Below are 57671 nucleotides of genomic sequence, written 5' to 3'. Positions count from 1 at the left end.
AAAACTCCTAACGGCGAGACGCTTATCTCTGTAATCAAAGAGATTAAAAAGCTAAATTTGCAGCGCAGCTCCCTGCTTAATGGCGGCGATGCCAACGCGAGCAAAAACGAACTGGACGCCATCGATCGCAATAAAGCTAAGCTCTTTGATCGCTTACCTTTCGCGATTACGCAGCAGGATATGGATATCGAAAGCATAATGTCGTATGCACAAAATAAAAAGAACATCCAAACTACGCTAAAAAAATACGCTAAAAAGCAGAGCTCTCCCGAATACGTAAATGCAAGCGCAGATTTAGAAAAGATGGAAATGGCAGAGATCTTTTATACCTCACTTATGAAAATTGAGGATATGTTTGTAAACGGCGCAAGCAGAAGCGCGCTTGAAAGCGAGCTAAGTAGCACGCTACTAAATATCCAGACTAGGGATTTTAGTAAACTTAATGATTTGAAAAATAATCTAAGCAGTCAAGAGCAGATAGACGCCTTAGAGTCTAAAATCAACGATTTGAAAAACGACAAGCAGACCTACGACGAGGTGCTTACGTATCTATCGCGAAATAGCGATCTACTCGCAAGCAGCGTGGTTTTTACGAGCTTAAATTTTAAGTCGGTGATCGATTATATCAACGATAAAATTCCGTTTAAGCTCAGCCACGTAAATTTCGGCAAGCTCATTCTAATCACGCTGATTACGCTATTTTTCTACTCGCTTCGCAGGCTGCTTGCCAACATCATCTATTTCGTATTTAAATTCTTTAATAAAAGCTTTTCGCTGGATAGCGAAACGCTAAAAACGCAAGTAGTAGGCATCATCAAGCGTCCGATGGGTATTTTGCTGATTGCTTATTCGGTCGATATCTGTCTTAGTATATTTTATTATCCGGCGCCTGTGCCGATAAAATTTGCAAATTTATTCTCGATCGTTTACGTGGTGCTCTGGGCATGGCTCATTATCGAAATCATCGATGGTTACGGCATTGTCGTGCTTGGAAACATCACGAAAAAAGGCGTCAGAAAAGATATCATAAATCTGGTTGTTAAAATTCTATACGTCATCGTAATCATCATCGCCGCGCTTTTGGTGCTAAAGCGTCTAGGCTTTGACATCTCGGCGCTTATGGCGTCTCTTGGAATCGGCGGACTTGCGATCGCGTTTGCGACCAAGGACATCATCGCAAATTTCTTCTCATCCGTGATGCTATTATTTGATAACTCGTTCTCGCAAGGTGATTGGGTCGTATTAGGCGACATAGAAGGAAACGTCGTAGAAACGGGCTTTAGAAAGACGACGATAAGAACCTTTGACAACGCTCTTGTTTTTGTGCCGAATTCCAACATAATGGCGCAAAATATCAAAAACTGGAGCCGCAGGAAGGTAGGGCGGAATTTAAAGCTTACCGTAGGTGTCGAATACGGTGCGAGCACGGCTCAACTGCGAAAGTGCGTAAACGATATCAAAGAGATGCTAAAATCTCACCCGGGCATCGCTCAATCTGCAGATACGGCGCTAAATTCTAAAGATTTTCGTATGCGCTATAGGCAAAACATGGTTTCTATCGACGATTTAGCGGGCTATAAAAGCACTATGTTCGTGGCGCTAGATAGCTTTGGCGATTCGTCCATTAATATTTTAGTTTACTGCTTCACAAAAACCGTAATATGGGCAAATTTTATCCAAACCAAAGAGGATGTTTTATTTAAAATAATGGAGATCGTGGAGCAAAACGGACTATCGTTTGCCTTCCCATCGCAGAGCGTTTATATCGAAAATATCCCGGAAATAGCAAGCGAATGCGTAAAATCAAAAGTAAATTCCAACGACAAAGGAGAGCAAAATGGCTGATTTCGATGACTTCGAAGACGAAGAGTTCGATGAGGACGAATATGAGGACGATGATCTAATCGGAGGCGACGAGAGTTACAACTACAACTACGACGAGGATGATTACAGCTACGAAGACGACGACGGTTTTAACGATTATAGCGATTTGGACAGCGAGGATTATTAGTGTTTAGATCCAGGGCGCTGCCTTTTGATCCGCGCACGAATAAAATCGCGAGCTTGCAGAGTTTAAAATTTCATCACGGCGGGCTTTGCGAGGACTACGTCTCTGCCTTAAATCGAGATATAGCGGACACGCCGATACAAAACGCAGATCTTTTTACGATTATCACGCAGTCTTTCAGGGAGGCTCGCGGAGAGGAGTGCGAGTTTTCGCAAATTTCAAAGCTTTATCAAATTTGCCTAGGTTTTAGCCGTATTTTTAACAATGCCTCTGAAATTTACAACCACGATTTTTACTTCGATTGTATCGCGCAGCCCAGCGAGCCTAGAGGCGAGTTGGCGGACGCTTTAGCGCAGGCTTTCGGCGGGATAGAAAATTTGAAAAGCGAGTTTTTAAAGCGCGCACTGGAGCTTTTCGGTAGCGGCTGGTGCTGGCTTGCGTGCGACGAGCGCGCGGCGAATTTAGAAATCATCACGACGCAAAATGCGGACACGCCGATCGTGCGTGGTAAAATTCCGCTTTTAGCCTGCGATCTTTGGGAGCACGCCTATTCTGTCGATCATCAAAATGCGCGCAAGTTCTACGTGGAGAATTTCTTGCGCTTTGCGGACTTTGGCTTTGCAAGCGACGCCTACTTCCAGGCGAAAAAGCAAGGACTTGACTCCGTAAAGCTCTACATCAGCGAGCTTCACCCCGCTGCCTCCTCGCGCTGCGATTGCGGCTGCTGCGGATAGATTTGAGCTTTTGTTACACAGCTTCGAGCACTGCAAATTATTGGCTCTCTATGACCGCCGCGCGCTAAATTTCAAGCGCCTTCCGCTTCTTGGCGTCTATATTTTGCCTCGCGAATACTGCACCGCCCGTGGCGCCGCAAGACCTTAGGCTTGCTGTCTCGCCGTATAAATTTATGTGGATTTTGATCTTGAGCTCATTTGGCGTCTGCGGATTGAAATTTTACGATTTAATTTGAAGCTCGTCTCACTTAGAGTCCCGTTTGTCGTTCTTGCGCGCTAAATTTCATTCTGCCCGCCGCCTGACAGCTCCGTCTTTTCAAACACGCTAAAATTTTATCGTATGCGTTTTACTTTGCAAATACAGCGTCGCACGGACGCTTACATGAAATTTCGCTTAGCAGCCATGCCGGCTAAAATTTTAACGTTGTCGCGCGCGCATCGAAATTGTAACGCTATGAGTGAACACCACGCAAAATTTCAAAGTTGCAAATAAGCGGCCCGTGAAATTTTAAGACCGCGATAGGCGGCCCGCTCTCTGCCTCGGTAGCCGAGATAACCGATCCGCTGCCTGCGTTGCGTCGTATCGCCGCGCCGCCCGCGCCTTTCGCATCGGCTCTTTATTGCGTTGCGCGCGCTTTGAATGTCGCAAGCGCTTAAATTTACTCGCATCCTCAAGCGACATGGCGTCGCGAGCACGGCGGATGTATGATTTGAAATTTGCGCCGCAAAAAACGGCGCAGATCCCTATCTCGCGTGGCGATGAGGTGAGCTTTAGCGATATGATTTTAAATTTAGCGATAAATTTCGAGCAAAATTCCAAAGATAGCGATCTGGCGCGATCTAAGGCCGCGCGGTCGCAAGACGCACAGACGGCGCACGGGCAAAATTTTAACGGCGCGCGTAGATTTTCTAGCGACGCACAGGAAGCCCCGGGCGGCGCGCAAAAGGGTCCGAGCGATACGCTCGCTAGCAGCGGAGAAGGAATTTTAAAATTTCGCCCGCCCGGCTTCATCCGCCCCACGCTCGCCTCTCTCACGCCTTGCACCCGCCCTCTTTGCTAATTTTTGCGCCCATTTACTCCGCTCGGTCTTTTGATTTATTAAATTTCATCCGCTCCTCGAGCCGCTTAAACTTGTCTGCGTAAATTAGCGCATTATCGACGCACTCAAGCCAAAACTCCAGTGTTCGCGCGTCCTTGCCGAAGTGCTTTTGCAGCAAAGCTTCGACGCTCATCACTCCGCACTCGCGCAAAAACGCCTTGTACGTGCCGATAAATTTATCGCCCGCGCGCCTAAACTCGCCCAGCAAAAACTGCGATAGCAGGTAGCCGACGGTGTAGGGGTAGTTGTAGATGTATTGATCGGTCTTGTAAAAATGCAGCTTAAAGTACGGCAAAAAGCCCTCCGTATCCTGCGTCGTATCGCCGTAGCGTCCGCGCCACGCCTTTTGCACGAGCTCTTCTATCTGCGTCGTGCTGACCGCGCCCTTTTGCTTAGCCTTTAAAAAAGCGATCTCAAAATCAAACCGCACGCCGATGTGTAGCATGAAATTTGCCGCAGATTTTAGCTCCTGCCACAAGATATCAAAGAGCAAATTTTTATCCGCGCTGTTTTTTCGCAAGTAGTTTCGCAGCACGGCTTCGTTAAAGGTGCTAGCAGCCTCGGCTAGCGTCATAGGAAACTGCGTGTGCAGCGCGGGCAGATCGCGCATGATCCAGTAGTGCCACGCGTGTCCGAGCTCGTGCGCCTGCTGGATCATATGCGCCTGCGTGTCCATGTAGCTAGAAAATACCCGCGGTTGTTTAAATTTATCAAACCTTGTATAAAACGCGCCGCCCGCTTTGTTTTCGCGCACCTGCGCCTCGATCCAGCTCCTCTGCAGCATCATTTTGATAAATTTAGGAATCTCCTCGCCAACCTCGCCCAGAGCCTCACAGATCGTCTCTATCGCCCGCTCGTAAGGTATCTCCTCTGCGCTAGCAAAAGGAGATGGCGCGAGCAGATCGCAGGCGTAAATTTTACCCTGCGGGAAGTACTTCGCGCGCAGACTCACGCACTCTCTGATCCTGTCCGATCTCTGACCTAGCGCCGCAAACATCGCCGTTACGGCCTGCTCGCTGATCTTGTTTTGCTGCAGGCTAGGCGTTAGGATATCCGTCCCCGCCGCCCTGAATTCGCCCAGCCTAAAGCCCTGAAGCAAATTTAAAACGTCGGCGTACAAACTCGCGTGCTTATCGTAATACTCCACCAGCCCGTCAAATACGCTCTTTCGCAGCGCCGCATCGGGCGAACCCTTTAAAACGCCCACGCATTTTGAGAGATTATAGACGCTTTTTACGCCGCTTTTATCCGTAGCCTGCACGGCGATGAGGTTGTTTAGATGTCTAAATACGCCGTAAAGCGGAGCGAAACTGCTAGCCGCCGTATCCTCGTAAATTTTACGCTCCTTTGCGTCAAATTTTGCCCGCCAGCTACTTTTGTGCTCGTCGTAAAGAAATTTTATCCGCGCAAACTCCTGCGTTTGGCGCGCGGTATCAGAGGGATCTAGCGCATCTATCTTTTCAAAAATGATCTCTTTGATCCGCTCAAGACGCAAAAATTTCTCCCTGATTTTTGCCTCGGTCGCACCTGCTCGCTCGTCTTTGGTGTCGTCGCTTGATTTGCAGCGGCAAAACGCGAGCAAGGAGTTCGCCTCCTCAAAGCCGCACTCGTAAGCGTTTATCAGTAAATTTAGTCCGCCGCTAGAGCCGAGTAGCTCCTCTATCTCGCCTAAAATTTCGTCCAAATTTAACAGCGCGTCCGTAAATCTCGCATCGTCAAAGTCGCCGTACGCGTCCTCAAACGTCCATCTAGGAAGCTCCATTTTACGCCTCACAACGAGAGTAAAAATACGAAAATATGGTGGCTAAACAGGCCCAAGACCGCCGGCACGCTGCAGCGTTTGACGATATCGAGCAGACTGCACTTTAGCATGCCCGCTATCGCGACGACCACGCCTGCGACGGGCGAGAGAGGGCGAGCGATAGTCGAGGCCTGATGCATCGGCAGCACGAGCATCACGGAGCTTACGTTTAGTTTGGCTGCGATATGCGGCACCATCTCGATGAGCGGGTAGAAGCTCGCGCCGTTTGAGCCAGAGATGATCGTAACTAGCGTCGTGATGATCACGAAAAGCACCGACATGCCAAATCCGCCAAAGCCAAGCGAATTTGCGAGCCCTACGATACTATCGAGCATGCCTAGCGCCTTAAAGCCTTCTGCAAATACGCCCGCTGCGATGATAAGGATCACGACGCCGCTTAGACTCTTGCCCATCGCTTGGAAAAACACCTTGACCCCTTCGGCAATCGGGTCAAATTTGAACCTATGCCTAACCGTTTCAAAAAGCATTGCGATGACGATCGAAAGGATGATGATCGCTGAGATGTCAAGCTTGATAGAGGCGATGCAGTACTGCGAAAATACGACCACCAAAATCATCGGTAAAAACGGCAGTATCGCGTAAATTTTAGGAGCGGCGGCCTCGGGATTTTGCACGGCGCCGTCAAATTCCATCACTTCGCCCACGTGCTCGCTGCACACCCAGCCCTCTTTTTTATCCAGATATCTGTTCCAAAAAACGAGCGCGATACCCATCACGATCGAGGTCGGAAGCGCGGCCGGAATTTTATAGACGAAAACATAGTCAAGGATACTAAGCTGCGTAGCCTTCGCCGCGGCGGCCGTCGATGCGCCGATGAGCACCATCGAGGCGGCTCCCGACATCGCGCAGATCGAGCCTACGGTAAGCTTGTTTAGTCCAAGCGAGATGAGCACGGGCCCCAGCAGCGCAAGACATAGCACGCCAAGCCCCACCGCGCTAGTGATAACCATGCTGATGAGCTTAGCTACCGCAAAGGCGACGAACACCATGACGTATGGGTTTTTGATCCTAGCAAAGCGCTTCGTAGCGATAGAGACGAAAGCGTGGTTCGCGCCGATATGCGTCATATAGCTCGCAAAGCCCACCATAAACATGATAATAAGGCCTAAGCTTGCAAATCTATTTGAGAACATATATCGGATAAATTCGATGATATTTAGGTAGGCGTTACCCGTTGCTACGGCCTGTTTGGGCATAAAATTCCCCGTGCCCAGCGCGACCGAGCAGATCAACATAAAAACGCCCGAAAGAAAAAGCACGAGCGGCGCGTACTTACCCCGCACTATCGCCCAACCCACTATAAACAGCACTACCGTGCCGATAATAATGCCCGCAGTCATTTTAGCTCCTTTCGCGGTAAAATTTAGCGAATTTTACTACGAACATCGATATTTTAAGCTAAAACAAAGATTATTTTTTGGCTTTCTCGCGCCAGGGATACTTTACGCGATCTTTGATTGATTGAAATTTTACATTTGGAGCGCAGATTTGCGACTGAATTTATAAAATTTAAAGTAGTTCTCAGCTCAGCGAAGGGGACTGCGGCGCAGCACAGAGCGAACGCGGCGATGGAATTTAATTTTAACCATTTGCGCGGCGGGTAGATATATGCGGCGTAAAACGGCGCGCATTGAGAGCTTTTGGCAGCGATTGGTTCCCGTGTGACGCGGCGAGTGAAACGGCATGCACTGTGCGCGACTGGCAAGCGGGCGCGAGCGGCAGATACTGCGTTTTGAAGTCGAGATTAAGCCGGGGTAATAAGAATTTTAAAATTTCTCTGTCCGTTTAGGTGAAATTACTGCGTCAAAGGCAGGGTGCGGCGGGTTTGAAATTTACGCCTGAATAGCACGGTTTGCGAACCGCGGGCTAAATTTAACGAAAATCGATCGTCGAATTTATCCTTTCGGCGGTTAAAATTTTAGCGCCGTTTCAGCTTGAAATTCTGCTTTAAATTTTAAAATTTGTGCCGCGCCAAAGTTGCTCGTTACGCGGAAAAGACAAGTCGTATCGAAGCCAAGCTATGCCGCGTCGAGGGATACCTGCGCGCTAAAATACAGCGTGGAATTTTAAGCCACATTAGCTCAAATCACGCGACGAGCTGCGCTGCACGAGACCTCGTCAATTAAAGCGCCAGCCGTATTCGCGCGCCGCATAAAGCCGCTCAGCGTAGAATTTACTCGTTTAAACACAGCACATCGCTTCACGAACACAAAATTAGTCCGCTAAGGCAGCACTTGTCGCACGGCATGCAAGCTATACTAAAAGTGCGAACCATGTTTGCTCAAAATCCAAAGTCATACTCAATAAAATTCAAAGCCGTACCCCAAAAATACAAAAACCGCACTCGCTCGAAAGGTAAAGTTAAATTTATTTAAGACGTAAACCCACGCTCAATCAAAACGCAAAGGCGTGCTTGCTTAAAGCAAAAAGCCAGTACTGAAAATGCAAAGCTGCAGCCGCCGAAAACTCAAAGTCGCGTCTGCTTAAAATTTTCTAGCTTATTTAAAATTCTAAGCCTACTCAAAGCCCCAAACCCGCTTAAAATTTTAAAATTTAGCCCGCTTTACTCCCTCGCTAGGCCGTTTTTATCGGATTTGTCGCTAATTAGCTTGCCGCCTTCGTCGTATTTTTTGGCGCGCACGAGCCTGCCGCGCTCAAACTCGCCCTCGGCTTCGAGCTTGCCGTCTGCGTAGTAGTGCTTCGCTACCCCCGTCTCTAGGTCGTCTTCGAACATCACTCTAGCCTTGAGTGCGCCGTTTTCGTGATATGTTTCGTATAGTCCGTGTTTGCGTCCGTCTTTGAACATCACCTTCGCTGCAAGCGCACCGCTTGCGTAATATTGCTTACTCGCGCCCGTTTGCCTGCCGCGCTCAAACTCGTATTCGCCCTGCAGCGCGCCGCCCCTGTAGTATTCGCGCACGGCGCCGTCGCGCTCGCCGTCTTTGAAATTTTCGACTACGCGCATCTTGCCGTCCTCGTAAAACAACTTCCAAACGCCCTGTTTGCGGTCATCCTTGTATGTGCCGGTCTGCTTTAGCGCGCCGCTTTCGTAATACCATTTTTCCGTGCCTTGGCGCTTGCCCGCTTTGTATGTTCGCATGCCACGCACTTTGCCGCTTTTGTAATAATCCACGTCCTTGCCGTTTCGCAGCCCGCCCTTATACGGATGGCGCGCGCTTACTTCGCCGCTTTCGTAGTAGTCGGTGAAAACGCCCTCGCGCCTGTCCGCTTTATACGCGCCCCGTTGCTTTAGCTTGCCGCTTCCCTGATAATACAGCTTGTAAAAACCCTCGCGCTTGCCGGCTTTGTATTCGCTCTGCGATCTCAGCTCGCCGCCGTCCGCGTAGTAGCTCTTAGCGACGCCGTCGTACAGGCCGTTTTTTATCGGATATTCGTTTGAGGGCTTATCTCTGCCGTCAAAGTAATCGCGCTGAAGCACCGCTGTGCCGTCCTTTACGTCGATCTCGCGAATTAGCGTGGGCGGCAGCGGCTTTGCTCTAGGGTAGACGACGCCCATAAAATTTACGTCGTAGAGATCCTCGACGCTATAATGCAGCACCTTGAGCGTCCCGCTGTAGGGCTTATCCGCTACGAAATACAGACCGTTTTTTAGGACCGGCTCGGGCTGCATTACGATTTTTGGCTCCAGAGCTTGCGCGCCTAGCGCTAAAAATAGAAGTAGGAACTTTAATGTGCTTGAAAAGCTAAAATTTCGTATTAAATCTAAGCCTAAATTGAGCGAATTTTGCGCGGCTTTGTAGGTTTTCATATTTTGCTTCCTTTTGGCTCGGTTAAATTTAAAGAATTTTAAAATTTAAAGCTAAATTTTAGATAAATCCTCACGGAATTTGGGCTGTGGATTTAGTTTATGATGCGGGCGGAGTGCAAGCCGTACCCGTAAGCCTCGCACGCTGTTTAACGGAGCCGAGCGCTAAATTTCGGCGCGATTTAACACATCCGCGACGATCGTCCACTCGCGTACGAGCCTTTCAAAGCTAAAATTTGCATTTGCAGGGCTCGTGGATGGCAGCTTGATCGGCTCTCTGCCGGTTGCGTTTAAAATTTGAGTTTTTAGGTATTTTTCACAGATTTCATGCGCCTTGCCGCCGTTTGCGAATACCTGCACGATGCGTGCGCCGCTAAAGATCGGTTCTAAATTTGCAGGCACGACGGCGGTCATTTTGGCGTCGCTCGAGCCCTTTATCTCGCAGCAGATCGCCGCGTCGTAGACGGCGATGCCGCGGGCGAGTAGGAATTTTATCTTTTCGTCCATGCTTGCAGGCGGCGGCGCGTTTAAAATTCGCGCCAGCACCCGCCAGAAGCGATTTTGCGGATTTGCGTAGTAAAAGCCAAATTTACGAGAAACGACGGAGGGAAAAGAGCCGAGGATTAAAATTTTAGAATTTTGATCGAAAATCGGCTTAAAAGGGTGAGTTTGGCTCATTTTGCACCCGCTTTGTATTCACCAAAACGCCCGCCGGAGCGCCATAAAATTTATCTTTCATTTTCGCTTTATCTCTCGTAAATTTCGCAATTTCGCCCGCGAAGTAGCTTGGAGCTGAAATTGTGCGGCGGTAAAGATTTCGGCGCACTTGCTTGCTCTGATACGGCACGCGGTAAAAATTCTAATGAGCCTACCGTGGCGTGCGATTTGGGTTTAAATTCCAACTTTTTAAACCTCGAAGCCGAACTTCGCAGCCAAATTTAACGCCTCGCAGCGGCAAAATTTTAACCCTCGCGGCAGTTAAATTCCGTCTGCCCTCGCAACTGTCTCCGAACCTCTGCGCCCTAAATTTTAGGTACCGAGATCACGCGCACGAGCTCGCCTTTTTTGAGCTCTTTGACCTCTAGCGGCGCGACTAGCAGGACGCTATCGTCGTCTAAATTGTTCAAAATCGCGCTGGAACCCTGCTTTTTGCTTTGTAGGCTAACAAAAAGTCGCCCCTCTCTGTTTTGCAAGAGCGCAGGCATAAACTCCAGCCACGGCGTTTTTTTTACGTAGTCGTGATCTAAGATCGCACTAAATTCTGTATTTTCGTGCACACCGAAGGATCTTTGCAAATATACGCGCAGAAACAAAATGCACGTAATAAGCGCCGAGAGCGGGAAGCCGGGGAATGCGAAGATATATTTTTCGCCGGTTTTAGCTACGCGCACGTGGCGGCCCGGTTTGATCGCCGCACCCTTTACGATGAGCTCAAATTTTGATTGCAGGGTGCTTTGCACGAAGTCGTAGTCTCCGACGCTCACTCCGCCGCTAGTTAGAAGTACGTCGGCGCTCTGTAAAGCCGATAGGATCGCGCCTTCTAGCTCTTTTTCGTCATCGCGTACTAGAGGCATTATCATCGCTTCGCAGCCTAGCTGCGTTACTAAATTTGCAAGCGCGATGTGGTTAGAGCTATAAATTTGAGCGTCGTTTTCGAGCCTCTCGCCTAGATCCTTGATCTCGCTGCCGGTGGCTAGGATCGCTACTTTTGGGCGGACGAATACGCTTATGTGAAATAGCCCTAGCTCGGCTAGCAGCGCGATCTGCGAAAAGCCGAGCTTCGTGCCGCTACGAAGCAAAAGCTCGCCCTTGCGGTAGCTTTCGCCCGCCGCGCGCACGGCAAAGCCCGCCGCGACAGGCTTTGCGACGATAATTTCGCCGCCTTGCACCTGCACGTTTTCAATCGGCAGAAGCGTGTCGCTACCCTCGCACATGAGCCCACCGGTGAAGGTTTTGACGCACTCGCCCGCCTTTGCCGCGGCGCTAGGCATCTTGCCTGCAGGCGTCGTGCCGACGATCTTAAATTTCGCTCCCTCGCTTAGATCCGCGCCCTTTAGCGCGTAGCCGTCCATCGCGGCGGTCGGGCGACGCGGAGTGCTAAAAGGCGCCGCGACGTCGCTTGCTAAAATACGCCCCAGCGCCTGCGTGATCGCGACTTTTTCGATGCGCGAGGACTTTTGCACCGTGTTTGCGAAGCGCTCCATCGCGCTTTCAAATTTTTCAAATTCCATCATTTGCCTCCTACGATTTTATAAATTTGATCTTCATTTATCAATTTCGAGTTAAATTTCACAACGAGTTCGCCATCGGTCTCGTAAATTTCAATAATGCCCTTTACGCCCTGTAGTCCGGAAAAATCGCCGCCTTTAGGAAAGTATAAATTCTTAAAAAGTTTTGGATCGCTCAGCCTAGAAAGTAGCACAAGCCAGATCACACCCAAAACCGCGACACCAATGCCTAGCGCTTCGATGCCGATTTTGCCAAAAAGTGCACCGCCACATAGCCCGCCCAAAAAACTGCCAAAAAATCCGAACGAATTAAAAATCCCAAGTGCGGCGCCTTTTTGAGCGACTTTAGCAAATTTGGACGCAAGGCTTTGCATAATGGGCTCATGCGCGTTAAATCCCACGAAAAAGAGCATCACGCCCACCACGAAAGCGCTCGCCCCGCTAGCAAACGCAAAAATCAAATACGAAGCGATGAAAAAGCAAATGCCGATAAGTAGAATTTGCTTAGCTAGTGCGCGCTTTTCGCCTAAAGCGCCGCTCGCACCCATCGCAGTAAAGCCGAATATCGCGCCTAGAGCATAAATTTTGGTCAAATCACTTTTGGAAAGTCCGAATTTTTGCACGAGCAAAATTGGAATTAGAAAAAACGCTGCCGTCATGAAAGCCTTTTGAAAAAAATTCGTTAAATTCATAAGCATTAAATTTTTATCGCTCAAAAGTGAGCCGAGCGGGACCTTTTGGCGCAGAGAGTGGATATGCGGTTCGGTAGGTACTACGAAAAAAAGCAGTACCAAACATAAAAGCGTAAGCGCCGAACTTAGATGAAATAGGCTGGCAAGTCCAAATTTGGCGCTTAAAAGCGGACTTAAAATCATTGCTACGCCAAAGCTCACGCCTATCATCGCGCCCATTACCGCCATCGCCTTGCCGCGCTCTTCCTCTCGCGTAAAATCGCTAATTAGTGCGGTAGCTACGGCTCCTACAGCACCGCAGCCTTGCAAAAAGCGCCCAAAAATCATCGTATAAATGCTCTCGCTCACCGCGCAAACGCAAGCACCCACGATGAAAAGCGCCAGCCCTATCGCAAGGGTTTTTTTACGTCCGATCTTATCGCTTAACACTCCAAATGGCGTTTGCAAAATCACTTGCATAATCGCATAAATTCCAAAAAGTAGCCCCACTAGACTTTCGTTTGCGCCGTGCAAGCTCAATGCATACAGGCTAAGCACGGGCAGCAAAATAAATAATCCAAAAAACCTCGTAGCGATGATAAAACTAAGCGGAAGGACGCTTTTTAGCATAATCTTAGACCTCAAATAATATGAAATTTGCGCCGATTATAGCCAAAAATCGTAACGAATTCTTTGATTTTGGGTAAAATGGCGGCTTAAATTTAAGGAGCGAGGATGAAAATTTTACTTGCGACGAGTAATAAAAATAAAGTAAAAGAGATAAAAGAATTTTTCACGGGATACGACGTGTGCGCGCTTGGCGAGGTGCTGGATCCTTTTGAGATCGACGAGTGCGGCGCGAGCTTCAAACAAAACGCGCTTATTAAAGTTCGCGCAGTGCATGAGGCGCTAAAAAGTAAAAATTTACAGAGCGAATTTTTCGTGCTAAGCGATGATAGCGGTATCTGCGTGGACGCGCTAGGCGGAGCTCCGGGGATATTTTCGGCACGCTTTAGTGGAGAGGGTGCAACGGATGCGAGCAATCGCGAGAAATTAGCCGCTAGCCTACGCGCGCTGGGGCTAGAGGAGAGCCCTGCGCATTACACGGCGGCGATCGCGCTAAAATGCGCTCTGGGCGAGTTTTGCACGCACGGCTTTATGCACGGCACGGCGATAACGCAGCAGCGAGGGCAAAACGGCTTCGGATACGATTTTATGTTTATTCCGCGCGGATTTGACCGCACGATCGGGGAGCTACCCGCTGAGGTGAAATTTGGAATTTCGCACCGCACGAAGGGGCTGGCGCTGATGCGAATTTTATTGAAAAATTTAGAAAAACAGATGAGATTCGTTAAATTTCATTAAATTTAGAGCCGTAAAAAGCGGAATTTAAGAAAAAATATATATAATACGCTTTTCATTCAATCCACGAAAATCTTCGGAGCGTAGCGCAGGCTGGTAGCGCATCTGGTTTGGGACCAGAGGGTCGAAGGTTCGAATCCTTTCGCTCCGACCATTGTGGTGAGTTTAGCTCAGTAGGTTAGAGCATCAGATTGTGGTCCTGAGGGTCGTGGGTTCGATTCCCACAACTCACCCCACTTTATGCGCTCGTAGCTCAATTGGATAGAGCAACAGACTTCGGATCTGTAGGTTGAAGGTTCGACTCCTTTCGAGCGTACCACTGATTTGATATTTTGCGCTCATAGCTCAGTTGGATAGAGCAACGGCCTTCTAAGCCGTAGGCCAGAGGTTCGAATCCTCTTGGGCGTACCATATTAAGCTCATATTAAGAGCTTTTTAGCTAATATGCGCTTTCTTTTTTGCGGATGTGGTGAAATTGGCAGACACACCAGACTTAGGATCTGGCGCCTCACGGCATGAAGGTTCAAGTCCTTTCATCCGCACCATCCATTCTACGCGTTCCGGATTAGCTCAGCGGTAGAGTAGGCGGCTGTTAACCGCTTGGTCGCTGGTTCGAATCCAGCATCCGGAGCCATCTATACTAAAAAATCCCTTTAGAACTCCGATTTTACCGATATTTTAAGAGCTTTAAGTTTTCTTAGTTTTATAAAATTTGTTCCCTATTTGTTCCCGAAATTTTTTAATATTCCAATTTCTTACCAAGCTTTCTAAGTTAATCTAAGATACCTTATTTTTATTTTTAAAAATACGAAAATAATTTTTTACTCTCGACTACTCTAAAATACTCTAAAGAACCATAGAGTATTAAAAATTTTTCAAAAACTACCCAAAAACCATTCAAAATACTAAAAGTAAATGAAAAGTTGCTGTAATTAGTTATGTAAGAACTAAGCAGAAGGAGAAAAATAATATGCTTAATGAACTATATAACGACGTAGAGTACAAAACGCTTCTTGAGCACATATCTAGCCAATATAAAGGAAAGGTAGTTTTAGACAGAAAGCAAACCGCAGCGGTTCTTGGTATTGGTATATCCACTCTTGATCCTTGTGGGCTCTGACATAATAGATGTGAAAAATTTCAGCTTCAAAAACGGCGAGATAAAGGTATTTTGCCTAAACCTAGTCGATACTAGCGACAAAGACTGGCTCGAAAACACGCGAGCTAAGATGCAAGAGATTTTAGACAAAGAGCGCGAAGGCTAAATTTTAAATTTACCTCGCCGCAAATTTAAGCGGCAAGGTAAAGGCTAAATTTAAAAATTATACGTAAAGCTTAGGTTAAACGTCCTAGCATCGCCGTAGATCATCTCGTCGCTACCGATACCCTCGTAGTATTGCTTGTCAAAGACATTATCGATATTTAGCTGGATGTCGAAATTCTCGCCGATCTTGTAGCCAAACATCAAATCTACCAGCGCATACGGCTTTTGCGTGATCGTCACATCGTTATCGGCGTTATAGATGTAGGTCTTGCCCTTATATCCCAGTCCGGCGCCCACTCTAAAGTCTCTAAATTCATACTTGGCAAAGAGATCGGCACTAGTCCTTGCGGCGTTTGTGTTAAATTTCTTCCCGCCGGCATCCTTTGCTTGAAAGTGTGCTAGGCCAAAGCTTAAGGTAAGATAGTCAGTCACTTTGCCGTTTAGATCGAGCTCAAAACCCTTGCTAGTCACGCCCTTTGCTGCCTTGTATGCGTCCTCGCCGGTCGAGCCTATCTGCTCTCCGGTCGCTTCGCCGACATTATCTTGGATGATTTTAAAAACACCAAAAGACGCCTGCAGCGCTCCGTCAAAGTATTCGCCCTTTATGCCCAGCTCATAGTCCTTGCCTTCGATCGGATCGAGATATTTGCCGTTTATGTCTTTGACGTCTTGAGGCTTGAATATACTCGTGTAGCTCGCGTAAAGCGTGTGATTTTGCCCCACGTCATAGGTCAGTCCTACATACGGGGTGATTTGATGGGTAAATTTTTGATCGACATTGCCTACGGTTTGGTTGCGTTTATAGTAGCTCACCCTGGTGCCGACTAAAAATTTCAGCTCATCGCTCAAAGAGAGCTTATTGGCAAAATATACCGCCCTTTGCTTGGTTTTGGACGGATTTTTCTGATCGACATAGGGCATATCCACGTCGTCAATATGCAGATTGTCAAAATCCACCTTCATATCCGCTAGATACGCCATGCCTGCCGGGGTCGCCTTGTAATCATCAAAATTTGTAAGCCTATACGAGCCCTCATTAAAGTTGTTATACATAGCACCTATCACAAACTCATGCCCCAAGCCAAATAGCTCGTAAGGCAAATTTGCGTAAGCGTCGAGGTTATGTATATCTGAGTCGTTTTTTGACCCCCAGATCAGCACATCGTTGCTATCTCCCGTCATATCTGGATTTACCTTGCCGCCGTAGTAGAGCATCTTTATGTCGCTTTTTACCTTTTTATAGGAGTAGGAGAGATTCACGCTTGCGTCTTCGCCTATATAATGCCTAAAATCAGCGTAAAGATCGAGCGTTTTTATATCCCACTTCGTCCAAGGCTGAGAGAATATCCTCTTTCTGGAAAATTTTACCAAGCTATCATCCGTGTAAAAAGCGGGCATGCCGCCATATCTGATGCCTCGACGCTTGAGATCTTGATACGAAGCCCCTAGGCTAAGCCATGAGCTATCGCCTATATCGCTATCGACAACGCCATAAAGAGATAAATTTTCACGCTTGTGAAAGTCCATATACGAGCCCGCCTTTTCTTTTATGAAGGCTAGCCTAGCTCTCACGTCGCCATCAGCAGTGATCGGAGTTTGCACGTCGCCATATACGCCGTATTTATCATACGAGCCGGCTTCTACGCCAAGGCTACCGGTCAGCTTCTTCGAGTCCGCTCTTTTACGGATGAAATTTAGGCTTGCTGCAGGATTGCCAGCACCTGCAAGTAGTCCGTTCGCACCGCGCACGACCTCGACGCGATCATACGCTATCATGCTCATATCGGTAGCCTCCAGCCCAAAGCCACCAAGGCTAGGCATCGAGTCGATGAGATAATAATCTATAAAAAAGCCCCTTGACATCGGTCGTATGGTCTCGTCCATACGATTTAGCGTTACGCCCGGGATGTTGGCTAGCAGCGTTTGGTAGTCTTTGATATTCATATCTTTTAGTTTAGCCTCGGTTATGACATCTACTGATTGTGGCGTTTGCCGAGCCGTTAAATTTAGCCTCGTCGTGCCCTTTACCAGCTCCTTTGCGCTATAATCCCTCTCATCATGACGCATCTTGCCCACCACATCGATAGTCCCCAGCGCCGCCTCTTTGGCTAAAATTTCCACCGCAAACAGCAAATTTAAAGCCGCCGCCGAAAGTAAAATTTCACCCTTCATCTATCCTCCTTTATGGCTAAATTTAGAAGCTATACGTAAAGCTTAGGTTAAATATCCGCGGATCGCCATAAACCATTTTGTTGTTTCCGATGCCTTCGTAATATTTTTTATTGAACACATTATCGATATTTAGCTGGATGTCAAAATTCTTGCCGACCTTATAGCCAAATCCTCGCTCGTGATCTCGACCGTTTCTAAATTCTTTGTTTCACTCGCTAAAATTTGCGCTATCGGCAACAAATTTAGAGCCACCATGCTTGAAAGTAGAATTTTACCTTTCATTTTTTCTCCTTTTAAAATTTGATCTTTTTATCCATAGATATATCCCTGAAACGCTCAAAATAAGCGGCGTGAGACCGACGAGAAACCAGATGAATTTCGTGATCTGGTTGTAGTAGCCAAAGTGAGCTTTTCTAAACGTAGCCAAAAATCGCTCCTCGAAATTTGCATCGTCTATATCCTTTACCTGTAGCAAACTACCATTTTGCCTGCTGTATGTGAGCATGCTGGAGTGCTCGTTGTATAAGAAATTTTGCCCCTTTTTGTAGCCAAAGAGCGATATGTCCGCTGCGTTACAAAAAGGCAAAGATATATAGTGAAGCTCGAAATTTGGCAGATCGGTTTTAGCTTTTCGCACGATCTCATCAAGCGATAGATTTTTGTTGTAAATTTCAGCGTTTATCGTAAATTCGCTCGTATCAAAGGGTTTAGAAAATAAAAACCTAAGCTCCCACCAAGCCCCACTAAGAGCGATGATGAGCATTATAGGCGTCGAAAAAACTCCGATAAATTTATGTATATCGCTCATAAAAACGGCCAGCTTGGCAAAACGCAGCTTAAATAAACTTTTCCAAAAATTTCGGTAAACGATAAAGCCGCTAAGTACGATGACAAAGGCGATCACTCCGACGATACCGACAAAAATCTGACCGCGTTCTTCAAATAGTAAATTTTCATGTAGCTCGGCCAGCACGCCCATAAAGCCGCTGTCATGTGGCGTAGGCCCACTTTTTATCTCACCGCTAAATGCGTCAAGATAGATGTATTCCCATTCCTTGTCGTTATGCTTTATGAGCCAAATTTTATCGCTCTTTTGGGGATTTTTATCGATATTCCAGCCGACTATCTCGTAGTCAGGGAATTTAGCGCTTATGATCCGCCTAAGCTCGTCAAATCCTAATCTTAAATTTTGCCCGACGCGGTGAGATGGCGAGATATTTACTGCGGCTGAGGCTAAAATGTTATTTATCTCATCTTTATAAACGAGCAAAGAGCCGCTAAGACATACGATGATAAACGGGATACAAAATATAAGAGAGATATAAGTGTGGATTTTATATATGAGTTTTTTAAAATTCATCTGCTTAAAGACCATCCTTGACACATTTGCCTTGCGTAATAATGGCGGATTTTAGCATCTTAAATATTAATAGTTTATTAAAATGAATATTAAAGTAGAGATTGTTTTTGAGCAAGAAATAAGAATCAAAAAGAAGAGCATTTTGTACGGGTTTAAGATTATTTAATAAAACAAGCATCGCTATAATATAGCCGTATTCATTTTTGTGGTCGTATTAAAAATCTCGATTTTATCGTGTTATAAATATGTCCATGTTATAAGAGCCTTATTTTTCCAAATCTTAACTATCGTATCCGCAAGAACCCTGTCTTGAGAACCGACAAAGCTTAATATTTTTTCTTCTGCATTGGTTTGAACATTTATTAGATAATTAATCTTGCTTAAACTATCGCCACTCTTTTGCCGCAAGCTTTTATGTAGTTAAAGAATGTTTTATACTTGATATTATAGGCTCCACTTTCTATTCTAGCTACGGCTGATTGGGTTATGCCCATCCTTTTGGCTACCTCGCTTTGAGTTAGTCCAGCCTCGTTTCTAGCGTCTATCAAAGCTTCTATGGCTTTATATTCGTCCTCCAGCGCATCATATTGCGCTTTAAATTCCGGATTTTTTAGCTCCTCTTTTAAAACTTCTCTAAAATTAACGGTTCCCATCTTTAAACTCCTTTAATCTTTGTTCTGCCAAATTTAGTATACTTTTAGGCGTCTTTTGTGTTTTTTTAACAAAAGTTAGTAGGATTATTATTCTTTTGCCGATTTCATAACAATATATGCTTCTAGCTATTCCTTCATCCGACTTTATGCGTATCTCGAACAGCCCGTCTTTTATGCTTTTAGTGTACGGCTCTCCCAAGGTATTACCCCTAGCCTCTAAGAGCTCGAACATTTTATAGCCTCTTTGTCTAAGTCCGGTCGGCAGCTCCAAGAACTCGTCTTTTATGGCTTCGTTTGCAAATTCTACGCTCCACATCGTAACCCTTTTATACGACTAAATCTTATTATACCATATATGATATAAAATGCAGTTTGTTTTATATGCTTATTGCTGAATAAACAACTTGATATAAACCTACTCATACAAAGATTCCACCATCTCTCGTCCGCTGTCCGGCATTAGTTTAGCGTATCTTAGAGTATGATTGATATCGGAGTGATTCATTAGCTTTTTTATCGTTAGTATCGGAGTGTCTTTTATAGTAAGATGCGAAGCGAACGTATGCCTAAGGGTATGGATTACTACTCTATTGGTTGCGTCGCTTATATCAATTTTGATTAAAGAGCTTATTAAGTAACGGCTGTAAGACGTTTTGAATAGTAGCTTTTGGTTTATTTACCAAAGAGTCGTTCGGAGACAGGGCGGTATAAATTTGATTTATCATTCCTAACGCTTTTTTGCTTAAAAATCCAGCATAAGTGCTCTTTGTCTTAAAATCGCTTATAGTAACTGATTTAGTGGATAGTGCTAAATCCTTTTTCTTGATGTTTAAAATTCCCTCCAACCTAGCTCCTGTGCATAAAGCCAGCTCCACGAATAGCTCTAACGCAAAGTCTTCTTTACTTGCTACTTCTTTGCGCAAAAGCTCTATCTCTACAAGCTCCAAAAATCTCTCCCGCTTGTTATTTGGCTTTTTTAGTTCTATCTTGTATGGGCTAATGTGATTAATTAGGCCTACTTTTATGGCGTGATTAAAAATCGTCCTAACTATACCCATTATGGCATTGATGCGAGATTGCGATAATTTACGTTTGGTTTTAGGGGAGATGATTTGAGAGATATCTTTATGATGCTTGTTTATCGTCTAAGGTGTTATCTGCGTCGTAGTTAGACCCCCTAACTTATCCTTATGGTAAATTTCGTAATCTCGCCTTTGCTCTTTTATGTTGACGGCGTTGCTCGGTTCTTTTTCTAGTTTAAAACTAAAAAAGGCGTCTGCGATTTCGTCAAATTTAGGCGAGATTTTGTTGTTTTTGGCTGCTATTTTTTTAGATATGCTATCGGGAAGCTCTCCGTTTCTTTGTTTGGCGTCGAATTCTTTCTTTTTGTTATATGTGTAGGTTATATTTACGCCTTCGGATTTTGATCCAATTTTAATGTTGGCCTTTTTACCCTCAAGCGTAACTCTCATATAAAAAACTACGTCGCCGTTGGCTAGATTATTAAAGAAAATTCCTGGATATTTATTGACTCCGAACGATGAGTTGTAATTTTTAAGTTTTCCTGCCATAATATCCCCTAAATTTGTTCCCTATTTGTTCCCAAAATTTGCAAAAATGCATGATATTCTAGTGTAACTTAGAATATGCTTAAGCTATTAAATAGCGTATTATAGGGCTTTTTAGAGTATTTTGGAGTGTTTAAGAATTATATATTTTTGAATCCAGCATCCGGAGCCACTTGTATTCAAAATCCCTTTATATTCAACGATGTTTGAAAGCATCTGTTAAATTGCTTTCCTAGCCTAAATTTTAATACGAATAAAATTAAAAATTTTCCTCTACAAAAGCCTAGATTTAGAATTTTATTGTTGCAAAAAGTGTCGTTATTTGCGTCGGTCGTGCATGTGCTCGCAAAGAATAAAATTTAGTTTTACGGGACCTGCTTTTAAGGTTTCGGCGGGCGCCTTATCTTTGCGATTTTTGCCGCTTTGGCTCACATTGCCATTTTAAAAGTGAAATTCGCCCCCGTGAAATTTCAAAACTCATTGTGCGATAGGATATGCGGCTAAATTTATCTTGTCTATGTTTTTGATCACTCCGTCCGCAAAAGCGCTTGACGGGCTCGGCGCTTCGTCTTGCAGAAATAATTTATGTCGAGATTGCATTAAAATAGGCTCTTCGCCTTTCTCTAGCTACGCAAATATCGCAGTTTAGCGATTTTATGTGTATTTTGCTGCGGTTAAATTTTAAAATTTCAAGTGCCGCGCGGGCTAAAGTAAATTTTACTCTAGCCCGCCGCTTTGCAGCCGGGCGAAGCGGGTTAAAACGAAGCCTCGATCTTGGCGTTTAGGCTATTTGATTTCACGTCGTTTCCGAACGCGCCGGTGTACGATAGCCTAAGGCTCGTGTTTTTAAATATCATAGTCTCTACGCCCACGCCCGCGGTGACGAAGTCTCTAAGCTCTTTGCCCTCTAGATCCACGTATCCTGCGTTTGCGACATTCACTCCCGCGCCCGGTCTCGTGTCGCCGAAAAATCTATTGTAGGCTAGATCGAGCTGTGCGGACGAGCTCATGCCACCTATTTTAAACGGCACGCTCGGACTGATGCCCGCCGTTAGGATATTCATGTTTCTAGATTTTTTATCCGTGCTCATCACGAACGGGCCCACATTTTCGCTCATGCCGCCCGTTCTAGCGTAGATGCGAGAGATGCCCAAATACGGATTTATCTCGAAATTTTCGCCGTTAAAGCCGCCGTATGTCGCGCTAGCAAACATATTTATGAGCTTTTCATTGCTCTTAGCGCCGTTGTTAGCGGTGTGTTGCACTATCGTGGAGCTGCCGGTCTTTTTGCGTTTTATGTCCGTATATACAGCGCCTAGATCAAATTTGACGGTCTCTAAGCCTACCTGCGCGTAAAGTCCTGCGTGTCTGTTCGTGTGATCAAACTCCCTGCTGCCGTCTTCTTTGGTCTTGGTTTTTCCCACGCCCACTACGGCTCCCAGTCTTAAGTTTTCACTCAGCGCGCCGTCTAGGCCGACGAGCTGCGTCACGGAGGTGGATTTGAAATTTCCGCTTCCCTCATCCGAGCTAAATTTCATGACGTTTCCCGCGGTGTTCGCCCAGAAGTTGATCCCCGTCTCTTCATCCATGCTTAGCGCGTTAACATTTCTTTTGCGGCTTAAGACAGCGTTTCGGATCAGTACGTTATCGATCACGGCCGCGTTTTGCGCAACGAAATTTGCCTCGTTCGCGAACGTTTTTAGCGTGTCGGAGGCTTGCTGCGGCGTAGCGAAGATGAAATTTCTATATAGATCGCTCGTTCGCACCGCAGGTCTGCTTCTAAAAACGCTCATTAAAGCGGGCTGATTGCTCGAGCCCTCTATCGCGGCGGCGATCAGTTTTTGATTTTTGCCCTTTGCGAAATCCACCATGCCCTTGCTGCCCTTTTTGAAAGTAAGCTCCAGCTTGGAGTCGTTAAAATTTCTTACTAAATCAAAAAACGCGTATTTTCCTAGGATCGTCTGATCGTAGCCTTTGAAACTGCCCTCTACCCAGTACTTCTTCGATTTTGCGGGGTCTTTATATATCTTTTGCGCATCTTCGAAAAGAGGATTTTCTAGATCTACGATGGAATTTTTTTCAAACGTGAGGTTCAAATTCGTAGCTCCTGCCGAAGACATGCCGACTATGCCCGCGTGCGATACGACGTATCTGCCGCCTTGCTTTATCGTCGCCGTGACGGTATCTGAGGTGGCGGTTCTGGTTTTATTTACGAATTCTTTCGGCTTATTGAATACGTCGGTTTTGACCTCTTGGACGGTTAAGCTCTTTTTGATCTTCAAGGCGCCGCCGTTTTCTACGGTCACCTTGCTGTTTTTTAAAGACTGATTTAGCGCCGTGATCTGCCCGCCTTTTATGATCGTATCGCCGCTGTAGGTGTTATCGCCCGCAAGCGTTAGCGTGCCGCCGCCTCTTTTTATCAGCGTTCCTTTATAGCCTTCCGCCGCTCTATGCGCTCGCGCTTGCTCTCTGGCTAGCTCTACGTTGTATTCGGCTCTTTCTTCTGCGGTCAAATTTCCGCCCTTAGCATCGAGCTGTGCTTTGCGCGCCGCCCAAGCCGCCGCATCCGCATCGTCCTCGGTCTTTCTAAATTTTATCGCCTTGTCCGAGATGTCGTTGGACCAGACGTCATCTACGTCCATATTTACGTCGAATTTCCCTAGAAACTGACCCGGTCCGAACATCGCCTTGCCGAGATCTACTATGCCCCAGCCCCACCTTTTATCGGGCACTCCGAGCTCGCTCGTCCAGCCCGAAAGCCTGCTAGTATCGCCCTTTTTGAACGAATACTTCGTCTGTCTCGCCGTCGTTAGCAAGACGTCTCTTGCTTGTTCGTTCGTCATATAGCTATATCTAGACATTATGACGCCCAAAGCTCCCGTTACGTGAGGCGCCGCCATCGACGTGCCGCCCCAAGAAGCGTATCCTGCTTTGCCCGTCTTGACGTCCACGATAGAGGATTTTACTTTCACTCCCGGTGCTGCTATGGTCCACCATTTCGAATGCCCCGCGGTGTTAAATCTTTGAGTATTGCTATCGGTCTGTCCCGTTACGTTTAGCCATAGCTTTTCCGCATCGGGGCGAAAATACGGCAGCATCGCCCTTGTGTAGGACTCCTCCATGCCGTCTCTATTACCCGCGGTAAAGACTTGGATTATTCTGTATTTTTTAGCGACTTCGTATGCGGCGTCTATGAAGCTTTTTTGGCCGCCCGCTACAAATTGATAATAAGCTTTTTTAGCGGTATCTATATCTTTGAGGTATAGATGATGATTAGGCTTAGTAGGATTAGCCGCCGTACCGGGGATCCCGCTGTAACCTTCCGCGCCCGGATAGGAGGAATTTACTCTTCTGTTTGATCCCCAACTATTATTTATCGCTCTTACGCCCAATTTAGCAAGCTCGTTATATACGGCATAGAAGTATCCGTAGTCTTGATTTGGACCGTAGGTCATGCCGTCGTTTCCGCCCGTATTTCCGGAGTATAATCTCGACTCCCATGCCACTCCGTGCGTGCCGCTCCCGTCGCGATTGGCTCCTATCGTACCTCCTACGTGAGTACCATGTGAGTCGTTTATGCCAGCTATCCAATCGCCGTTAGTTTCAAATTTTTGTCCTTTTTTGAATTCGCCCTTGTCCATCTTGTCTTTTTCGTCGCTGCCTTTTTGTTTAAAGGGCGCGTTGCCGAATTCTGCGTCTGGGTAACGCATGCCGTCTTTGGAGTACTCGCCCTTCGCGGTCGCCCCCGTAACCCTGCCTCCTGCGAATTCTTGATGACTTAAAAGCATGCCCGAATCGACTACGCCCAGTTTTACATCTCTACCGGTGGCACCTTTGGCGTAGGCTACCGATGCGTTCATGCTACTTAGACCCCAGTATGCTTTATACTCGTCCGTCTCCCAGCTTTTTATATCGCCTACTTTGCCGGGTTCTATATACTGTGCTTCACAGACATTTGTAAATAGCACGGCGCAAACTGCTGCAGACAGCACATGGGCTCCTTTGAAATTTAGCTTTCTCATACGATCCCTTTCTTTATGGTTTGGTTTTTATAAAAAAATTATTTAATTATAATAACCTTTAAATGAAAATTTAATTAAATATTTTAAAGATTTTATAATAATTTACTTATATTTAAACTCATATCGTATATTCCGATTAAGTGCTAGGATATAATGCAGAGTCGCGTTTAGGTCGGCTTAAATACGCTTTTACTTAAAACGCTCGACTAGAGGAGAGTGTCTCGTCGCAAAATCGCGTGCTCGGCAGCAATTTGGTCATAAGCGTTTACTTCGCGATAGTATACGGCTATAGGCGTTTGCTTCACAGCAGCACGCTCGTTGCGCTATTTGCACCGCATGCCGCAAAGATTTAAATTTCAAATCGTTCTCATTTTATAAGCAACTTTGATAAAATTTAGCCATTTATTGATTATAATCATTTTTTTTTCCTAAATAAAATCTTAAAATTACTAACTAAATTTTTCATAAAAGGATTTCTATGAGCGACAATCTAGAGATGTTCTGTCATCAGTGCCAAATGAGCGCGCCCGAGGGCTGCGGCGCGAAGGGCCAAAGCAAAGGCACCTGCGGCAAGGGCTCTACGCTCGCGCGGCTGCAAGATACGATGATCTTCGGGCTTAAGGGGCTTAGCGCCTACCGCCACCACGCCCGTGAGCTCGGTGCCGATACTAGCGCGGTCGATACCGTTATGGCGGATACACTGTATTTCACGCTGACGAACTCAAATTTTAACTTTGACGAGCATATCGCGCAGCTAATGGCCGTCGGAAGCGCGGGCGTGCAGATGATGGACATCTTAAGCGAGGCGCATACCGCAAAATTCGGCGTACCGACCCCGGTTAAGGTAAGCCAAAACAAAGTCGAAGGCAAGGCGATTTTGGTTAGCGGACACAACCTGCATGCTCTTGAGGCGCTGCTAAAAGCGACCGAGGGCAAGGGCATCAATATCTACACCCACTCCGAGATGCTTCCTGCGCACGGCTATCCGCAGCTTCGCAAGTATCCGCACCTAAAGGGCAACATCGGCAAGGCGTGGTTCGATCAGACCAAGCTTTTTAACGAATTTAAAGGCGCGATTTTGATGACCACGAACTGCATCGTGCCGCTTCGCTCATCCTGTAGCTACGCAGACAGGCTGTTTGGCTACTCTATCGCGGGTACCGACGGGATCAAGCATATCCAAAACGACGATTTTACGCCGCTCATCGAGTGCGCGCTTGCATGCGGCGACGTGAGCATGGACAGCGACGAGAGCTTGGTGACGGGCGGACACTACAAGACCATTTTAAGCCTTGCGCCGCAAATTCTAGACGCGATCAGCTCGGGCAAAATCCGCCGCTTTTTCGTCATCGCAGGCTGCGACGCGCCGGGTAAGGGACGCGAGTATTACCGCGAGCTAGCGCTTAGCCTGCCGAAGGACTGCGTGATTTTGACCTCCAGCTGCGGCAAATTCCGCTTCAACGACGTGGATTTCGGAAACGTGCCCGGCACCGAGCTTCCGCGCTATATCGACCTTGGCCAGTGCAACGACAGCAACGGCGCGGTCAAGATCGCCCTTGCGCTTAGCGAGGCTACGGGTATCGCGGTAAACGATCTGCCGGTCTCGATCGTGCTGATGTGGATGGAGCAAAAGGCGGTCATCATCCTGCTTGCGCTGTTTAGCCTAGGCGTTAAGAATATCAACGTGGGCCCTACGGTGCCTGAGTTTTTCAACGACGAAATTTTGGGCTTTTTGGTGCAAAATTTCGGCCTTCGCCTAATCAGCGGCGACGCGCAGGCGGATCTGAAATACTTCCTGGGCGAATAAATTTTATAGCGAGGCAAATCGGGTAAATTTAATTCGGCAAAGCTTCAATTTTAAATTTACCCTTTATATAGCGCTTTTAGCGGAGCTAGCCGATCCACTCCGCGGCTATTTTGCGCCGACGCTCATATTTAAATTTCACGACTATGTCGTCCGTCTTATTTAAATTTTAAAATCATATAATCTCGCCAAATGCTTCGAAAAATTTAATTAAGTGCTTTTTTACACATTCAAATTCCAATCGTCTTTGCTATTACAATCCTTCTTTTTCTGTGTAAGTATTTATCTTATCCGTATCGCTGCCGCTTATAGTAACCGCTATAGTGTAACCGTCTTGATGCTTGGTATCTCATAAAATTTTCCGTATCATCTCATTTTTCGCTATCAGATATTGCAATTTAGTGCCGTTAATTTTATATCCATCTTTATTTAATTCTTCAAGCATCCTCTCTAATAATCGCTAAAATTTTAAATAATATAGGATTTAAATACGGATTTTAATCTAAATTTTGAGAATACTTTATGAATGCACGGCTTGTGGGAATAAAATTTTAAGCAGATTTTGTGCAAAATTTCAAAATGCAGCTCAAGCTCGCAAGCAGATAAATTCGCTGTAGCCTTGTGTTTAAAATTCCGCGCTAGTGATAAATTTCGCATCTTTACGTCGGTACAAATTTTAAAATTCTATGCAGGAGATAAAATTATAAGCCGTGCAATGTATGAATTCTAGAATTCCACGTCGCCTATAAAATTCCATGCCCTACACGACACATAAATTTTGAAATTTTAAAATTTCACGCAGCAGATAAAATTTAGGAATTTTTTATGGTAAAATTTTAAAGCTCTACCACAAATCCGCTGTCCGCGCGGCGAGTTCCAAATCCGTCTAGAACTTAGATTTTCCTCACCAGCTCGGGAATTATCGCTTCGAAATCGACCCCTTCGTAGTCCTTGCGCTCCTCGTCGCTCATTGTCTCCTTGATCGTGCTTACGACGAAGTCCGCAGCGATTCGAACCGCCGTTTCTAGCGACTTGCCGCGCATTATCGCGCCGAAAGCTACGGCTGCGAAAATATCGCCGGTGCCGTTAAATTTGACTGGCAGCAGCTCGTGAAAATACTCGTTCGTCCTGCCCGTGCGCGCATCGTAGCTGAAAACCCCGCACTGATCGGCGATGTAGCCGATGCCTTTTAAAATAACCTGCCTAGCGCCCAGCTCTCGAAGCCTTGCAAGTAGATCCATGATGAAATCCCTATCCGCATCCTCTCGGTACGGCACGCCCGTGATCGCGCAGGCCTCGGTGATATTAGGCGTGATGACGTCGGCTTGAGCGCACAGAAGCGCCATCATGCGAGCAAAATCCTCATTAAAGCCCGGATAAAACACGCCGTTATCGCCCATGCAAGGATCGACCAAAATGGTCTTGCCCGCGCCGCCGAAGCTCGCAAATAGCTCGCCCATAATCTCGATCTGTGCCGCCGAGCCCAAAAAGCCCGTGTAGATGCCGTCAAACACCACTCCGCGGTCTTTCCAGTGCGCCATGATCGCGCGTATCTGCGAGCTTAAATCGCAAAAGGTGTAGCCCGAAAAGCCCGTATGCATCGATAAAACCGCCGTAGGGATCACACTCGTGCTCATCCCCATCGCGCTTAGTATCGGCAATGCAACGGTCAGCGAAACCTTGCCCACGCAGGATATATCTTGAACGGTAAGAACTTTTTTCATCACAATTCCTAAAATTTTTGGCTCTATTTTACCGCTATTTATATTAAAAAGGCGAATTTAAATAAAATTTACTCTACGAATAGTCTAAATTTATAATATTTTTGGCGTTTTTCCGCTAAATTTTAAATTGAGTTCGCCGCAAATTCGGCGTATAAATTTAAAAAGGCAAAAAATGATAACCGCAAAAGCTCTCTATGCATCCGCTCGCCTTAGATCGCTACCTCTTAGCGTCTCGGGCGTACTGCTCGGTAGCGGCGTGGCATACGATGCGGGCGCGTTTAGAGCCGATATTTTCGCGCTGGCGCTGCTTACGACGCTGTTGTTTCAGGTACTTAGCGACTACGCCAACGACTATGGCGACGCGGTAAAAGGCACCGACGATGATGGCAGGCTGGGGCCGCGCCGCGCGATCCAAACGGGACAGATGAGCGCCAAGCAGATGAAGCGCATCATCGTCGCTACGGCGCTGCTTTCAGCGCTTTGCAGCTTCACGCTGAGCGTTTTGGCGTTTGGCGAGCGATTTTATCTCGTGCTACTGTTTTTAGCGCTAGGCGGCGCGTCGATATACGCGGCGATCCGCTACACCGTGGGCGCCGGCGCATACGGATATAAGGGACTTGGCGACGTTTTCGTGTTTTTGTTTTTTGGGCTACTTAGCGTGCTGGGCTCGTACTTTTTATACGCGCGTTCGCTCGATGCGGCGCTGCTGCTGCCTGCGTGCGCGTGCGGGATGCTAAGCACCGCCGTGCTAAATTTAAATAATATGCGCGACGTACAAAACGATGCGCTCAAAGGCAAGCGCACGATCCCCGTGCGTATCGGACTGCGCGCGGCCAAGCGCTACCACTACGCGCTAATCGCGGGCGGAGCGGGGCTAATGCTCTGCTACTCGCTTTTGCGCGGAGATTCGGGCGTAAAATTACTCTATATAGCGAGCTTCATGCCGCTTATTCGGCACCTATTTTTCGTTTTGCAGGTGCGGGAGTGTCGCGATTTCGACGGACAGCTAAAGATCGTCGCGCTCTGCACGTTTGCGATGTCGGCGCTGTTTTTAGTCGGGGAAATTTTAGGCTAAATTTAAATGCCGCGCAGATAAAATTTACGTCGGCACCGCAGCAAAGTCCTCTCGCGTAAAAGCGCTTTGTGCGAGTTTTCCTAATCTTGCAATCAACCTGCTTGTCGCACAGCAAAGCGTCTGCGGCAAGCTCGCTCAATGAAAACGTCCATAGCATATCTCTGTCCGCCTGATGGCTACCGCAATAAAATTTAAGGGGGCAAACTCCAGGTCTCCGCGCCGTCTTGTATCGTTAAATTAAGCGAGCAATACCGCTCTTAAGTTCATACAAGCCCCGTCACACCACGCTTTAATTGCCGTTTTGACGGCGAGTTGCCCGCCTTTTGCGTCAAATTTAAAAACTATAGCATTAATTCTACAAAAGGCCCGCATGTTTGGCGCGGTGGGCTTTGTGCTTATTGCACGGCGGCAGTTCGCACCGCAAACGCTGCTTTAGCCCTACTTTTGAGCCCTCGCGCCGCTAAAATTTTACTAAATTTTACGCACTGCCTCTTTGAAACGACGCTTGCGAAACCCTATCTCTCTGCGCACAGCCCCTTAAAATTCGAAGCAATTTTGCACGTTGTTTAGAACTTCGCGGTCGCAATATCCGCCATTTTGCTCGCAAAAGTCTAGGACCGCCGTCTCATTCAGCGCGCGCCGAGCTCGCAAAAACTCCAGCGTGAGGCTATGCGTACCGTCGCAGTCGCGATGCGCCAAGCCCTCGTCTAGGAACTCAAATAGCCCCTCAAACTCCGCCCTATTCATAGACAGGCTCTTTTCAAATGCATCTCGCTGCCGCTGTGCCGCGAGCTTTTTGAGTTCCTTTTTTCTGGATTTTTCCACTCTTTTTCCTTTGCTGCGCCGCCTTGCCGCACGAATATCCTTTGGGCGCATTAACCTCATACCCGTCGTCCCCTGCCCTCAAGCGGGATGCAAATTTCATCCAAACCGTGCGCTACCTCGTCTATACCGAAATAACGCTTATTAATTTTAGCAGAGCGAAATTATAGCAAAAGCGGAGCGCGAAATCGCAAATCCGATGATTAAATTTTATCTAGAACAAAGAGCTATGTTTTCGGCTAAATTTTGCCGTACCGAGGGATAAAATTTAGCAAATTCGGATGAAATTCTATCGAGTAGATGTGTAGAATTTGACCATAATCTAAAACAAAAGCGGCCGCGCCCGAAACGCGACCGCTAAATTTTAAAATTTTACTTCTCAAATGCCTTTTCTAGGCTAAACGGAAACGCCTGATAGCCCATCGCGTTGGTCATTTTGATTTCGATTGACGGCTCTTTTGCCCCCCATTCAAACTCGTCGATGTGAGGGCTTGGCATTCCCACCGGGCGGCCCTTGGCGATGTCAAACTGCATGCCCGCAACCGCAGAGTAGACCATCACGCTATCAAGGTCGTCTTGATACTGCGCGAGCGAAGTGACCGAGCTGTACCACTCGCTGCCGCGCTGTTTGCCGTATTCCCAGACTTGCTCGACGGTTTTAGCTTTTTCGTCGATTTTGTAGACGACCGCGCGGGAGTATTTCATACCCGCCATCGCAGGCTGCTCCATGCCGCGGGTGTCGCCGTTGTCAAAGACGGTGAGATAGACGACGCCTTTTTTGGACTTGCTGTCGATGCGAAACGCCGTATGCTGTGTCCACTGCCAGTCAAACCCGCCCGTTTCGCTCTCGTAGCCCGGGCATTTTGAGTATTCGTCCTCGCAGACGATCTTTTTGCCGTCTTTATCCACCGGCTGAAGCAAGTAGCCCTTAAACTGATCCTTCCAGCCTTTGTGCGCGCCCATTATCCACTTGACTTTTTTGTCGCGGCCGATCTTGATGACGGCGTCTTGGTGGCGGCTGGAGATGATGATACTATCATCAGACGGGTCGTAGTCCACGCTATTTACGTGCGCCCAATTGCGTCCGGGGCCCGAGCCCACGATGTCGCCCCATTTTTCGTTCGTATCCATCGCGGCTAGCTCGTCCGTGCTCGCGGTGTGGCCAGCCTTGCTGGCGTCGATATTTAGGCACACCGCGCCCTGATCGAGCGTTTTTAGCACGATGTCGCGGTAAGGATCTAAAATTTCATATAATCTAAAATCATCTACGACGTTGCCGTCGCGATCAACCTCGACGATGACGTCGCGCACGGTGCGGACGTTTTTGCCGTCGGCGCGTTTATAGTTGGCGTTTGCCGCGCGGAGGAAGTAGTGGCCATTTTGCGCAACGTCCATGGAGTGCGAGAAGTCGTTGTATCCCGCAGGTAGCTCGCGGTTAAAAATTTCGCGGCCCATTATGTCGTATTTGGCGTATCGCTGCCCATAGCCCCACGTCATCGCGCCGTCGTCGTTTTGTTTAAAGCCCATCATGACGCCCGCGCTAAAGGGCTGCTTGAGATCGTAAATTTTACTCGGCTCCAGATACCAGCGCACTTCGCCTTTGGTGTCTAGGATGAAGTTATTCGGGCTGTAGTTCCACTCGATCGCGCCGCCTGCAGGGTTGTTCCACACGACTTTGGTGCCCTTGCCGGTTTTATTTACGAAGTTATTTACGTAGTAAAGGCGGTTGGCAAATTTGGCGCTCGGAGCCTTCACGACTTCGATTTTATCAAACAGCGCGCCCTTTTGAGACGGCATGCCCGAGCTCTCTAGATAAATCGCAGGAGCGTAAATTTTATAGGTTTCTTTTACGTGCTCGGTTTGTCCCTTGTAAATTTTATCGTACTCGACCTCGACGGTGTTTTGATAGTCAGGGTAAAGTCCGAAAACAGGGATTCCGCCGTGCGTGCGAAGGTGCTTGTCGGCGACTTTATAGCTGATAACCTGACCGCCCGGCTTTGGTACGATAGTAACTTTGGCGTTTGCTAGCGTGTAGCCGCCGTTTTTGATCACCGCCGTTAAAGGCGCGATGTCGTATGGGTTTACGACTACTTCGCCGATCTTGCCCGGGATGCCGTAGTCGATGTGTGCGCCGCTAGGTCCGCCGATAGCCAGCGCGGCCGTGCTTAGACCGCCTAAAAGCGCCACAGCTAGCGCAAATGAGGAAAGAGTTCGCTTCATCTTATTCTCCTTTGAATTGATTTGATACCGTAATTTTAATCAACCTCGCTAACGTAGAAATCACGCGTTTATTAAAACTTGCTTAATTATAAAAAATAATTTCAAATTTTGACTTTTGTGCCAAAATTTAGTCGAAATTTTATAAATTTAATCTAAAATTTATCTTAGCGTGAGTTTTGCGGCGGCGAGAGAATATAAAATTAACGCAAACAAAATCATTTTAAGGAGCATTCCATGAACCTACTTTCTAAATTTAGCAAAGGCTTTTTAGCCGTAGCGATGTTTGGCGCCCTTAGCGCGTCAGCATTTACCGAGGGTGAGGACTACGTAAAGCTCGAAAAACCGCTATCCGTAGAGCAAAACACGCTGGTTAAGGTCTTTAGCTACGCATGCCCGTTTTGCTACAAATACGACAAAACCGTCACCCCAAAGGTCGTAGAAAAGGTTGCGGGGCTAAAATATGTACCGTTTCATCTAAAAACCAAGGGCGAATACGGCGAGGCAGCGAGTAAAATTTTTGCCGTCTTAGCCGTGATGGACGAGGAAAAAGGCGTAAGCCTGCTAGATGAAAACTCGCTGTTTAAAAAGGCTAAATTTGCCTACTACAAGGCCTATCACGATCAAAAGCAGCGCTGGAGCGACGGCAAGGACGAGGCTGCGTTTTTAAAGACGGGGCTTGACGCGGCCGGCATTAGCGAGGCGGACTATCAAAAAAAACTAGAGGACCCAAAGGTCGCCGAACTGCTTAAAAAATGGGACGAGAGCTACGACGTAGCCAAGATCCAGGGTGTGCCGGCGTTCGTCGTAAACGGCAAATACCTCATCATGACGAAGTCCATCAGCTCTATCGACGGCATGGCGCAGCTAGTAGAAGAGCTGCTTAAAAAATAGGGCGCGGGCATGAAATTTGCGGAAAAAATAGCGAAATTCGGCGATAGCCGCATGCCGTGGGCGATCCTCATAGTAGTGAGCATAGGGCTTGTTATCCTCGCGCACTCGCTGTTTCAAAACTACGTCTATATGCCGCCTTGCGAGCAGTGCGTCTATATCCGCTTTGCATTTTTGTGCATGGCGCTAGGAGGGCTAGTCGCGATCGTAAATCCTAAAAATTTGCTCCTCGCGCTCGCGGGCTACCTGCTAGCCTTTTGGGGCGCGATCCAGGGCATAATGTATAGCGTCAAGCTCGCCAAGATCCACGACGCCGTGCACGGAGACGATCCGTTCGGCGTACAAGGCTGCTCGACCGAGCCACACTATCCGTTCGGCCTGCCGCTTGAGCGGTGGGCGCCGGATTGGTTCTTGCCTACCGGCGACTGCGGCTACGATAATCCGCTAGTGCCCGAGGGCGTCACGCTAAGCGGCTTTCAGAAGTATCTCGTCGATCTTTACGAGGACGGCTGGTACCTGATCCCGTCAAGCAAATTTATGTCGATGGCTGACTGCACGCTAATCGGCTTTGGCGTCTGCTTCGTCGTGCTTGCCGCGATGTTCGTTTGCAAAATTTTAACTCTGAAAAAAGCTTAAATCGGTCTAAATTTAGACCGATTTTGCTATACTCGCCGTATGAAAGCCTTACGCGAACATAATTTTAAAATTTACTTCATCATCATTTTCGCAAGCCTTTTCGTGGTGCTTTTGGGCGTGAAAAACTACGAGGACGCCAAGGCGCAGATCACGACGCTCGCGGATAAAAACAAGATCGCCGCTAGCGAAAATATGGTCGGGAATTTCTCGTTTTGGCTGGATGAGCGGCTGCACTCGCTGGTGCGTGCGGCTAAATTTATACAAAACGCGGGCATCTCGCAAGACGGCGAAAAACTGGGCGACTTCATACGGCTTTTTAAAGAAAACTCAGCAGAATTTGACGCCTTGCAGTTTTTGCGCGAGGACGGAGAAATTTTCGTAGACAGTAAGGAGCTAGGGGGCTATGGAACTATGTCAAAGAGCCTGCGTACGGGGCTTGTTTGGTTTGAGGAGACCAAAAGCACGCTCGCACCCACGGTAAATTTTATGCAGCGCCATAAAATTTTAGGCGAGCCGACGCTAAATTTATGCGTGCCCGTGCTGGACGGCGGCTCGTTTGCGGGAGTGTTTTGCGGCGTGGTGAAGTTGCAAAACATACTAAAAAATATGGAAAAATTTAAGCTAGCACCCGATTCCTACGCCTTTATCGTCACCCACGGCGGCGAAATTTTAACGCCGATGAAGGACGCGGCGCTAAAAAAGCAGATCGAGGATAAATTTAAAGAGCTTTTTTTGCGCGATGAGGACATCACGAGCCTAAATATCGGCTCAAATTTCATCTCCGTCGCCGAGATCCCCACGCTAAACTGGTTTATAGGAGCCGGCACCGATAACGAAAAGGAGCTCGCCGCGCTGCTTAACTCCGTGCTAAAAAACGCCCTCATCCTGCTTTTTGCGTTCGCAGCGCTGGCGTTAGTGGCAAATTTCTTACATAACTTTATGTACTCAAAAATCAAAAACCTACAAGACGACTACGAAGCCCTGCTCAAGCACAAAGCCCGTATGAGCGAGGCGGGCGAGCTAATCAGCGGTATAAATCATCAGTTTATCCAGCCGGTTAATTCGCTAAATTTGATGATCTCAAGCCTACTCATGCTGCAAAAAGACGGCAAGCTAGACGCCGCCACGCTAGAGAGTATGCTGCAAAAAGGCCAAGCCGCGACCGTGCTTTTAAGCGACACGATCGAGATTTTTAGAAATTTTTATAAAACTAGCGACAGTCCGCAAAAATTTAGCGTGCAGCGCTGCATCAAAGACCTACTAAAGCTAATGCACACCGAGCTTAGCAAGGCAAACGTCGCGGTAAGCCTGCGCGAGTTTCAAGACGAAGAGGCCACGCAGCGGATGGGCATCGTGCAGCAAATTTTGCTCATCCTCATACACAACGCCAAGGACGCGGTCGTGGAACGATACAAAGATGAGATCGCCAAGCGGCAAATTTTTATCGACGTCAAATTTGAAAACGGCACGTGCAAAATATCCGTCACGGACTACGGCAGCGGCGTGAGTAAGGAGCTTCGGGATAAAATTTTAACCCAGCCAAAAACTACCAAAAAGCAAGGAAGCGGTATCGGGCTGTATTTCGGTAAAAAGCTCGCAAACGAGAAGCTTTCAGGCGACGTCAAGCTACTAAGCGCGGGCGATCCGACGACGTTTGAGCTGAGCTTTGAGATAAATTTAAAGGAGTGAGATGCAAGAGCATTTAAAGCTACTCAAAGACCTGACCGTCCTCATCGTCGAGGACGACGAGATCGCAAGGGAGCTGCTAATAGGCGGACTAAAGCCGTATTGCCTGAGCGTCTGGGGTGCGGGCGACGGGCTAGAGGGGCTGGAGCGCTTTAAAAAGCTAGCCCCCGCCATCGTCATCACCGACATCCACATGCCCGCGATGAACGGCTTTGAGATGATGAAGGAGATGATGCGCATAAAGCCCGCGCAAAAATTTATCGTCTTTACCTCCTACGACACCGACGACAATCTCATCAAAAGCATCGAGCACGGCGCGGCGTCGTTTCTAAAAAAGCCCGTCGATATCGCCGCGCTTTGCCGCCTGCTAGTGGCTCTAACCTACGAAAAGGACGAAAAGCTCGTGCGCCTGAGCCCGCAAACGAGCATAAATCTCACCAAAGAAAAGATCTACAAAAACGGCGAGGAAATCTATCTATCCTTTTTGCAAAACAAGCTCTTTTGGCTCTTTGCGTATAATCTAAACAAGCTCGTGAGCTACGAGATGATCGAGGAGTTCGTCTATGAGGGCGAGCAAACGAGTAAGGGCGCGATACAAAACGTCGTGCTGAGGCTAAAGCGAGAGCTGGGGGTTAAATTTAAAAATATCAGTGAAAGTGGATATATACTGCTAAGCGGCGAGTAATCTAAATTTAGCGGCTTGTCTTTTTGCCCTATACTTCGTTGGATTTCGCTGCGGGCTGCAGTCACGTATTATATATACGCTCCTTTGCCCTTGCTTATCCGCCTCGTCTATGACAAAAATACTTCACCTTGAAATTTCTACGTTCAAATTTGGCATTAAATTTTATTTTGCGGCTCGTCTTTTTCCGTCATACTTCGTTAGCGGCTCGCTCGGGTTCGGTCACGGACGAGCGAGTCCGCTCCCTCGCCTCGTTTGCCGCTGCCTCGTCTGACGTAAAATACTTCACCTTGAAATTTTACATTTAAATTTAAAGTCAAATTTTTAAATTTTAGCTCAAATTTTACTCGCCGAAACCCGTGCCTTGAAAACGTAAAATTTAGTCGTTATCGTGCCGCGCGGCTTAGCGATAAAATTTACTGGAAGCCCCGCGGCCAAATTTAACGCGGTGCATAAAACAAAATTTGCTTTGGCGCGGCTAAATTTAATGCGACAAGACCTATTTCGCCAGCAGCTCCTTTACCGCGGCGGCCATTTCATCGACGGAGCCGAACGAAGCCGTGTTTAAGAGATACTTGCCGCTGACGACAAATGCCGGCACGCCTGAAATCACCGCGACTTCGTAGCCCGCGTCCCACTGCGCGAGCAGAGCCTGCGCCTTTTTGCTAGCAAGCGCAGCTTCGTATTCGCTCATGCTCACGCCCGCGGCATCCAGCGCGGTTTTGATGAACCTTTGTTTATCACTGCCGCCACCAAAATCGTCCTTTTTGTCGTGGATCGCTTTGTAAATCGCGAATTTCGCCTTTTTAAATTTTGACTCATCGCTTAGTAGGCTCACATCGTCCTTTTCATCAAGCACGATGAGGGCTGCGAATACGCCGCTTGCGGTCTGTCCGAACACGCCTTTGGTCTTTAGATGCCACGGCAAAAACTCCGTCCCATCAAGCTTTTTCATTAGCTGCGGCGTGACCGTCCTATCAAACACATAGCAGTGCGGACACTCGTAGTTAAAAATTTTAACGACGCTGTTTTTCGGCACGTTTAGCGGCTTTTGCAACACTTGATAATTAACGCCCTCCTCTAGCGCGTTTGCGCCCGAGCCAAGTAAGCAAACGGCAGCTAAAATTCTTAAAAATTTAGCGATTTTCATAAAATTCCTTTGCGGTAAATTTTAAAGATTGTATAAAATAAAGGGTAAATTTGAAATAAAATCTAAGCAACGAGCTTCTTTTTTAATTCTTTAACCATTTCGAGTTTAAGTTCCTTGGTTGTATAATGCCTGAAATTTTACATTTCAAAACAAGGAGTAGCTATGAAAAAGTCTATTTGTATCGCGATTTTGCTATGCGCCAGTTTGATGGCGAGTGAGTGCACCGCAGTGTATGGAGATGGAAAAACGGAGCTAAAGCTTGCTACGGGAAGCCCGGGAGAGCTTGGGCTACTCGAAGTTTTATCTAATGAATTTAGCAAGGCAAACGACACCAAAATTTGCTGGATAAAAGCAGGAAGCGGTCAGACTCTCGAACTTTTGAAAAATAAAAAGATAGATATCGCTATGGTTCACGCTCCAAAGGCGGAAATAAGCGCCGTAAAAGAGGGCTGGGCTACGCAAAGGACGTTGATCGGATCAAACGAGTTTTTTATCGTAGGGCCTAAAAACGATCCCGCAAAGATAAAAACCGCCCAAAACGTAACAGAGGCCTATACCGATATAGCCAAATCCCAAAGCCTTTTTTACACCAGAGCGGACAACTCCGGAACTCATAAAAAAGAGCTTAGTATCTGGAAAATGGCAAATATCGTTCCGCAAGGCCAGTGGTATGAGGCAAATAAAGATTTTATGTTAGCGACTCTTTTAAAAGCTGATAAAAACGGAGCATATTTTATGAGCGATAGCAGTACTTGGGTCGTGGCGAAAAAAGATATAAAATCCAGCGAAATTCTATTTCGTGGCGATAAATATCTAATAAATACGTATTGCGCCCTAAGACAAAACGATAGCGATACTGCCGAAAGCAAGAAATCGAAAGATTTTATAGATTTCGTAGCTTCAAGCGCAGGGCAAGAGATAATTAAAAATTACGGTAAAGACAGATACGGCGAAGGGCTTTACAACGACGCTGCATACGCTCAGAAATATTTTATAAGCGAGTAGAATTTAAGTCTTAAAAGATAAAATTCGGCAAATTTGATAAGCCGAATTTCGACGACGCGGTGGGTAAAATTTAAGCAAGCGGGTTAAATTCCAAACCGAATTTAACCCGCCGCAGTAAATTCTAAATTTACTGCGGCAATCCCAGCAAATTTAATCTCGCCGCGAAATTTTAATAATCAAAGATATTCGGATCGATCACCATCGCACGGTAGGCTACGTCGTCTCTAGACGCAGACTCCACGTCCATTTCAAATTTAACGTCGTTTGTTTTAGGGTCGATCTCCACTAGCACCATTTTGATCGTCTTATCGGGCTTTAGCAGATAGACGTTCGAGCTTGAGATGAAGTACGTGCTTTTATCCTTTTGCCACTCCACGACGCTAGTAACCGCGCTGTAGAAATCAAATCCGCGCTCCTTGCCAAACTCCCACGTCTGCTCGACGGTGCCCTTTTGCTCGTCGATCTTATACTCGACCGCGCGAGAGTATTTTTGCTCTTTTAGCGCAGGCTGCTCCATGCCGCGGCCGTCGCCGTTGTCAAATACGCTTATATGCTTTACGCTGCCCTTGTTGTCGTAGCGCGGAGTCAGCCACGCGGTGTGCTGCGTCCACGACCAGTCAAAATCGCCCTCGCATCTTGAGTTTTCGCATTTTATTTTGTTGCCGTTTTTATCCACGGGCACTAGCACTTTTTCTTTAAAGTCCGCGCTCCAGCCTTCAGGCGATGCGAGGATCCATTTTACTTTTTTGTCGCGGCCGATCTTCACGATGCCTTGGTGGCGAAGCGAGAGGATGATGCCGTCGTCGCTAGGGTCATATGAGATCGAGTTTACGTGCGCCCAGTTGCGTCCCGTGCCGGTCGAGGTCACGTCGCCGAATGGCAGATCGTCGCTGATTTTGATCTCTTTGGCGTCCATGTCGATATTTAGGCACACGGCGCGAGCATCAAGAGCCTTGATGAGGTTGCTGCGGTAGACGTTTTTGCCGAAAATTTCATTCAGATCCCACTCGTCCACGACCTTGCCGCTGCCGTCCACTTCGATGATGTGATCTCTGATCGTGTGCGAAATTCTGCCGTCTGCGTGGTGATAGTTGTATTTACCGACGCGAAGCAGCAAGTGATCGCCTTTTAGCGGCATCACCTCGTGGCTAAGGTCGATGTAGCCGCGCGGCAGCTCGCGGTTATACACCTCCTTGCCCATAATGTCGTAGCGCATATATCGCTGCGCCATACCCCAGCTCAGATCGCCGTTTGGCAGCTGGTGAAAGCCCATCATCATGCCGCCGTCCATCACTCTGCGCTCGCTGCGGTCGTAAAATTTCTGATAGTCCAGATACCATCTGACCTCGCCCTGCGTATCGACGACGAAATTTTCGGTGAAGTCGTTCCAGCTAGCGGCACCGCCGTTTTTCCAATCAAGCGGCTTATAAACGCTCGTGATGGTGTTGTTGATGAGATAGAGCCTGTTTTTAAACGCAGGATCGACCTTTTTGACCTTCATCTTTTGCATATGGCTAAATCTATAATCGCGGCTATACGTTACGATTGGCTGAGCATAAATTTTATACTTTTCAACCTTCTTTTCGCCGTTAAAAACGTAGCTTACTTCGACCTCGTTTAGATAATCCGGATACAGCCCCCAGATCGGCACGCCGTCGTGCGTCAGTAGCGCATGTTCGGAGACGTTATAGGCGATGTCGATGCCGCCGTTAGGTTTTCCTAGCACCCGCACGTGGATATCCTTGATGTCCTTGCCCGCCCTATCGATGACGGCCGTAAGAGGCGCCACGTCGTATGGGTTGATAAACACCGAGCCAAGCTCGCCTTGGGTTTTTACCTGATGCGCCAAAACGCCCGCACTCGCAGTCTGAGGCACCGCCATAAACGCGCCGCCCACCAAGACCGCAGCCAAAACGATAGAACCGAAAAAATTCTTACGCATATTCGCTCCTTTTGGGTAAATTTATCAAAGTTTTACTACTACCAAATCACATAATAATCATACTAGCTTTAAATCAAATTTAAAGTTAAATTTTAATACATCTACTTAAATTTTAGAACGCAAGCGAGACGGGTAACAGGCTAAAATTTGATATAATTAGCCCTGCTTTATCAAAATTTAAGGAGAGAAAATGCCATTCGTAAATATAAAAGTAGCCGCTCCGGAGCCTACAAAAGAGCAAAAAAAGCAAATCATCGCCGAGATTACGAATACGCTAGCACGCGTATTAGGCAAAGACCCAGCCGCAATACTCGTGATGATCGAAACGCTCGGTATGGACAGCATCGGTAAAAGCGGTCTAAGTCTTGAGGAGATCAAACAAAATAAAGAGAAAAAATGAGCGAATTTTTATAGGATTTTGAGCCAAAAATCACGCTCGCAGCGGGCGATACTTGCGCCGCTAAGCGGTCTAAATTTACCGAGCACGCAGGCGGGCAGCAGTTTAAAAACCGCCGCCGCGAGCCGTTCTAGCGGGCGAGCATCAGGTCTCTCGCCCAAGATTATCGGCGGACGGACGATCTGAAGACTCTCAAAACCAAGCTCGCTCACGCGCCGCTCAATACGTCCTTTGGCGCGCAGATAAAAGCTTGGCGAACCCTCGTTCGCACCCGGAGATGATACGAGCACAAAGCGCCGCACGCCCGCTGCTTTGCCCCACTTCGCCGCCGCATAGACGTAGTCCACGTCCACGCGCAAAAACGCCTCGCGCGAGCCCGCCCGCTTCATCGTCGTGCCCAGCGCTCAAAAAATTTCGTCAAATTTATGCGGTGCGATATCCGAGATACCCTCAAAATCAATGATCCGCGCGCGAAGCTTAGGGTGGCAAAAGCCTATCTCGCGGCGCGCCCATACCTCTACCTCATCGTAACCCGGGCTCTCGCAAAGCTCGCGTACCAGCTCTCTGCCCACGACGCCCGTAGCGCCAAGCACCAAGGCGGATTTTCCCATTTTCGCTCCTTGATTTTCTTTAAATTTTATCGCGCTTTGCAGTCAAATTTAACTCCGGCGCTACGTTATTCTAAATTTTACGCGCATATCGTCGGCACGGCACGTAGCGCGATCTATAAATGCGTAAAATTCAAAGGCGCCTGCCTGCGCAGCTTGTCGCTACGAAGCTAATCAAGTCCTGCTCGCACGTAAAGAAGCAACTTAACAGCGCAAGCTATAAGTGAGCTTGCGCCTCGCCCGATCCGCTATTTGGCGGCTGCTATATAATTAAATTTCGGTTCGCTAAGTTTAAATTCGAAGCTAGCCAAATCCACCTCTCCGATGCATGCATCACTATCGTAAAGCGTGAGCAAAAATTCTGCCGTTTGTTCGCTGCTGTGGTATTGCGAAAACGCCGCATCGTAATCAAATCCGCGCTTTCCCGAAGCTACGTCGCAAAACTCGCTTTTAGTCGCGGCGGGAGCTAGAACTTTAGCCTGCATTTTGGCGTCTTTATCCTGCGCCAGCTCGTGGCTCAAACCCTCGGTGAAAGCGCTTACGAAAAATTTTGTAGCGCAATACGGCACGACGCCGGGCGCCAGAAAATAGCCGCCCACGGAGGAGATGTTTATAAGCTGAGTTTGTTTGCGTTTGTAATCTCGCGTAAATAAGCTCGAAAGTATCGCGAGCGCGGTTACGTTTAGGTCTATCATTCTTACCGTTTTTTGTAAATCCTGCTCTCCCACTAAACCAAAATCCCCAAAGCCAGCGTTATTTATGAGCGCCTTTAGCTCGTAGCTTTTTAGCTCGTCCCAAAGCGTCAGGACGTTCTCGCTATTCGCAAGGTCGCAAATTTTAATCACGACGTCTAGTTTGGGCGCGATCTGCGCGATCTCGTCCTTTAAATTTTGTAGTAGCTCCGCTCTGCGCGCGATTAGGATCAAATTTTCTCCGCGCCTCGCAAACGCCTTTGCCGCGGCCGCTCCGATACCCGAACTTGCGCCGGTGATGACGATATATTTTTTCATTTTCTATCCTTTCTTGAGTTCTTCAGTTTGAAATTTTACTAAAACCCGCCGCGTATTCACGCGTGCGCTCGTTTTAAATTTACAAATTCACCCGCATTTTGCGGGGCGGTTTATTCGTCGCTTATGGGCGTGCGCTTGGTATCCACCGCCTTGCCGTCTAGATAATACCGACCGCCGGCGACGTAGTGAAGCGTTTTTAACTCGTCAGGGATCTTTTCAAACAGCCAGCGTCCGCCGTCAAAGATCCGCTCGTCCGCATACGCCGCGACGACCTCGCCGATGAAAAGATCATAGCTCTGCTCGTTATGAGGCTCGGGGATACGCTTGCAAACGAGCCATGCGGCGCAGCCCGCGATCAGCGGCACATCGAAGTCATCTTTATAAAAAATTTCCACGTTTTTCATCTTGTCCGCGTTATCAAAGCGCGAGTTGTTCTCGGCGCCCAGCTCGCTAACCAGCTCCGCCTGCGCTGCCGTGGGGATCTGCACGGCGAAATACCCGCTCTTTTCGATGAGCGTCCTCGTGTACGAGCCGTTGTGCGGCACGATGGTAACCTTGTCGTAGTCAAGCGCCTGCGCCCACGTTATCGCCATCGCATTGACGTCGCCATCGTATTTGGCCGATACGAGCGTGGTCGCGCCCGGATTTAGGATACGGTATGATTTTTGTAGATTGACTTTTATGACCTCAATTTTTGCTTCTTTGATTAAATTTTTATAGACGGCAGATACTGCTAATAATCGAATCAGCTCGGTATTAATTTGCTCTAAATTTACGTCTTAGCCTGCTGAGCAGGCCTAAGTCCTGGCGCGTTTGAGTTAAATTCTTTCGCGGCGCGCGAAATTTAGCGGGCTTAAAATTTCACCCGCTATTTTCTGCGGATCTTATAGCCCTTGCCGATTTTTGTTTTTAGCAGCGAAATTTTGCCGTCTTTCGAGACGTAGTAGCCGCCCTTAACTTTGCTTAAAATTTCGCTCTGCGGCAAGCTCGCCCAAAAAATTTCTACCCTGCTTTTATCCGCGGAAAATATCCCGTAGATCGCAAGCGTAGCGTTATCGGGGTCGTGCAGCCTCACGTCCGCGACATCAAAAACCTGCACGCAGCTATTCTTGATCTTTGAAAAGCTCTGCCCCGCGGCGACTAAGCAGCCGTGCTCATCCGTGCCGCCGCCTACCATCGGCCCCTGCACGGCGGGCACCTTGCAGACGCCTTCGCTCACGCCGCAATCTGCAGCGGCACTTTCACTCCTCTCATTCATTGCATTTGCCGCCTTGCCCAGCTTTGCATCGTGCGCCGCGCAGCCGCACAAAAGCGCCGCCGTAAAGGCCGCGATTAAAATTTTACCTCTCATCTTTACTCCTTTAAATTTTATTTCGCCCTAATAGGCGCAAATTTACGCGCCAAATCGGCGTAAATTAACGCTTTCATCAAAACCGCAGAATTCTACCGCCGCTCGGCTTAAATTTTATCCACGCGCTCGCCAAAGCCCGCTTCGGCGTTAAATTTTAAATCTCATGCGTCGCGCCCAAATAAAGCCCGAGCGCCGCAATATTCGCACGCTGTTTTATCATCGTGGCGCTCACACCGCTTGATCGGTCAAAATTCCGCGTTTTGCTCCCAGATACGCTCTTGCGACTTCGCGTCCACCGCCGCAAGCTCAGCTAGCTTGCAAAACGCCTCCCAAATCTCCTCGCGCTCCATAGTGTCGATGCTATGCTTGGCGTCTATCGCGTTAAAAACGGCGATAAATTCTTTTAAAATTTCGGTTTTCTCGGTCTTAAGCTCATTGCTTGCAGGTTTTGCTTCGAGGGCACTTAGCTTCTTGTGCGCGCCTGCATAAGCCCTCATCGCCTTTCTGGCAGTCGCCGCGCCCACGCCCTCTCTGCCGTCCCAGCGGCGCAGCGGGTTGTTTAAATTTAGCGCCAGCCACTGCTTGCTTCGCGGCTGCTTGATTACGAGGCTTTCTATACCCTTAAACTGTGCTCTAGCCGCCTCGCAAGCGCCTTTAGGCACCGACCAGAAACAAAGGCGTTTTAGATGCGGCAGCTGCGCCCTAGTCGGAAAGCGTTCAAATCCGTAAACGTCACTTAGCCAGACGTCTTTTAGATGTTCAAATTTAGCGAGCGTGTCGATGTTTTTTAGCGTGCCGCCCTGCGCGTTAATGAAAATTTCGCGCAAATTCGGAAAGCTCGCCGCAACGCATGCGAGATCAATGCGCTCGCCGCGTTGCGAAAATATCTGTAGATCGCGCAGCTTTTCAAGCTCGCAAATGCAAAATTCGCCGCCGTTTAGCTCTAGTTGGACGCTCAAAAGCTCGCCGTCAAAGGGGCAGTGCACGCTTTTTAGCCGCGCGATATCGCCGTTTATCACGAGCCGCCACAGCGAGCCGTTTAGCGTGATCTCCTCCGTGCCGCTCGCGTGCAAAACTAGCTGCTGCAGGTGCGTGCACGAGATATCTAGACTTTTGGCGGTGCAGTTTAGCTCAAGCTGCGTCATCATCGGCGTTGCTTCTAAAAAATTTTTTAAATTTTCATCCCAAACCGCGCTTTTCATATCGTAGCAAAACGGATTTTGCCGCGCTAAATCGGCATAGAATTCCTTGCTTTGCGGCTGCGAAATTTCAAGCTTTTGCTTACGGACGTATTTAAATTTAGCGCGAATATCCTTGGGAAGCTCATTCCACGCAAGCTGCATATAGATCTGTTCGATGCTTTGCAAGCTCACGTACTCCGGCGGCTCGCAAATCAAAGCGGCGTTGCCGATGAAAACGGGCTCGGCGTCTAAAATTTCATCTGCGCCGAGATAAAATTCCCCGCGCTTCCAAAAGTGATGATCGAAGTAAAACGGCTTAAGCTTTTCCGCTTCTTTTAGCCCGGGCGGCACGCTCGTAAAGCCGTCCAAAACGAGCGCGACTAGCCCCATCTGAGCACTTAGGATCTGCGCGGTAAAGTACGCGTTCCGCCTCTTAAGCTTTACGGCGAAAAGATCGCCGATTTTTGGCTCGGTCATTTCCGTCCTTTAAATTTTAATCTGTCCGCGCCCGTTTGACGAGCGTGGATTTTAACGGAGCTGCGAGCTAAATTTAGCTCAAATCCGCTCCGCCATAAGGCGCTACTTCAAATCAAATTTCATCTGCACTCAAAGCTGCTCGCGCCACGTTTTAAGCGCGCTTAAGAGCGCAAAACTATCGCAGGAGCCTACGTCGCAAAATTTTACCACCGATAAATTTTATCCTCGTAAGCGATCAGCCTAAACTCCTCTTTGTGGTTGCCGTTGCCGATCGTGTGGCTGTCTTGGCCCGCGCCTAGGCGTAGTTTATGCAGTCTGCCGCCGTAAGTGCCTACAAAAAGCACGCTGCCGTCATCGCTTATCGCCATAGACTTTATCGTGCCGCCCAGGTAGTGGCGCCAAATTTTACGCCCGTCCTTGCCGACTGCTTTGATGTAGCCGTATGCGTCGCCGAGGATGTAAAAGTCCCGCGTTGCCACGCCCGCGTAAACTCTCATCGCATCGTCGATCAGCGTGAAATTTTTCTCACCCTCCTCGTCGTACGAATAAGCCTCGACCTCCAGCCCACGCTTTAGCAGCACCCTATCCACGCCGATCGTAACGCCGTTGTAGAAGTGGCAGGAGTTCGTGATGAGCTGCGTATCGTCCGCGCTAAAGAGACAAAAGTGCGGATATGCGCTCTGCGCGCCGATGCCGCCCAGTCGCTCGCCCTCGCGATCCATCAGGACGTGCTCATCGGTATCTTGCTCGCCCGCGACGATTAACTCGTTGTCGTTTGAGAGGGTCGCATTTGCCATGGCTATCTCGAACTCGTATTCATCCTCGTCCTCGCCCTCATCCTCGTAGATCGGATGGATGAGCTTCGCGCCGCTTTGCGAGATCAAAAAAATTCCGTCGTGGGCGGCCAAAAGCACCTTGCTGCCATCGTTAAAGGGTAAAATTTCAGCCTCGTCGTAGATGATCTCCAGCTCGTGGCTAAATCTCGCCACCAGCTCGCCGCCGCTCTTGCCGTCGTAGTCCCTGATCAGCCATACCTCGTCTTGATTTAGCAGGGCGTAAATTTCGTTTCGCTTGGACTTACCCACGGCGATGATGTCGTCCGCCACTTCGCTCACGCACTCGCCCTCCAGTAGATACAGCGTCTTGCCGTCGTCGTTTGAGGCGATAAAAAGGACGTTCTCGCCGCCAAGAGGGCAAATTTGATCGATGTCTCTTAGCCTCTTTCTCAACTTTTTGTCGAAAATGACGTTTGAGGGCGGAAAATCGGCCCTAAACTTCTCCGTTTCGCCGCGCTCGTTGGCTTCCTTTAGTAGCTCAAAAACCGCCTCGCAAAGCTGCGTCATACCCTCGCGCTCATCGACCGGATCTTCGCCCTCGTAGGCGTCCCAGCCGTGAACCTCCGCAAACGCCACCATATCGTTTACGGCCTTGGCGTATTTCTCGCCCTTTTCATTCCACTCTTTTTGCCACTTCGCCTTAAGCGCCTCGTAGTCCTGCTCGCGCATCTTCTCTCCTTAAGCTTAGTCCGGCCGCCTCTTTTACGGGCGGAGCGTTTTATGAAATTTTAGCAAAAAGGGCTGAATTTAGAGATAAATTTTAGGCATACAAAGCGTCTAAATTCAAGATCAAAGCATCAAGGCTAGCCCGCACTCTGCGGCAAAATCGGATTTAAAGCAGGACTTAGACCCGCGGCTCGCGCTAAAAACGGCGCCCGAGCAGTACGCAGAATCTGGCTCGTCCGTCGCGCGATTTTTGCGCCGTAAGCGCCGTAATAGCGCTCATTGCAAACATCTTATGCGCGCCTGCATAAGTCCTCATCGCCTTTCTAGCGGTCGCCGCGCCCACCCCATCTCTGCCGTCCCAGCTACGTAGCGGGTTGTTTAAATTCGCCTCTAGGCTCTGCTCGGCATTCGCCCAAGGCTGCCGCGCTAAATTTGATAAATCCGTGCTCATTCGTCAGCGCTCGGCTTATGTCATTCATGAGCTCCTTGAGTTAAAGTTTGATGCGCTTAAAACTGAAATTATTATAACACTTTTTGAAAAATGGCGGTAGCACGATCCTGCAAAATCATTGCCCAATCCTGCAAATTTTAAAAATTTTGAGAAATTTAAGTAAATTTCGGCTGCAAGGGTGGGCAAATTTGACGACTTAATTGGACGACCAAATTTGAAACGAGAAACGGGAGGACAAAATTTAACACACAAAAGCTTCGTATCGGAATTGAGGCTTTTATTTATCGCAATATAATTAAGATATTAATTTTAATTATTGATTAAGGAAGAAAATTATAGTATTCATTTAGGCTATATTTATGCGCAAATTGTGTATTTATGCTTACTAATTCGATGCAAAATAATCTTCTTTAAGGAGCAAAAATGAAAAAATTTTGGGGTGAGCATCAGGGCAAATCGACCATGCTTTCTTTACTGATTGCCGTCAATTTGTATGCAGCCGACGAGCAAAACACGAGGCTTAAAAAGACCGTCATAACCTCGACGGGCTTTGAGACGCCTTTAAAAGACGAGGTTAAAAACGTCTACGTCATAACTTCTGAGGAGATCAAAGATCGCGGTTACACGAGCGTAAGCGAAGTGCTCGAAAGAGCTCCCGGCGTTTACATCAGAAATGCCGGAGAATTCGGCCTTGAAGAGATAGATATAAGAGGCCAAGGCCCTTATGCAAAAACAAACGTCAGGACATTAATAAACGGTATGGATCTTAACGTTTTAAAGGCCGGGCACGGAAACATCGCAACGCCCTTTAATCTCATCGCCGTCGAAGATATAGAAAGAATAGAAATAGTCCCGGGCGGCGGCTCGGTGCTTTACGGCGGCGGAACGACGGGCGGCGTCATCAATATCATCACAAAGAAAAAACCGAGCAAATTTTACGTAAACATCTCGAGCAAACTCGCATCATATAGCTACCGTGATGCTGTTTTGGGCATAGGCGGCCCGCTGAGCGAAGATCTGTTTATGCGATTTAGCGTGAAGGGTTTCGACTCGAAGAGCTATAGAAAAGAGGAAAAATACAAAGGATACTACCTAAGCGGAGCGATAAATTATAAAATAAGCGACGCTCAAAGCATCGCCATTACGCCGAGCTTTTATTCTCAAAAACTTAAAAACCAAAGCGGCCCGCTTACGCTGAAGCAGGTCAAAGCAGACAGAAGACAATCGGGCGAAACTCAAGATCCGCAAAAATACAACAAAGCCGATCTTAGCATCGATTACTCGATCGATTTTAGCGACAGCTTTCAAACGCGCATAATGCCCTATTATCTGAAAACAAGATTTCTTCAAGAGGGCGAGATCGTAGGTGGCGGCGGCAGAAAGCAGGCCTATCAAACCAAATTTACCGACAGAAAATACGGACTAAATTTGAAAAATAGATTCAAATACGGCAGCGGCGAGCTGGTGTTCGGATACGACTACGAAGACATATTCGATAAGCTATCTCAAGGCGACGAGCTGGGTAAAACCATCCATTCCGGCTATCTCGTCGAAAAACACGACTTCACGGATTGGTTTTCGCTCGGCGGCGGCTTTAGATACGAGCGAGCCTACTACGACGTGAAAAGACCCGCAAGCAGGGCTCTTAGAAGGTCTGCCTTTAACGAGAGCAAGCACACCAATAGCCATGCATTCGACGTGGTTCCGAATTTCAAATATTCCGAGACAGGAAACGTTTATTTCAAATTTGAAAAAGGTTTCGTCTCGCCGTCTCCGCAAGAGCTCGTCGACGTCGTAAAAGTGGGCAACCACACCGAGTTTAAATTTAACAATCTAAGACCCGAAACTTTCAAAACCTACGAACTCGGCATCAAAGATACAATCTTTGGGCAATTCTTTAGCGCGACGGTATTTAAGACCGATACCAAAGATATGATATTTTTAAAATGGAAAGATCCCTTACACGGACTCGGACAAAGGATATTCGAAAGGGAGTATATAAATTTGGACGAGGCGGAACGCTACGGGGCGGAGCTGTATGCGGAGCAAAGCTTAATCGAAGATTCTTTGAAGCTGAGCGAATCTTTCAGCTATGTACACTCAAGAGCCACCTTCGAAAGAAACGGCAAAAAAGAGACCAAAGCGCTGCCGTATGTAGCTAAAAGAAAATTCGTCTTCGGCATCGATTATAAGCCGATCAAGCAGCTCGATTTATACACGACCGTTAGGAATTATTCCAAAATTTTAAACAACAGCTACGAATATATGGGCGCAAAGACGCTGGTGGACTTTTCTGCAAAATATAAATTTACGAAAAACTTCTCCATAACCGGCGGCGTCAAAAATCTCTTTGACAAAAAATACTTCGCGTATTACGACACTACGGAAAATAGGGGCGAGGGCATTTATTATCCGTCCGCGGAGAGGAATTTTTACGTAGAGTTTAAGTATGCTTACTAAAGCGCTGAATTTGGGGCTTCTGCCCCAAATTTGCCGTTTAAATTTTAAAATTTAGCACGAGCTCGCCGTGTTTTTGCGAAGCGTCGTTAAAATTTCATTATTCTTTATCAAAAAACATATCAAATTTTATCGTAGCTTAATAAACGCGACGGTATAATAAAGAGCTATTAATAATTAATATTAGGATTAAAATGTTCGAATACGTACAAATCGGCGGCGCGTTTATGTGGCCGATATTTTGTCTATCGGTGCTTGGCGTTGCGGTGCTACTTGAAAAGGGCGCGTATTTTTTATTTACCGAGATAGACGCCACGAGCTCGTTTAAAATCAAGCTTTGCAACCTCATCTTAGAAGGCGATTACGAAAAAATCAAAGAATTTTGCAAAAAATACAAAAACTCGCTTGCCAAAACAACACTTTTCGTCGTGGAAAATTTAGGCAAGGGCGCGAACAAGACGCAGATAGACTACATCGCCGAGGAGGCCGTCTCTATGCAGCTAACCTCGCTTGAGCGGCGCACGTGGATACTGGGTCTTTGCGCGAGCGCGAGCCCGCAGTTAGGGCTACTTGGCACGATAGTGGGGATGATCAAGGCTTTTAACGGCCTTAGCGGCGGTACGGACGCTCCGCTTGTGGCGGTGGGCATCTCCGAGGCGCTTTACACCACGGCGTTTGGGCTTATCGTGGCGATTCCTTGCGTGATATTTTATCTGATGATTAACAAGAAAATAGATTTTATCCTAAACGATCTAAACCGCATCATGAGCCTGTTTGGGCGAAGTTTTGAGAGGAGAAACTGTGAAGTATGTCCGCAGGGATAAGGGCAAACACGCCGGTATCTCGATGCTAAATTTGATTGACGTTATCTTCGTGCTTTTGCTCTTTTTTATGGTGACGACTTCTTTTAACAAGCTTGCTCACATCGACATCACTCTGCCTCAAAGCAGCTCCAGCCTAAACGAAGAGGAGGATAAAAACGTCGAGGTTTTTTATCTACTTAACGGAGAAGTACTTTTGAGTATAAGCGGCGAGCAAAAAAGCTTAAATTTGACGAATTTGGGCGGCGAGATCGCAAATTTAACCCCAAAGCAAAAAGAGAGTATAAAACTAAACGCCGACGAAGCGATCAACTACGGCGACGTGATAAATTTGATCTCGATTTTAAAAGATAGCGGCACGCAAAACGTCGAGCTAAACATCAAGAAAAAGCCGAAAGGATAAGCGGTGAGTTTAAATTTTACCCGTAAATTTCGTCTAAGGAAAAACGATGAGCGCGAGATCGAGCTTTAAATTTATCCCACTTTCGCTAAAGGATCCGAATTTAGCGGGTGGGGGCATGATGAAAAATCAGTCGCTGAAGAAAAATTTTAAAAATATCGACACAGGCGGCTACAAACACGGCGCGAAAAAAAAAGACAATGCGCCGCGGACCAACTATCAAATTTCAAAAAATCAAAGTTTATCCAAAACGCCGAATTACTTTGAGCCGAGCATTGCACCGAGCGACCTAAGCGCGCGGCAATCGGATGAAAACGGGCACGGCACGGGCGTTAAAAATTTGCTCGATAAAAAATACGATCTCTCCGCGAGTAATTATAGAATAGACAGAACGATCGGACAAAGATATATGCCTGCCGCTGCGCGGAATTATTACGTAGAGTTTAAGTATGCTTACTAAAAATAAAATTATCATCATTTTAGCGATCGCCACGGTTGTGCTCTGTATTTTCTCTCTCAGTCTCGGCGGCGCGGACATCTCGTGGCAAGAGATAGTCAAATTTGCAAGCGGCAGCAAGATCGATGAAATAAAAGAGACGATCTTGCTTGAAATCCGCCTACCACGTGTCATAATGGCCTTTTTGATCGGTATGCTTTTGGCTAGCTCGGGCGTGGTTGTCCAAAGCGTATTTTTAAACCCGTTAGCAGATCCATACATCATCGGCATCGCTTCTGCTGCGACGTTTGGAGCGGTCGTAGCGTATCTTTTGAAGCTGCCCGATTTTTACTACGGCATATTTGCTTTCATCAGCGCAGCGGTGCTTTCGGTGGTGATTTTTAAGCTTTCTAAAAAAAACAAATCCATCGCCACGCTTTTAATCATCGGTATTGCGTTTTCGTCGTTTTTAGGCGCATTTACGAGCTTTGCGACCTACCTCATCGGCGAGGACAGCTTCAAGATCGTAGCGTGGATGATGGGCTACGTAGGCTCGGCAAACTGGGATAAGATCGCCTACATCATCCTGCCGCTCGCACTGTCGATGGCGTATTTTTATATAAAGCGCTTTGAGCTAAACGTCATCTTAAGCGGCGATGAGGAGGCTCAAAGCCTGGGCGTGGACGTCGAAAAGATCAAAAAACGCCTGCTCATCGTCTCTTCGCTCGCGGTCGCGTTTTCGGTCGCGTTTACGGGCATGATAGGCTTTGTGGGGCTGATCATCCCGCACACCTTGCGTATGCTGCTACGCACCTCGAGCAACGTTGTTCTAATCCCCATCAGCACCTTTGCGGGCGGGTTTTTTCTGCTGGCATGCGATACGATAGGAAAAAGCATCCTAAGCCCCACCGAGGTGCCTATCGGAGTGGTTACGGCATTTTTCGGCGCGCCGTTTTTTCTCTTTTTAGCGATCCGCAGCAGCAGGGGTATCTGACGTGAAAATTAGCGAGCTTTACTTCGACTACGGCAAAAAGCAGATACTAAAAAACATAAGCCTAAGCTTTGAAAACGGCGAATTTATCGGCATTCTCGGTTCAAACGGCTGCGGCAAGTCCACGCTTTTAAAAAATATTTTAAAAATTTTATCGCCCAAAAGCGGCATCATCGAGCTTGAAAGCAAAAGGCTTGAGCAATACTCGCTTAAAGAGCTTGCCAAAATTTTAGGCTTCGTGCCGCAAAAAACGGTATTAAGCATGCCTCTTACGGTCGAGGACATCGTGCTAACCGGGCGCTTTTGCCACTTAAAAAGCCAGTTTAGCGGATATGATAAAAACGACGTTAAAAAGGCCTACGAGATAATGGGGCTTCTTGACGTGGCGCAGTTTGCGAAACGAAACGCAAACTCGCTAAGCGGCGGCGAATTTCAGCGGGTGCTGCTCGCGCGCGCTTTGGTGAGCGAGCCTAGAGTTTTGCTGCTTGACGAGCCTACGAGCGCGCTTGATCTAAACTACGCCGTGGAGATGATGAAAATCTGCGAAAAGCTCACAAAAGAGCTAAATTTACTCTCCGTGGCGGTGATGCACGATCTGAATTTAGCCGCGATGTTTTGCGACAAGATCGTGATGCTGAAAGACGGCGAGATACGCTACAGCGGCGGCGTCAAGCAGCTTTTTACAAAAGAAATTTTAAACGAAATTTACGGTCTTAAGTGTGAAATTTTACAACACGGCGGCATGCCCTTCGTCGTGCCGATAAAATAGCGCGGCAGTATTTTAAAGGGCGGAGCGGCGTTTTGGTTAAATTTGAAAACGCTTTTGCAGCACTGCGGATCAATTTTATCGCTCAAGCGGCGCGTCAAATTTGATCCGTTTGCGAAACGAAAAACTTTGTAGAGTAAAAATAATTTTCAAAGGAGATACTATGAAAAAAATCGTTGCATTTTTACTTACTTTAAGCTGCTTTTTGGCAGCTTCCGCTAGCGCCCAGGCACCAAAAAAGCTTGTCGTACTAGACCCTTCGATCGTTGAGATGATCTATATGCTAGGTGCTGATGATCAGCTCGTAGCCATCTCGTCGCTTCAGTTTTCTAAAATTTGGCCCGAGGAAAAAACGGCCAAGCTAAAAAGCGTAGGCACCTACACCAAGCCCAACATCGAGCAAATCGTCGAGCTAAAGCCCGATCTGGTAGTCACCAGCTTTCACTCCGCAAACGTAAACGAAAGTCTGGCTAAATTTAATCTAAAAACGCTCACGCTCAAAGCCGATAGCGTGGATGACATATACAAAAACATCGAAGAAATCGGCAAAATAACGGGCAAGGAGCAAAAGGCTGCCGAAGTGATAGAGGGTATAAAGACGAAATTCGCGTCATTTAAAAGCAGCGGGCTAAAGGGTAAGAAAATTCTAGCCGTGTTTTCATCCACTCCGCTTACGGGCTTTAGCAAAAAGACGCTTCCCGGTGACATTTTTAACAAGCTCGAGCTTAAAAATATCGCGGACGACGTCGAGGGCTCGACGCCTATCGTTTCTACAGAGTTTATCCTCTCGCAAAACCCTGATTTCATCCTCGTTATCGGCGGTATGGGCGGCGGCAATAGCGAAAATTTCTTAAAGCAAAATCCCGTGCTTAAAAAAACAACCGCCGCAAAAAACGACAAAGTGCTTAGCGTACCCTCCTCGTTGCTACTTCGCGGCACGCCTCGCATAGGCGAAGCGGTAGATAAAATCTACGAGCTGCTCAGCAAATAATGCGCTATTTTCTCGTCTCGCTGCTTTTAAATTTGGCGCTTTTGTTTTTGCCGCTAAACTCTCGCTTAATCGAGGATCCGAAAAAGGACGAAACGATGAGGATCAAGTTAAGCTTAAACGAGGATACGAGCGAAAAAGACGAAGCGGCGGACGAGACGCAGCCTCAAATTTTACCTGCTGAGCCTATGAATATCCCGCAGCCGCAAGAATTTGCACCGCCGCAGATTCCGTCCGAGCCCGAGACGATCAAATTTCAAGAACCCGAGCCGGTAAAGCCGGAGCCTCCTGAGCCAATCAAGGAGGAGCCCGTCAAAAAGGAGCTTCCGCCGCCAAAGCCCGAGCCCAAAAAGGCAAAAAAGCAACCGCCCAAGGAGATCCTGCCCAAGCCTAAATTTCAAAATTTAGCCGCGGCGCAAAGCTCGCCCGCGCAAACGGCGCCCAATGCCCCGAGCGCAAAACCCGCCGCGAAAAGTAACGCGTCTCAAAGCGGCGGCGATCAGTCTTTTTGCAAAGAAGGCGTGGGCTTTAAAATAGAGCGCGAGCCCGAGACGAAGTATCCCAAAAAGGCCATTATGCTGCGGCTGGAAGGCAAATTTAAAGTCGAGGTGGATTTCAAATTTGACGGCGAGATAAAAATCCTGGCCGTGCGCGGCGAAAATAAAATTTTTAACGACGAGGCGGTGAAAATAACGAAAAATTTGGAGATCAAAGTATTAAAAGACATCTCTCATTGCGTCATCACCAAACCTTACGAATTTCAAGCGGAGGATTGAAATGTTTAAGACAAGACAAAAGGGGCACGCAGGCCCTTCGAGGGGCAAAAAACCGCAGGCGGCGAGCCGCGCGGAGCTGGAGGCGTTTTTGCAAACGGAGCCCTTGGAAAAAGACGGCGTGATCTACATCCACGTGCCGTTTTGCGATAATATCTGCTCGTTTTGCTCGATGAACCGCACCAAGCTTAATGACGAGCTGGACGATTACACAAAATTTTTACTGGGCGAGATCGAAAAATACGGCAAATTTCCCTATCTACAAGGCAAAAATTTCCGCAGCGTGTATTTCGGCGGCGGCACGCCCACGATACTGAAAGAAAAGCACCTCAAGCCCGTAATAACCGCGCTTAGAGTAAATTTTAACATCTCGGACGACTGCGAGTTTAGTCTAGAAAGCACACTGCATAATCTAAATTTAGGCAAATTACACCTGCTAGAAAGCCTCGGCGTCAATCGCTTCAGTATCGGCGTGCAGACGTTTTCGGACAAAGGCCGCAAGCTGTTAAACCGCGTAGGCGGCAAAAACGCCGCAATAAAACGGCTAAAAGCGCTACGGCAAAACTTCGACGGCATGCTCTGCACCGACATCATCTTTAACTACCCAAACCAGAGCTTAGACGAAGTACTGCAAGACGCACGCCTCATAGACGAGCTGAGCATCGACAGCACAAGCTTTTACTCGCTTCAGTTTTTCGAGGGCTCAACGCTCGGCAAAACGATCTCGCAGGATTATTACGACGTAAATTACGAGCGCGAGCTGCATAACGCCTTCGCGCGCGAGCTGTTTAGCACGGGCAATTACGAGGTGCTCGAATACACTAAATTTAACCGCAAGGGGCGCGACGAATACCGCTATATCCGCCTAGGACACCAAGGCGCGGACGTCCTGCCTCTGGGCAAAGGCGCGGGCGGGCATATAGGAAATTACGGCCTATACAACGTCAAAGAAAATATGCAAATGATCAGCAAATCTGACGATAAACAAAGAGCGCAAGGACGCTTTAAAAGCCTCTTTCAATACGATAAAATCGATCTGGCGCGAGTAAAAAGCTTCATTGGCGATGAAAGCTTCGGCGAGCTGATGGAATTTTTCAAAAAATGCGAAGAAGCGGGCTACCTAAAGATAGAAAACGGCTTTTTAAACTACACGATCGACGGCGTGTTTTGGGGCAACTCGATCGCCACGGAGGTATCGAATATCGCACAGAAGGACTTTGAGTAAAATTTGTCGCACAAGCGCGGCAGCGAGCGGCGCAAAAACTCGAGCGCAAGCGATGAAATTTGACGAATTGAACAATATATCGGGGCAGAATCGGCTCAAATTTAAGCGGCAAGCCCCGTCACGTTTAAATTGCACGCAAGCAGTGGCGCAGGGTCGCAATTTAGCTTTAGGCCCCCGCTCGCGCATCTTCTCTCCTTAAGCTTGGTCCCGCCGCCTCTTTTACGGGCGACACGTTTTGTGAAATTTTAGCAAAAAGGCTGAATTTAGAGATAAATTTTAGGCATGCAAAGCGTAATTTAAGATCAAAACAACGAGGCTAGTCCGCGCTCTGCGTTTAACGCTACAAAATTATCGGTGCTGCAAAAAACTCCGGATAGAGATAAGCGGATGCTCTCCGCGGCACGACTTTAAAGCATAAGGCGAATGAGCGGCGGAACGCGGAACAGAGTATAATTACGCGTAATTCAAACGCTTAAAGGTAAAATATGAGTAAATTTATGTCTATTCTAACGGGCTGCTTGCTTTGCTGGAACGTGGCTTTTGGCGGCGATATAACGGCGGGCTTTAGCAGAGATGATGCCAAAAACGTAGTTACGGATAGTATTTACAAACTTATGTGGCAAGACGGCAAGGATATATTTGAGGGGGCGTATGACGAAGCCGTTAAATACTGCGAAAATTTAAATTTTGCGGGTTATTCGGACTGGCAGCTGCCGAGTATAGATGAACTAATAAGCATAACGGATAAAACTAAATTTAGCCCCGCCATAAATTCCGCTTTTAAAAACATAGCGAGCGGAGAATTTTTATGCTACCAAAGCTCTACAAAATATATCAACGACTCGTCCAATGCGTGGGTCGTGGATTTCGTAGGCGGCAACGACGGCTGGGATAGCGTTTTTGCTCGCAGTTTCGTGCGGTGCGTGAGGCGGTATTGATTTTATAAACTATAAAGGATGGATAGATGAGAAAGCATATGGTTATTTTAGCGTTATTTTGCGCGTTCTTAAATGCAGACGCCCTAAATGCGACTTGTTATAGAGATAATGATAAAAACGTAGTGATATGCGACGAAAGCAAACTCGGCAAGCTAATGTGGCAGGATGATGAGCGGGTTTTTATCGGCGATTGGAAGCAAGCGAAGGAGCGCTGCGAGAGGCTAAATTTTGCGGCTTATTCGGACTGGCGGCTACCGAGGGTAGATGAGCTGATAAGAATAACGGATAAAACTAAATTTAGCCCCGCTATAAATCCCGCTTTTAAATACGTAAAGTCCGATTTCTACTGGAGCTCTACAAAATTTGCCGACGGCTCGTCTCGGGCGTGGTTCGTGCATTTTAAAAACGGCTACGCAGACTGGAGCGGCATTTCCGATCGCCTCTTCGCACGGTGCGTTAGAGACGACTAATTCGGCGCCTCGCGCAGCTAAAATTTGATTTTGCCTCATTAAATTTGAGGCTAGAATTTGACTAG

At 47.5% G+C, this 57671-nt stretch carries 54 protein-coding genes and 6 tRNA genes (1 of these 60 only partly in view); 31 read left to right on the top strand and 29 right to left on the bottom strand.

The features are described 5' to 3' along the window. From QZ367_RS07760 to QZ367_RS07745, 4 genes are all read left to right on the top strand, one after another. Positions 1-1845: the 3' portion of a mechanosensitive ion channel family protein gene (locus QZ367_RS07760; protein WP_291939245.1), read on the top strand. 270 nt of this gene lie to the left of the window's left edge; only the last 1845 of its 2115 coding nucleotides appear in the window; the start codon falls outside the window, past its left edge; it ends in the stop codon at positions 1843-1845. Beyond that, entirely contained in the window at positions 1838-2011 is a 174-nt protein-coding gene (locus QZ367_RS07755; protein WP_005870938.1) for a hypothetical protein, read from the top strand. The genes QZ367_RS07760 and QZ367_RS07755 overlap by 8 nt, the downstream gene beginning before the upstream one ends. Continuing rightward, positions 2011-2742 carry a Fe-Mn family superoxide dismutase gene (locus tag QZ367_RS07750; protein ID WP_291939240.1) on the top strand — a complete coding sequence of 244 codons (732 nt, stop codon included), beginning with the start codon at positions 2011-2013 and terminating at the stop codon, positions 2740-2742. The genes QZ367_RS07755 and QZ367_RS07750 overlap by 1 nt, the downstream gene beginning before the upstream one ends. A gap of 701 nt (positions 2743-3443) precedes the next feature. After that, positions 3444-3803, top strand: a complete 360-nt coding sequence (locus tag QZ367_RS07745; RefSeq protein ID WP_291939237.1) for a hypothetical protein — start codon at positions 3444-3446, stop codon at positions 3801-3803. A gap of 13 nt (positions 3804-3816) precedes the next feature. On the opposite strand, the gene QZ367_RS07740 is transcribed toward QZ367_RS07745, so the two are convergent. The 6 genes from QZ367_RS07740 to QZ367_RS07715 all read right to left on the bottom strand — a co-directional run bounded on the left by QZ367_RS07740 (position 3817) and on the right by QZ367_RS07715 (position 12959). Continuing rightward, positions 3817-5604: a M3 family metallopeptidase gene (locus QZ367_RS07740; RefSeq protein WP_291939235.1), complete on the bottom strand. Its 1788-nt coding sequence runs from the start codon at positions 5602-5604 to the stop codon at positions 3817-3819. An 8-nt stretch (positions 5605-5612) separates the two neighbouring features. Next, positions 5613-7004: a C4-dicarboxylate transporter DcuC gene (gene dcuC, locus QZ367_RS07735; protein WP_291939232.1), complete on the bottom strand. Its 1392-nt coding sequence runs from the start codon at positions 7002-7004 to the stop codon at positions 5613-5615. 1223 nt (positions 7005-8227) lie between these two features. Further along, positions 8228-9433, bottom strand: coding sequence for a toxin-antitoxin system YwqK family antitoxin (locus tag QZ367_RS07730; RefSeq protein ID WP_291939229.1), 1206 nt, complete (start codon positions 9431-9433; stop codon positions 8228-8230). A 162-nt stretch (positions 9434-9595) separates the two neighbouring features. Next, the gene (locus tag QZ367_RS07725; RefSeq protein WP_291939226.1) at positions 9596-10108 is read right to left on the bottom strand and encodes a DNA-deoxyinosine glycosylase; all 513 of its coding nucleotides are present in this window, start codon (positions 10106-10108) and stop codon (positions 9596-9598) included. 344 nt (positions 10109-10452) lie between these two features. Continuing rightward, positions 10453-11664 (bottom strand): molybdopterin molybdotransferase MoeA, encoded by a 1212-nt coding sequence (locus QZ367_RS07720; RefSeq protein ID WP_291939223.1) that lies wholly within the window; start codon positions 11662-11664, stop codon positions 10453-10455. After that, positions 11661-12959 (bottom strand): MFS transporter, encoded by a 1299-nt coding sequence (locus QZ367_RS07715; protein ID WP_291939220.1) that lies wholly within the window; start codon positions 12957-12959, stop codon positions 11661-11663. Before QZ367_RS07715 ends, QZ367_RS07720 begins: the two co-directional genes overlap by 4 nt. 105 nt (positions 12960-13064) lie before the next feature. On the opposite strand from QZ367_RS07715, the gene QZ367_RS07710 reads away from it, so the two are divergent. The 8 genes from QZ367_RS07710 to QZ367_RS07675 all read left to right on the top strand — a co-directional run bounded on the left by QZ367_RS07710 (position 13065) and on the right by QZ367_RS07675 (position 14956). Next, entirely contained in the window at positions 13065-13694 is a 630-nt protein-coding gene (locus QZ367_RS07710; RefSeq protein WP_291939216.1) for a non-canonical purine NTP pyrophosphatase, read from the top strand. A gap of 74 nt (positions 13695-13768) precedes the next feature. Then, positions 13769-13845, top strand: a tRNA-Pro gene (locus tag QZ367_RS07705). 5 nt (positions 13846-13850) lie between these two features. Beyond that, positions 13851-13927: transfer RNA gene (locus QZ367_RS07700), tRNA-His, on the top strand. Positions 13928-13933: 6 nt separating this feature from the next. Next, a tRNA-Arg gene (locus QZ367_RS07695) sits at positions 13934-14010 on the top strand. Positions 14011-14025: 15 nt separating this feature from the next. Continuing rightward, positions 14026-14102, top strand: a tRNA-Arg gene (locus QZ367_RS07690). Between the two features lie 49 nt (positions 14103-14151). Beyond that, a tRNA-Leu gene (locus tag QZ367_RS07685) sits at positions 14152-14236 on the top strand. A 14-nt stretch (positions 14237-14250) separates the two neighbouring features. After that, a tRNA-Asn gene (locus tag QZ367_RS07680) sits at positions 14251-14325 on the top strand. A 451-nt stretch (positions 14326-14776) separates the two neighbouring features. Next, positions 14777-14956, top strand: a complete 180-nt coding sequence (locus QZ367_RS07675; RefSeq protein WP_291939213.1) for a hypothetical protein — start codon at positions 14777-14779, stop codon at positions 14954-14956. Between the two features lie 50 nt (positions 14957-15006). Here the strand turns inward: QZ367_RS07675 and QZ367_RS07670 are convergent, their stop codons facing one another. The 10 genes from QZ367_RS07670 to QZ367_RS07625 all read right to left on the bottom strand — a co-directional run bounded on the left by QZ367_RS07670 (position 15007) and on the right by QZ367_RS07625 (position 24730). Further along, positions 15007-17127, bottom strand: coding sequence for a TonB-dependent siderophore receptor (locus QZ367_RS07670; RefSeq protein ID WP_291939210.1), 2121 nt, complete (start codon positions 17125-17127; stop codon positions 15007-15009). A 129-nt stretch (positions 17128-17256) separates the two neighbouring features. Next, entirely contained in the window at positions 17257-17409 is a 153-nt protein-coding gene (locus QZ367_RS07660; RefSeq protein WP_291939206.1) for a hypothetical protein, read from the bottom strand. Further along, positions 17399-18487: a PepSY domain-containing protein gene (locus QZ367_RS07655; protein WP_291939203.1), complete on the bottom strand. Its 1089-nt coding sequence runs from the start codon at positions 18485-18487 to the stop codon at positions 17399-17401. Before QZ367_RS07655 ends, QZ367_RS07660 begins: the two co-directional genes overlap by 11 nt. 380 nt (positions 18488-18867) lie before the next feature. Beyond that, complete coding sequence (locus tag QZ367_RS07650; protein WP_122869455.1) at positions 18868-19140, bottom strand: helix-turn-helix transcriptional regulator; 273 nt, start codon at positions 19138-19140, stop codon at positions 18868-18870. Continuing rightward, entirely contained in the window at positions 19127-19456 is a 330-nt protein-coding gene (locus QZ367_RS07645) for a type II toxin-antitoxin system RelE/ParE family toxin (RefSeq protein ID WP_291939196.1), read from the bottom strand. Before QZ367_RS07645 ends, QZ367_RS07650 begins: the two co-directional genes overlap by 14 nt. Before the next feature lie 99 nt (positions 19457-19555). Continuing rightward, positions 19556-19720 carry a tyrosine-type recombinase/integrase gene (locus QZ367_RS10400; protein ID WP_367116685.1) on the bottom strand — a complete coding sequence of 55 codons (165 nt, stop codon included), beginning with the start codon at positions 19718-19720 and terminating at the stop codon, positions 19556-19558. Positions 19721-19748: 28 nt separating this feature from the next. Then, positions 19749-20198 carry a hypothetical protein gene (locus tag QZ367_RS07640; RefSeq protein ID WP_291939194.1) on the bottom strand — a complete coding sequence of 150 codons (450 nt, stop codon included), beginning with the start codon at positions 20196-20198 and terminating at the stop codon, positions 19749-19751. An 87-nt stretch (positions 20199-20285) separates the two neighbouring features. Further along, positions 20286-20711, bottom strand: coding sequence for a hypothetical protein (locus QZ367_RS07635; protein ID WP_291939191.1), 426 nt, complete (start codon positions 20709-20711; stop codon positions 20286-20288). A 474-nt stretch (positions 20712-21185) separates the two neighbouring features. Next, on the bottom strand, positions 21186-21308 hold the full coding sequence (locus tag QZ367_RS07630; protein ID WP_291939188.1) for a hypothetical protein: 123 nt from the start codon (positions 21306-21308) through the stop codon (positions 21186-21188). Positions 21309-21463: 155 nt separating this feature from the next. Further along, the gene (locus QZ367_RS07625; RefSeq protein ID WP_291939187.1) at positions 21464-24730 is read right to left on the bottom strand and encodes a S8 family serine peptidase; all 3267 of its coding nucleotides are present in this window, start codon (positions 24728-24730) and stop codon (positions 21464-21466) included. Between the two features lie 478 nt (positions 24731-25208). Here QZ367_RS07625 and hcp point away from each other — a divergent pair, with 478 nt between their 5' ends. Next, positions 25209-26537, top strand: a complete 1329-nt coding sequence (gene hcp / locus QZ367_RS07620) for a hydroxylamine reductase (protein WP_291939185.1) — start codon at positions 25209-25211, stop codon at positions 26535-26537. Between the two features lie 890 nt (positions 26538-27427). On the opposite strand, the gene QZ367_RS07615 is transcribed toward hcp, so the two are convergent. After that, entirely contained in the window at positions 27428-28258 is an 831-nt protein-coding gene (locus QZ367_RS07615; protein ID WP_291939182.1) for a pyridoxamine kinase, read from the bottom strand. A gap of 172 nt (positions 28259-28430) precedes the next feature. Between QZ367_RS07615 and menA the strand changes: the two genes are divergently transcribed. After that, positions 28431-29333 (top strand): 1,4-dihydroxy-2-naphthoate octaprenyltransferase, encoded by a 903-nt coding sequence (menA, locus tag QZ367_RS07610; protein WP_291939179.1) that lies wholly within the window; start codon positions 28431-28433, stop codon positions 29331-29333. A 537-nt stretch (positions 29334-29870) separates the two neighbouring features. On the opposite strand, the gene QZ367_RS07605 is transcribed toward menA, so the two are convergent. Both QZ367_RS07605 and QZ367_RS07600 read right to left on the bottom strand, forming a co-directional pair. Next, entirely contained in the window at positions 29871-30158 is a 288-nt protein-coding gene (locus QZ367_RS07605) for a DUF2695 domain-containing protein (protein WP_291939176.1), read from the bottom strand. A gap of 369 nt (positions 30159-30527) precedes the next feature. Further along, entirely contained in the window at positions 30528-32375 is a 1848-nt protein-coding gene (locus tag QZ367_RS07600) for an aryl-sulfate sulfotransferase (protein WP_291939173.1), read from the bottom strand. Between the two features lie 234 nt (positions 32376-32609). Between QZ367_RS07600 and QZ367_RS07595 the strand changes: the two genes are divergently transcribed. Genes QZ367_RS07595 through QZ367_RS07580 form a run of 4 tightly spaced genes read left to right on the top strand, consistent with a single transcriptional unit; the run spans position 32610 to position 36270 of the window. Further along, a complete protein-coding gene (locus tag QZ367_RS07595; RefSeq protein ID WP_291939170.1) occupies positions 32610-33266 on the top strand; it encodes a thiol:disulfide interchange protein DsbA/DsbL in 657 nt (218 codons plus the stop codon). 9 nt (positions 33267-33275) lie between these two features. Continuing rightward, a complete protein-coding gene (gene dsbI, locus QZ367_RS07590) occupies positions 33276-33899 on the top strand; it encodes a protein-disulfide oxidoreductase DsbI (RefSeq protein WP_291939167.1) in 624 nt (207 codons plus the stop codon). Positions 33900-33938: 39 nt separating this feature from the next. Continuing rightward, positions 33939-35588, top strand: a complete 1650-nt coding sequence (locus QZ367_RS07585) for a sensor histidine kinase (protein WP_291939165.1) — start codon at positions 33939-33941, stop codon at positions 35586-35588. A gap of 1 nt (position 35589) precedes the next feature. Continuing rightward, positions 35590-36270 carry a response regulator gene (locus QZ367_RS07580; RefSeq protein ID WP_291939162.1) on the top strand — a complete coding sequence of 227 codons (681 nt, stop codon included), beginning with the start codon at positions 35590-35592 and terminating at the stop codon, positions 36268-36270. Positions 36271-36766: 496 nt separating this feature from the next. Here QZ367_RS07580 and QZ367_RS07575 read toward each other — a convergent pair whose 3' ends face one another. Next, on the bottom strand, positions 36767-37417 hold the full coding sequence (locus QZ367_RS07575; RefSeq protein WP_291939159.1) for a thiol:disulfide interchange protein DsbA/DsbL: 651 nt from the start codon (positions 37415-37417) through the stop codon (positions 36767-36769). 162 nt (positions 37418-37579) lie between these two features. Here QZ367_RS07575 and QZ367_RS07570 point away from each other — a divergent pair, with 162 nt between their 5' ends. Next, on the top strand, positions 37580-38422 hold the full coding sequence (locus QZ367_RS07570) for a substrate-binding domain-containing protein (protein WP_291939157.1): 843 nt from the start codon (positions 37580-37582) through the stop codon (positions 38420-38422). A gap of 169 nt (positions 38423-38591) precedes the next feature. Here the strand turns inward: QZ367_RS07570 and QZ367_RS07565 are convergent, their stop codons facing one another. Then, positions 38592-40364: an aryl-sulfate sulfotransferase gene (locus QZ367_RS07565; protein WP_291939154.1), complete on the bottom strand. Its 1773-nt coding sequence runs from the start codon at positions 40362-40364 to the stop codon at positions 38592-38594. Between the two features lie 190 nt (positions 40365-40554). Here QZ367_RS07565 and QZ367_RS07560 point away from each other — a divergent pair, with 190 nt between their 5' ends. Then, complete coding sequence (locus tag QZ367_RS07560; RefSeq protein ID WP_005872687.1) at positions 40555-40764, top strand: 4-oxalocrotonate tautomerase family protein; 210 nt, start codon at positions 40555-40557, stop codon at positions 40762-40764. 8 nt (positions 40765-40772) lie between these two features. On the opposite strand, the gene QZ367_RS07555 is transcribed toward QZ367_RS07560, so the two are convergent. The 8 genes from QZ367_RS07555 to QZ367_RS07520 form a co-directional block, all read right to left on the bottom strand. Continuing rightward, complete coding sequence (locus QZ367_RS07555) at positions 40773-41150, bottom strand: hypothetical protein (protein WP_291939148.1); 378 nt, start codon at positions 41148-41150, stop codon at positions 40773-40775. A gap of 15 nt (positions 41151-41165) precedes the next feature. Further along, a complete protein-coding gene (locus QZ367_RS07550) occupies positions 41166-41372 on the bottom strand; it encodes an NAD-dependent epimerase/dehydratase family protein (protein WP_291939144.1) in 207 nt (68 codons plus the stop codon). 245 nt (positions 41373-41617) lie between these two features. Then, positions 41618-42379 carry an SDR family oxidoreductase gene (locus QZ367_RS07545; protein WP_291939141.1) on the bottom strand — a complete coding sequence of 254 codons (762 nt, stop codon included), beginning with the start codon at positions 42377-42379 and terminating at the stop codon, positions 41618-41620. A 110-nt stretch (positions 42380-42489) separates the two neighbouring features. Then, on the bottom strand, positions 42490-42972 hold the full coding sequence (locus QZ367_RS07540) for a flavin reductase family protein (RefSeq protein ID WP_291939140.1): 483 nt from the start codon (positions 42970-42972) through the stop codon (positions 42490-42492). A gap of 275 nt (positions 42973-43247) precedes the next feature. Next, positions 43248-43730 carry a hypothetical protein gene (locus QZ367_RS07535; RefSeq protein ID WP_291939137.1) on the bottom strand — a complete coding sequence of 161 codons (483 nt, stop codon included), beginning with the start codon at positions 43728-43730 and terminating at the stop codon, positions 43248-43250. Between the two features lie 245 nt (positions 43731-43975). Continuing rightward, entirely contained in the window at positions 43976-45388 is a 1413-nt protein-coding gene (locus QZ367_RS07530; RefSeq protein ID WP_291939135.1) for a hypothetical protein, read from the bottom strand. A 203-nt stretch (positions 45389-45591) separates the two neighbouring features. Further along, positions 45592-46893 carry a PQQ-binding-like beta-propeller repeat protein gene (locus QZ367_RS07525; protein WP_291939132.1) on the bottom strand — a complete coding sequence of 434 codons (1302 nt, stop codon included), beginning with the start codon at positions 46891-46893 and terminating at the stop codon, positions 45592-45594. Between the two features lie 193 nt (positions 46894-47086). Beyond that, positions 47087-47341: a hypothetical protein gene (locus QZ367_RS07520; protein WP_291939129.1), complete on the bottom strand. Its 255-nt coding sequence runs from the start codon at positions 47339-47341 to the stop codon at positions 47087-47089. 423 nt (positions 47342-47764) lie between these two features. On the opposite strand from QZ367_RS07520, the gene QZ367_RS07515 reads away from it, so the two are divergent. The 11 genes from QZ367_RS07515 to QZ367_RS07465 all read left to right on the top strand — a co-directional run bounded on the left by QZ367_RS07515 (position 47765) and on the right by QZ367_RS07465 (position 57606). After that, entirely contained in the window at positions 47765-49801 is a 2037-nt protein-coding gene (locus QZ367_RS07515; protein WP_291939126.1) for a TonB-dependent receptor, read from the top strand. A 191-nt stretch (positions 49802-49992) separates the two neighbouring features. Beyond that, on the top strand, positions 49993-50622 hold the full coding sequence (locus QZ367_RS07510; protein ID WP_291939123.1) for a MotA/TolQ/ExbB proton channel family protein: 630 nt from the start codon (positions 49993-49995) through the stop codon (positions 50620-50622). Beyond that, a complete protein-coding gene (locus QZ367_RS07505) occupies positions 50600-51022 on the top strand; it encodes a biopolymer transporter ExbD (RefSeq protein WP_291939120.1) in 423 nt (140 codons plus the stop codon). Before QZ367_RS07510 ends, QZ367_RS07505 begins: the two co-directional genes overlap by 23 nt. Positions 51023-51068: 46 nt before the next feature. Continuing rightward, the gene (locus QZ367_RS07500) at positions 51069-51479 is read left to right on the top strand and encodes a hypothetical protein (RefSeq protein ID WP_291939117.1); all 411 of its coding nucleotides are present in this window, start codon (positions 51069-51071) and stop codon (positions 51477-51479) included. Continuing rightward, positions 51469-52449, top strand: coding sequence for an iron ABC transporter permease (locus QZ367_RS07495; protein WP_291939114.1), 981 nt, complete (start codon positions 51469-51471; stop codon positions 52447-52449). Before QZ367_RS07500 ends, QZ367_RS07495 begins: the two co-directional genes overlap by 11 nt. Position 52450: 1 nt before the next feature. Beyond that, positions 52451-53215 (top strand): ABC transporter ATP-binding protein, encoded by a 765-nt coding sequence (locus QZ367_RS07490; RefSeq protein ID WP_291939111.1) that lies wholly within the window; start codon positions 52451-52453, stop codon positions 53213-53215. Positions 53216-53375: 160 nt separating this feature from the next. Continuing rightward, positions 53376-54203, top strand: a complete 828-nt coding sequence (locus tag QZ367_RS07485; RefSeq protein ID WP_291939108.1) for an ABC transporter substrate-binding protein — start codon at positions 53376-53378, stop codon at positions 54201-54203. Continuing rightward, a complete protein-coding gene (locus QZ367_RS07480; protein WP_291939106.1) occupies positions 54203-54976 on the top strand; it encodes an energy transducer TonB in 774 nt (257 codons plus the stop codon). The genes QZ367_RS07485 and QZ367_RS07480 overlap by 1 nt, the downstream gene beginning before the upstream one ends. Position 54977: 1 nt before the next feature. Further along, complete coding sequence (locus tag QZ367_RS07475; RefSeq protein WP_291939103.1) at positions 54978-56198, top strand: radical SAM protein; 1221 nt, start codon at positions 54978-54980, stop codon at positions 56196-56198. Positions 56199-56683: 485 nt separating this feature from the next. Continuing rightward, positions 56684-57136 carry a DUF1566 domain-containing protein gene (locus tag QZ367_RS07470; protein WP_291939100.1) on the top strand — a complete coding sequence of 151 codons (453 nt, stop codon included), beginning with the start codon at positions 56684-56686 and terminating at the stop codon, positions 57134-57136. Positions 57137-57162: 26 nt separating this feature from the next. Further along, entirely contained in the window at positions 57163-57606 is a 444-nt protein-coding gene (locus QZ367_RS07465) for a DUF1566 domain-containing protein (protein ID WP_291939098.1), read from the top strand. The last annotated feature ends 65 nt before the right edge of the window (positions 57607-57671 follow it).

The organism is Campylobacter sp. (assembly GCF_019423325.1).
GTDB lineage: Bacteria > Campylobacterota > Campylobacteria > Campylobacterales > Campylobacteraceae > Campylobacter_B.
This window is presented reverse-complemented; position numbering and strand designations above follow the sequence as displayed.

Excerpts from the sequence above, each read along its gene's own strand:
- QZ367_RS07670 (WP_291939210.1), bottom strand. The coding sequence starts at position 17,127 with ATGAAGGGTGAAATTTTACTTTCGGCGGCGGCTTTAAATTTGCTGTTT.
- QZ367_RS07560 (WP_005872687.1), top strand. The coding sequence starts at position 40,555 with ATGCCATTCGTAAATATAAAAGTAGCCGCTCCGGAGCCTACAAAAGAG.
- QZ367_RS07510 (WP_291939123.1), top strand. The coding sequence starts at position 49,993 with ATGTTCGAATACGTACAAATCGGCGGCGCGTTTATGTGGCCGATATTT.
- QZ367_RS07540 (WP_291939140.1), bottom strand. The coding sequence starts at position 42,972 with ATGGCGATAACGTGGGCGCAGGCGCTTGACTACGACAAGGTTACCATC.
- QZ367_RS07745 (WP_291939237.1), top strand. The coding sequence starts at position 3,444 with ATGTATGATTTGAAATTTGCGCCGCAAAAAACGGCGCAGATCCCTATC.
- QZ367_RS07635 (WP_291939191.1), bottom strand. The coding sequence starts at position 20,711 with ATGGCAGGAAAACTTAAAAATTACAACTCATCGTTCGGAGTCAATAAA.
- dcuC (WP_291939232.1), bottom strand. The coding sequence starts at position 7,004 with ATGACTGCGGGCATTATTATCGGCACGGTAGTGCTGTTTATAGTGGGT.
- QZ367_RS07720 (WP_291939223.1), bottom strand. The coding sequence starts at position 11,664 with ATGATGGAATTTGAAAAATTTGAAAGCGCGATGGAGCGCTTCGCAAAC.
- QZ367_RS07625 (WP_291939187.1), bottom strand. The coding sequence starts at position 24,730 with ATGAGAAAGCTAAATTTCAAAGGAGCCCATGTGCTGTCTGCAGCAGTT.
- QZ367_RS07710 (WP_291939216.1), top strand. The coding sequence starts at position 13,065 with ATGAAAATTTTACTTGCGACGAGTAATAAAAATAAAGTAAAAGAGATA.
- QZ367_RS07565 (WP_291939154.1), bottom strand. The coding sequence starts at position 40,364 with ATGCGTAAGAATTTTTTCGGTTCTATCGTTTTGGCTGCGGTCTTGGTG.
- QZ367_RS07470 (WP_291939100.1), top strand. The coding sequence starts at position 56,684 with ATGAGTAAATTTATGTCTATTCTAACGGGCTGCTTGCTTTGCTGGAAC.
- QZ367_RS07525 (WP_291939132.1), bottom strand. The coding sequence starts at position 46,893 with ATGCGCGAGCAGGACTACGAGGCGCTTAAGGCGAAGTGGCAAAAAGAG.
- QZ367_RS07640 (WP_291939194.1), bottom strand. The coding sequence starts at position 20,198 with ATGGGTATAGTTAGGACGATTTTTAATCACGCCATAAAAGTAGGCCTA.
- QZ367_RS07495 (WP_291939114.1), top strand. The coding sequence starts at position 51,469 with ATGCTTACTAAAAATAAAATTATCATCATTTTAGCGATCGCCACGGTT.
- QZ367_RS07655 (WP_291939203.1), bottom strand. The coding sequence starts at position 18,487 with ATGAATTTTAAAAAACTCATATATAAAATCCACACTTATATCTCTCTT.
- QZ367_RS07555 (WP_291939148.1), bottom strand. The coding sequence starts at position 41,150 with ATGAAGCGGGCGGGCTCGCGCGAGGCGTTTTTGCGCGTGGACGTGGAC.
- QZ367_RS07465 (WP_291939098.1), top strand. The coding sequence starts at position 57,163 with ATGAGAAAGCATATGGTTATTTTAGCGTTATTTTGCGCGTTCTTAAAT.
- QZ367_RS07650 (WP_122869455.1), bottom strand. The coding sequence starts at position 19,140 with ATGGGAACCGTTAATTTTAGAGAAGTTTTAAAAGAGGAGCTAAAAAAT.
- QZ367_RS07585 (WP_291939165.1), top strand. The coding sequence starts at position 33,939 with ATGAAAGCCTTACGCGAACATAATTTTAAAATTTACTTCATCATCATT.
- QZ367_RS07480 (WP_291939106.1), top strand. The coding sequence starts at position 54,203 with ATGCGCTATTTTCTCGTCTCGCTGCTTTTAAATTTGGCGCTTTTGTTT.
- QZ367_RS07545 (WP_291939141.1), bottom strand. The coding sequence starts at position 42,379 with ATGAAAAAATATATCGTCATCACCGGCGCAAGTTCGGGTATCGGAGCG.
- QZ367_RS07530 (WP_291939135.1), bottom strand. The coding sequence starts at position 45,388 with ATGACCGAGCCAAAAATCGGCGATCTTTTCGCCGTAAAGCTTAAGAGG.
- QZ367_RS07580 (WP_291939162.1), top strand. The coding sequence starts at position 35,590 with ATGCAAGAGCATTTAAAGCTACTCAAAGACCTGACCGTCCTCATCGTC.
- QZ367_RS07600 (WP_291939173.1), bottom strand. The coding sequence starts at position 32,375 with ATGAAGCGAACTCTTTCCTCATTTGCGCTAGCTGTGGCGCTTTTAGGC.
- QZ367_RS07630 (WP_291939188.1), bottom strand. The coding sequence starts at position 21,308 with ATGCAATCTCGACATAAATTATTTCTGCAAGACGAAGCGCCGAGCCCG.
- QZ367_RS07535 (WP_291939137.1), bottom strand. The coding sequence starts at position 43,730 with ATGAGAGGTAAAATTTTAATCGCGGCCTTTACGGCGGCGCTTTTGTGC.
- dsbI (WP_291939167.1), top strand. The coding sequence starts at position 33,276 with ATGAAATTTGCGGAAAAAATAGCGAAATTCGGCGATAGCCGCATGCCG.
- QZ367_RS07740 (WP_291939235.1), bottom strand. The coding sequence starts at position 5,604 with ATGGAGCTTCCTAGATGGACGTTTGAGGACGCGTACGGCGACTTTGAC.
- QZ367_RS07575 (WP_291939159.1), bottom strand. The coding sequence starts at position 37,417 with ATGAAAATCGCTAAATTTTTAAGAATTTTAGCTGCCGTTTGCTTACTT.
- QZ367_RS07520 (WP_291939129.1), bottom strand. The coding sequence starts at position 47,341 with ATGAGCACGGATTTATCAAATTTAGCGCGGCAGCCTTGGGCGAATGCC.
- QZ367_RS07660 (WP_291939206.1), bottom strand. The coding sequence starts at position 17,409 with ATGAAAGGTAAAATTCTACTTTCAAGCATGGTGGCTCTAAATTTGTTG.
- menA (WP_291939179.1), top strand. The coding sequence starts at position 28,431 with ATGATAACCGCAAAAGCTCTCTATGCATCCGCTCGCCTTAGATCGCTA.
- QZ367_RS07755 (WP_005870938.1), top strand. The coding sequence starts at position 1,838 with ATGGCTGATTTCGATGACTTCGAAGACGAAGAGTTCGATGAGGACGAA.
- QZ367_RS07715 (WP_291939220.1), bottom strand. The coding sequence starts at position 12,959 with ATGCTAAAAAGCGTCCTTCCGCTTAGTTTTATCATCGCTACGAGGTTT.
- QZ367_RS07645 (WP_291939196.1), bottom strand. The coding sequence starts at position 19,456 with ATGTGGAGCGTAGAATTTGCAAACGAAGCCATAAAAGACGAGTTCTTG.
- QZ367_RS07475 (WP_291939103.1), top strand. The coding sequence starts at position 54,978 with ATGTTTAAGACAAGACAAAAGGGGCACGCAGGCCCTTCGAGGGGCAAA.
- QZ367_RS07725 (WP_291939226.1), bottom strand. The coding sequence starts at position 10,108 with ATGAGCCAAACTCACCCTTTTAAGCCGATTTTCGATCAAAATTCTAAA.
- QZ367_RS07615 (WP_291939182.1), bottom strand. The coding sequence starts at position 28,258 with ATGAAAAAAGTTCTTACCGTTCAAGATATATCCTGCGTGGGCAAGGTT.
- QZ367_RS07515 (WP_291939126.1), top strand. The coding sequence starts at position 47,765 with ATGAAAAAATTTTGGGGTGAGCATCAGGGCAAATCGACCATGCTTTCT.
- QZ367_RS07730 (WP_291939229.1), bottom strand. The coding sequence starts at position 9,433 with ATGAAAACCTACAAAGCCGCGCAAAATTCGCTCAATTTAGGCTTAGAT.
- QZ367_RS07500 (WP_291939117.1), top strand. The coding sequence starts at position 51,069 with ATGAGCGCGAGATCGAGCTTTAAATTTATCCCACTTTCGCTAAAGGAT.
- QZ367_RS07570 (WP_291939157.1), top strand. The coding sequence starts at position 37,580 with ATGAAAAAGTCTATTTGTATCGCGATTTTGCTATGCGCCAGTTTGATG.
- QZ367_RS07550 (WP_291939144.1), bottom strand. The coding sequence starts at position 41,372 with ATGGGAAAATCCGCCTTGGTGCTTGGCGCTACGGGCGTCGTGGGCAGA.
- QZ367_RS07595 (WP_291939170.1), top strand. The coding sequence starts at position 32,610 with ATGAACCTACTTTCTAAATTTAGCAAAGGCTTTTTAGCCGTAGCGATG.
- hcp (WP_291939185.1), top strand. The coding sequence starts at position 25,209 with ATGAGCGACAATCTAGAGATGTTCTGTCATCAGTGCCAAATGAGCGCG.
- QZ367_RS07485 (WP_291939108.1), top strand. The coding sequence starts at position 53,376 with ATGAAAAAAATCGTTGCATTTTTACTTACTTTAAGCTGCTTTTTGGCA.